Below are 57671 nucleotides of genomic sequence, written 5' to 3' on the forward strand. Positions count from 1 at the left end.
CACGCAAAGCCGTTTGGGGCCTGCTGCTGATGGTGGTGATTCTCGGCGGTATCTACTCGGGCATGTTCACCCCGACTGAAGCTGCTGCGGTGGCTGCGGTGTACGCCGGTTTTGTCGCGCTGTTCGTCTACAAAGACCTGACTTTCCGTGACTGCCCGAAAGTGCTGCTCGACTCCGGCAAGCTGACCATCATGCTGATGTTCATCATTGCCAACGCCATGTTGTTCGCCCATGTACTGACCACCGAGCAAATCCCGCAGACCATCACCGCCTGGGTGATCGAAGCAGGCCTGCAGCCTTGGCAGTTCCTGTTGGTGGTCAACATCGTGCTGCTGGTGGCTGGTGCATTCATGGAGCCCTCGGCCATCATCCTGATCCTGGCGCCGATCCTGTTCCCGATTGCGGTGCAGCTGGGCATCGACCCGATCCATTTGGGCATCATCATGGTGGTCAACATGGAGATCGGCTTGATCACCCCACCGGTTGGCCTGAACCTGTTCGTCACCTCGGCGGTGACCGGCATGCCGCTGACCCAGGTAATCCGCGCCGCCTGGCCTTGGCTGATGCTGCTGCTCGGCTTCCTGATGGTGATCACCTACATCCCAGCCGTTTCAATGGCATTGCCAAACTGGCTAGGGATGAACTGATCAGGACAACTGCACAATTACAGCGTCACGGCGTGGTGATTGTGCAGTTTGCTGCATTCAGCCAAGGGCGCATATAGCCCCAGCGATGGGATTGTGGGTGCTAGTCATTTAGCTTTACGCAGCGCATTTAGTAGCTCTTCTTTACGCATCGTCGAGCGCCCCGACAGATTGCGCTTGCGCGCTAACTCCATAAGCTCGGTCTTGGTCATTCGGTCCAGTCGCTGTCCGGGACGGGGCGTGCCTTTGCGCGTAGCCACGGCCCGGCGTGCGGATGATCGGCGTGCCGCCTCTTTGCTGGCTTTGGCTGTCTCCCGGCCGGAGCCGCCGACTTTATTGCCTCCGCCAGACTGCTTGTTCACCGTGGCCCAGGCCCGGGCTTGCGCCTCATCTTCTGGTAGGCCTCTGGCCTCGTAGCTGTCTTCAATGTGCTCGGCTTTGCGTTTTTGTTTCTCGGTGTACTTGTCTTTGCTTGCGCTTGTCATGACGTGTTCTCCCGATTCGCCGTGGTACCGGATTGCCCACGGGGTATAACGCAAGAGAGCCTGGCAAAGGGCTTTGGTTCCAGCGGGCGGATCGATGGAGGTCTGGATACTCAGCAGATGAACCTTTGCGGGTTTTTCACCTCAGAAACAAAGGTGCCCCATTCTGGAGAGGCGGGTGGATATTACCGAACGCATCATCGCGACCTTGATTCTCGAATTCTCTGATCTTGGCCAAGTGGAGCAACTGACCCGCGCCAGCCTGCGCCTGATACTTGCCATGTTCCTGGGTGGGCTGCTCGGCTACGAGCGTGAGGTGATGGGCAAGGCCGCAGGCATACGCACACATATGCTGGTGTGCCTCGGTGCGACGATCTTTGTAATGGCGCTGGAGCAAGAAGGTGCCGAACATGACGCCATGAGTCGGGTGATTCAGGGTGTAGCCACGGGCATCGGTTTTGTTTGCGCGGGTACGATTCTTAAAGGTGACAGCATCGCCAACGTCAAAGGGCTAACCACGGCTGCCGGATTGTGGGCCTCGGCGGCCATCGGTGTTGCGGTCGGGTTGGGCCGTGAAGCAACTGCATTAATATCGACCGTGATCGTGTTGCTGGTATTGCATGTCATGCCATTGCTGCAGGGCTCAAGCACCGACAACAAGCGTTAGACGGCTGCGGCGCATGCAATGAAGGGCGCGGGAGGGGCCATTGCCATCCATGGCCGCAATGTCCATGGATGCTCAGTCAATGATTTGGATAATTCGCTGTGCAATGTGCTCGACGTGAGTCTCAAGCGCGAAATGACCTGTATCCAATAGCTCGACAACCGCTTTGGGGTTATCGCGCTTGAAGGCTTCGGCACCAGGTGGGATGAAAAATGGATCGTGCTTGCCCCAGATAACCAAGGTCGGGATCTTGGCGTTACGGAAAAATTCCTGGAATTCGGGGTAACGCTTCAGGTTATTGGCGTAATCAAGAAACAGATCCAGCTGGATGTCTTTATTTCCTGGACGCTCCATCAGCAGGGTGTCCAGGGTGTAGGACTCAGGTGCGACCCGTTCTGGGCGATCAACGCCGTGCAGGTACTGCCAGCGTGTACCTTCAAGATTCAGAACATTATCAGCTATCACTTGGCGATTGGCGGCAGTGGGCTCAGCCCAGTAGGCCCTGATCGGAGCCCACGCATCACCCAATCCCTCGAGGTAGGCATTGCCATTCTGGCTTACCAGGCCAGTCACTCGATCGGGGTGCTGCACGGCCAATCGCAAGCCCACTGGGGCGCCGTAGTCGAAGACATACATTGAGTAGGCCTCGAGCCCCAGCACTTCAACAAAATCCCCCAGCGTTTTAGCCAAGGCATCAAAGCTGTACAGGTAGGCGCGCGACTCTGGAACCTCTGTGAATCCAAAGCCCGGCAAGTCTGGCGCGATGATGTGGTAGTGAGCCGATAACAAAGGAATGAGCTGGCGGAACTGGTGCGACGAACTGGGATAACCGTGAAGCAGCAGGAGCGTCGGCTTGCTCCGGTCGCCGGCCTCTCGATAGAACACGCGTACGCCATCGGCCTCGGCGAAGTTATAGGTGATCAGCGCTTCGGGGTTATTTGCGCGAGTCATGATTTTTTCCTCAAGTGGTGTAGGGAATAAACAATGGGTCTACGCAATAAACACTGGCATGCTGTTGGTAACCTGTCAAATGCATTTGGAGAGGTTATTATTAATTTGAGGTGGGAAATTATTGGACACGCCAAGCGCAGAGCAGGCTATGGCCTGTTCTGCGCTAAGCAAAATAGAAAGGGAGGCTGAGTTGTGTGCTGGTATGGGCCAAGGCCAGATTAAGCAGGGGCAAGCCACTGATGGAAATCGACCAAAATTAGCAAGGCGCGATAGGTTATTCGTCGGCAGTTTTTTGTCGTTCGCGATGCGCCGCCGCTTTTGCGCGATTGCCACAGACTGACATGCTGCACCAGCGGCGCTTCTTTCCGCGCGTATGGTCAACAAACATGAGGGTGCAGCGCGCGCCTTCGCAGCTTTTGATAGTTGAAAAATCTTCCTCGCAAATAAATCTGGCCAGCACTTCTGCGATTGGGAGGAGGAGTGAATCCGGGGTTCTCCAGCGCCGACGTGGTTGCAGTTCAAGTTGGGCAGGGCTGTGTTGAGATTCAGCTATCTGGCTGAATTTGTCGTCCCTGTCGAGTAAACGGTTGAGGGTTGCAAGGTCATTAAGGGCCTCACTCGACAGCGCGCGTCCAGCATATTTGGAGACGAAGGCCCTGAACCAGTCGCGTAGCGCTCTGGTTTGTGCCGCAACGACCTCCAGCTCACCCGGTAAAGCACCTGCCTCGATATGCGCCAAGGTTTGCTGGCTAACCCAGCCAGACTGTGCCAACCAATCAATTAAGCCACGCGCATCGGCGAGCCAGTCAACCTCCTCGTCGACAGGGGTCGCAATGGAGTTGAGGAAATCCAGGGCTGGAGCATCGGCGACGAAGATGGCAGGCATGGCAGAAATAGAAGGCATTGGCTGCTCGCTTTAGGGCTGAGTGTGCTAAAAGAGTAACCAGCCAAACCAACTTTGACAAGTTACTGATTGGTGAATAACCTGAATACTGCTTACTGACTGGTTACTAATGGCTGCTCGTCAGTCGCCTCGGTCATTCAGTACAGCATCGATCCTGGTGGAGAGTTTCCGCTGGGAGCCAAAGTCGCCGCTTTGATGGGCAGTCTTGGCAGGACGATCAATGGCAGCTATGCCGAGTACACCCAAGCTCCAGTCACAAACGTTGCGCTTATCAATGCGGATCTTCCATGGCCGCAGCTGGCAGCCATTCCTGAAACCTACGCCACTGCCTGGACCTGCCTGTTCCGCAATCTCGAAATCGAGCGGGGCCAGACGCTGCTGATCAGGGGGGGCGACCTCTTCGTTCGGTCAGGCCGCGATCAAACTGGCTGTCAACGCCGGGGTTCGCGTGATCGCAACCACGCGCAGCGAGAAGCGTGCACAAATGCTCAAAGGGCTTGGCGCTGCGGGCGTTGAGCTTGAAGGGCCTGATTTATCAACGCGTATAGCCGGGGTAAAAACCTTTGACGCCGTACTCGATCTGGTCGGCAACAGCACGCTGCTTGATTCCTTGGCGATCGTGCGGCGCGGTGGGCGTGTTTGTCTGGCAGGATGGTTGGGTGGGCTTGATCCAATAGCGGATTTCAATCCACTGCTGCAGATGCCAAGTGGCGTTTATCTGACATTTTTTGCAAGTTTCGTCTTTGGCACTCCTGGGTTCCCACTCGCGGACGTGCCACTGCAAGCAATTGCCGAAGAGGCAGCAGCCGGACGTCTTGATGTAAAACCATCACGGGTATTCCCGTTTGAAGAGATCCACGAAGCGCACCGGGTAATGGAAGCGAACGAAGCGGAAGGCAAGATGGTGGTCGTTGTGCGCTAATCTCAAGGCACAACTTTGGATTGGGGTTGTCACAAACTGCCTAAAACACAAATTTATAACCGGGAGTCGTCGTGCGGTTTGTAAAGGTGCTTTTGTTGCTGTTCGTGCTGGGTTCTGGCGTTCTGCTCGGAATCTGGCGTGGCTGGGTACCGCTGTCCGATGCCTGGAATCCATGGGCGCCGCTGGATGTGGGCGCCCAACCAAATTGGTTAACCCGCTTCAAGCTGATGCGACTGCGCGATGATCCCGAGCTTTGTGAGCGAGTCCTGAGCGGTTCGGGCCTGCAGGTTGTGAAGCAGCAAGACAGTCCCGCAGATGCGCGTTGCCCGCTGCAAAATGTGGTGCGGGTTCAAGGCGGCGACCTTGGATTAAGCAGCAGCTTCCTGGCCAGTTGTCCGCTTGCTGTGGCTTTCGCCTTGTTTGAGCGACATGGTTTGCAGCCGGCAGCGCAGGCTGTATACGGACAGAAGGTTAGTCAGGTCGACCATCTTGGTAGCTTCGCCTGCCGCAATATATACAACCGCGAAAACGGAGCCCTTAGCCGACATGCAAGTGCCGATGCGCTGGATATTGCCGGTTTTCGTTTGGCTGATGGACGCCGCATCAGCGTGCTCAAGGATTGGCCGGGGCAGGGTGAAGATGCACGCTTTCTGCGCCTGGCACGCGATGGTGCTTGTGAGGCGTTCAACGTGGTGCTAAGCCCTGATTACAATGCCGCCCATCACAATCACTTTCACCTGGATGTAGGCTCCTGGTGGGTCTGCCGTTGAGCTGGGCTGGATGTCAGCACCCATTGTGCTGGTCAGCTGAAGAAGCCCTGTTGAGACCAGAATAAGCGCTTTATCGCAGGTCTAGTACTCGCACCTGACGTGATCCAGCCACTGTCATACCGACCTTACCAGCGACTGGACAGCACGCAGCTCCTGCATAAAAAACACTGGCGGACTTCCTAGGGGATGGCGTAAAAAGCCTTGCTTGCGATAAACGACTCATGGGTCATTTTATTTTCAGCATGTTGATAAAGCCTGCTTAACGCTCGAAATCAAGCGTCTGTGCCTGCAGATTCTTGAGCCAGATTTGTATCAATAGGCTTTATCAAATCAGGCTTCAAAGTGAAGTGCGATGAGCTACAAACATAAGAATAAGTGGTTGCCTGATGAAAATTAATCCATTGCCACCCTTGAATAGTCTGGTTGCATTTGAGAGCGCTGCTCGTAATTTGAGCTTCACCCTTGCAGCCCATGAACTCAATGTGACTCAAGGGGCGGTCAGTCGCCAGGTCAGGTTGCTTGAGGACTACTTGGGCAAAGCGCTCTTTGAGCGTACGACTCGAGCCATGAACCTAACGCCAACAGGTAACCAGTATTACGAAGTCGTGCGTGAGACCTTGATTCAGCTGGCCAGTGCCACCGGTGAAATTCGTCACTGGAAAGGTTCGCAGCAAGTCACGGTGGCGACCAGCACCGCGATGGCCTCATTGTGGTTACTGCCGAAAGTTGCCGAATTCCAGCGCGACAACGAAGAAATTGACCTGCGCATCATCGCCTACGATCACGTTAAGGATTACTCACGGCTCGATTGCGACTTAGCGCTTTACTATTGCCGCACCTCACCGAAAAACATGCAGGTCACCCCGTTGTTCACCGAGGAAGTATTTCCGGTGTGCAGCCCGGCTTATCTGGCCAAGCACCCCGAGCTGGAAAGTGTTGAGCAATTTTCATCTTGCACCTTGCTGTGGTTGGAAGACCCGCAACGGGACTGGATAGGCTGGTCGGAATGGTTTACCCGACTGGGTACAAAAATGGTTCAGCCACGGCACCGAATCAATATCAACAGCTACTCGATGTTGCTGCAGTCGGCCATAGGCGGGCAGGGCATCGCTTTAGCCTGGTCGAACCTGGTCGACAATCATTTGCAGACAGGCGCCTTGGTGCGCCCGGTTGAATCGACCTTGATGACCGAAGGCCAGTTCTGCTTGCTCGAACCCAACAACCGGGCTGCAACGCGCCAGAGTGTTAAGCAATTTCGCTCCTGGTTGATTTCCCAGTTGCCGCTTGCTGCCAGTGATGCTGAGTCCGGCGCTTGATGGCTTAACGCTCGACCTTAACCAAGCCTGTTGTTAAGCATCAGGCTTGGTTGATAGTTTTTCTCTTCAATTGATGAGATTTAATCATATATAAAATCATTAACTCTCATATAGCAGCTGTTATAGCGGCTGCTCGAAATTATTGATGATTAAAAATCATAAATGATCATGTAAAAAATCGTTTGTCGCAAATCGCTGTTTTTCTCGAAACTCGCGGTCAAGGGAGCGTGGCTAATGCGCCTGCCGAACTTGACCTAACCGTGCCCAGCAGGGGAGAAAAACAATGAACAATTCTATCTCTCAACGTATTCCGGTCCAGCAACTGGAAACCGTCCTCAATCCCATTCATCAAGCCACCGGGCTCAGCAATGAGTTCTACACCGAACAACGCTATTTCGAACTGGAGCGTGATCAGGTGATGGGCAAAACCTGGGCATGCATAGGTTTTGCCAGCGATCTGGCGCAGAAGGGCGCGGTCAAGCCAGTTGATTTCATGGGCCTGCCATTGTTGCTGATGCGCAATCGCGAAGGAGTGGTTCAGGTATTCCACAACGTGTGCAGCCACCGCGGCATGAAGCTGGTTGAAGAAGAAGGCGTTGTGCAGGGGGTTATCCGGTGCCCATACCATTCCTGGACTTACGACTTGAATGGCGCGCTGCGCGGCACTCCTCACGTGGGCGGTATCGACAAGCACAAGGATGAGCGCTTTGCTTGCGAAAAGCATGGTCTCAAACCGCTGCGTAGCGCTGTTTGGATGGACATGGTGTTCGTCAACTTGTCGGGTGACGCGCAATCATTGGAAGAAATGCTTGCCCCCCTGACTGAGCGCTGGAGCCAGTTCCTGGGTGACGACGGCATGAGCCTGCTGCGCCGTCGTCCTGGCTTCGACGCAACCACTTTGGACATCAACTGCAACTGGAAGCTGGCCGTCGAAAACTATTGCGAGGCGTATCACCTGCCTTGGGTTCACCCCAGCCTGAACACTTATTCACGCCTCGAAGACCACTACAACATCATGTTTGGCGACAACTTCGCCGGGCAGGGCAGCTACGCCTACAACCTGTCAGACGTGGCGGGCACGCACATGCCGAAGTTCCCGAGCTGGCCGCAGGACCGCCTGCGCAATGCCGAGTACGTGGCCTTCTTCCCGAACGTACTGCTGGGTATCCAGGCCGATCATGCTTTCGCCATGCAACTTGAGCCAGTAGCGCCAGGGCGCACGCTTGAGCACTTGCGCGTGTTCTACGTGGGTGATGAAGCGCTTAACGATGAATACGCTGCCTGCCGCAATTCAATTCTGGAATCGTGGAAAGTGGTGTTCGCCGAAGACATCAGCTCGGTGGAAGGCATGCAGAAAGGGCGTCATTCGCCTGGTTACAAAGGCGGTGCCTTTTCACCTGAAATGGATATTCCGACTCACTTTTTCCATACCTGGGCTGCTCGCCAGTTCTTGGAAACCGACACGCCTGCCTGAGGAGAAGGACATGACCAAGATTGCTGCTCACTGGCTTAACTATATCGACGGAGAATGGGTCGACAGCGACAACCGACTCCAAGTCAATCAACCGGCCAGTGGCGCCCCCCTTGCGACCATAGCTCAGGCCTCAATTGACGACGCCCAGCGCGCCCTGACCGCCGCCAGGCGTTGTGCAGACAGCAACGAACTGAATCGTGTGCGCCCGGCTCAGCGAGTGACCTGGCTGCTACAGATTGCAGCTGAGATTCGTGCAGTTGCAGAAGAAGGTGCATGGGTGCTCTGTCAGGAAAACGGCAAAAGCCTGAATGATGCCCGTGACGAGTTCACCGAAGCTGCGCGTTACTTCGAGTACTACGCGGGCATGGCCGACAAGATTGAGGGCACCTCGATCCCACTGGGCAATGGCTATATGGATTTCACCCAGTACGACCCGATGGGTGTGTCCGCGCAGATCGTACCCTGGAATTTTCCGGTATCCATTTGCGCTCGCTCGCTGGCACCTGCCCTGGCTGCCGGGAATGCGGTGGTGATCAAGTCGCCAGAATTATCGCCGCTTGGCATGTGTGTGTTGATGCGTGCCATTGCCAAGGTCGGGCTGCCAAAAGGCGCCGTGAACCTGATTTGCGGCCGTGGTCGCGAAGTAGGCTCGTATCTGGTTAGCAGCAAGCAGGTTGACCAGATTGTATTCACTGGTTCAGTTCCAACCGGGCAATCGATTCTGCGCGCCGCGGCTGAAAACGCTACTCCGAGCGTGATGGAGTTGGGCGGTAAATCGGCGGCGCTGGTGTTTGCCGATGCAGATCGCCAACAAGTATTGAGCAGCGTCAAAAGCGGTATTTTCTTTAATGCTGGCCAGGTGTGTTCAGCCCTGTCACGACTGCTCGTGCAGCGCGAAATCTACGATGAAATCGTTGATTTAGTGGTGAAGATGGCTGAAGGCCTGAGCGTCGGTAATGGCGAACAAAACCCCGACCTGACGCCGGTGATCAGCGCCGGGCAGCTTGCAGGTATCGAGCAACTATGCCGCAAGGCTGCTGACGAAGGTGCTGTGATTGCCACCGGCGGCGAGTCTTTTAATGATCGTGCCGGGCACTTTATGCGGCCCACGGTGATACGGGATGTCAGCCCGCAAATGAGCATTGCCCAAGTCGAAGTATTCGGCCCGGTGCTGGCGGTTATTCCCTTTGATACAGAAGAGGATGCGCTGCGCATCGCCAACGGTACCGAGTTCGGACTGGTTGCCGGTGTCTTCACCCAGGATATCAGCCGTGCCATGCGCTGCACACGCCGCTTGAAGGCAGGCCAGGTGTTCGTAAATGAATGGTATGCCGGTGGTATTGAAACGCCATTTGGCGGCGTTGGTCTCTCAGGTTTTGGCCGTGAGAAAGGTCAGGAAGCACTCTACAGCTACGTACGGACTAAAAACGTAGCCATCCGTGTCACTGGCGAGTAGCGGAGGCGATCATGAAAAAGTGGTTATGTGTGGTTTGTGGCCTGATCTATGACGAAGCTGAAGGCTGGCCTAAAGACGGAATCGCTGCCGGTACTCCCTGGGAAGATGTGCCTGAAGATTGGGTTTGCCCGGAGTGTGGCGTGGGCAAAAGTGATTTCGAAATGCTTGAAATTGAAGAGCCCATCATCGCTGCAGCCGCGCCCGCTGTTGCGCCCAAGCCTGTTGTTGAAGCGCCTGCAAGTGCGCAGCCACGCCAGCCGATCGTAATTATCGGCAGCGGCTATGCCGGTTACGGTTTAGCCCAGGCGTTGCGCCGTGCAGATGCCAAAGTTGAGATTCGCTTGCTTACCCAAGAGTCCGGCCATTTGTATTCCAAGCCTGCGTTGTCCATTGCTCTAGCCCAGGGCAAGAGCGCCGAAGGACTTGCTAGCGAGTCGCCTCTGGCTCTGGAAAAGCGTCTGAATATCCGTATTTATCCGCACTGCAAGGTCGAACACATCGACAGCGCCAAGCGTATATTGCACACCCGTTTTGGCGAGATGGAGTACGGCCAGTTGGTGTTGGCCAGTGGCGCCGCACCAATTCGTCTGCCGATTGCTGGCGATAGCGATGCCTTGCTCAGTGTCAATAACCTGCAGGACTACCAAGCCTTTCGCCAGCGTCTGGCCGGGGTCAAGCATGTGGCGATTGTCGGTGATGGCCTGATTGGTTGCGAGTTTGCCAATGACCTGGTCAGCAGCGGTCATCAAGTCAGTGTCATTGGCCTAGGGCAGTGGCCGATGGAGCGCCTGTTACCGGCACAGGCCGGGCAACGCCTACAAGCGGCGTTAAGTGAGCAGGGCGTCGATTGGTACCTGCAAAATTCACTGGCACAGGTTGAACGGCTGGAGCAAGGCTACCGCTTGCAGCTAAGCGATGGTCAAGAGCTGCATGCAGACCTGGTGCTGTCCGCAGTCGGGCTGCGACCCAACCTGAAGCTGGCGCAAAGCGCCGGGATTGCGACGGATCGAGGAATCAAGGTCGACGCGCACCTGCAAACCTCGGTACCGGGCATATACGCTTTGGGCGATTGCATTGAAATCGACGGGCAGTTATTGCCTTATCTGGCACCGATCAACCAGGGAATTCAGGCACTGAGCAAGACCTTGCTTGGGCAATTGAGTGCGGCTAGCTACCCGTTGATGCCGGTGATGGTGAAAACCCCAGCGGCACCACTTTGCCTGCTTCCACCGGCAATCGGTATCCAGGGTGAGTGGCGCTGCACAACGACTGAAGATGGAGTGAGCGCAGGGTTCTACTGTGCTGCTGGCAAACTGCACGGTTTTGTCCTGCTCGGGCGCCAAGCCCAGCTGCAACGCAATAGTTGGCTGCAATCGTGCGAAACCGCGCAACAAGCCGTAGCCTGAGAGGCGCATCATGACGAATAAGAATGCAAATTTGCCGTTGGACGACTCAAGTTGCGGCTGGTACAGCGCGTTGCACGATGTACCTGTGGCCAAGCGCTTGCAGGGCCAACAGCGTGCGGATTACGCCATCATCGGTGCAGGTTTTGCCGGACTGGCAGCCGCCAGGCGACTGGCCGAACAACTGCCGCAAGCCCGTATCATTTTGGTCGATGCTCAGCGTGTCGGGTACGGCGCTTCGGGTCGTAACTCAGGCTTTGTGATTGACCTGCCGCACAAGTTTGCCCTTGAGCATCCGGACCCGGGCCATAAACAACGCTTGCTAGCACTTAACCGTGCAGCAATCAGCCAGCTGCAAGGCTTGGTTGATCAGCACGGCATTGATTGCCAATGGTCACACGCTGGCAAATACCAGGGCGCAGTCGGCCCGCGTGGACAAGCTTACCTTGAGCACTTTGCAACGCTGATGAAAGACCTTGGCGAGCCTTTTGAGTGGATTGATCGTGGTCCCTTGTCCAAGGTTATTGGCAGCCAACATTACAGTCAGGCCATTTTCACCCCAGGTTGCTACTTGATGCAGCCAGCAGCGCTGGTAAATGGGCTAGCACGCAGCCTGCCAGACAATGTTGAGCTGCTTGAAGAGTCCCCGATCCAACGGCTTGAGTCTGATGCCAATGGTGGTTGGATTCTGCATGGTTCACAGGGCCGCATCACCACGCCAAAGCTGTTGTTGGGTACCAGCATATTTACTCAGGAGTTCGGTTTCCTGCGTAATCGCTTGCTACCCGTGATGACGTTTGCCAGTTGGACGCGGCCACTCACTGACGCCGAGTTCGCTGAGTATGGTGGCCAGCTGGATTGGGGGCTGACCCCGGCTGATCATGCCGGAACCACCGTACGCATGACTCAAGACCGCCGCTTGATTATCCGCAACACCTACAAACACGTGCCCAAGTACGGTCGCAGCACCAGTGATGCCATGCGCCAACAGATTGCGCTTGATCATCGCAAGGCCTTTGTAGCGCGTTTCCCGCAACTAGAAGCGGTGCCGTTTACCCATACCTGGGGCGGGGTGTACGCCATTTCTCGCAACTTCACCAACTTCTTTGGCGAGTTGCAGGACGGTGTTTTTGCCTCTGCTTGCGACAACGGTGTTGGCGCAGCATGGGGCACGATTTCCGGCACGTTACTGGCCGATTTAGCCATAGGCGCGGATTCTAGCCAGTTACGTGATATTCAAGCCGTTACCGGCATGCCATCACTCAATCCGCCTGAGCCTTTCCTGGGCTTGGGCGTGCGCTCACGGATTCGTTTAGCTGCATTCAACAGTCGGAGTGAAATATGAGTGACGCAACTTCCAGCGTGAAAATCTCAGGCAAGGGCCCGGTGTTGTTGGTTGACCACAAGGATCTCGACTTTACCTTGCGAAGCGCCGCCCAGAGCGATGGGCAGGCATTTGTTGCCCGGGCTATCAGCAATGAGGTGTCACCCAATATCGGCATTGGTTTTGCCAGATGGGAAGGTGCACAAGTGGCATGGACACTGCTCTACGACGAAGTGATTTTTGTCATAGAAGGCTGCTTCGAGTTGCAAGCCAATCACCAGCTTTATCGCGTCACGCCAGGACAGATGCTGTGGATTCCGGAAGGTACCGAGTTGGTCTATGGCGGCCATGCATTGTTCGGCTATGTGGTGCATCCCGGCGACTGGAAGCAACGGCATGGGCTGGCTTGATCAAGACCTCTATCCATCAGTTTTCTAACTGATCAAAGGGGCCATTAGCGCTGGCTGTAGATGAAAAATATCAGTGATAAAAAGTCATGAATCCACCAAATAAAATGGTTTGTCCTGCGCTTTAACCTGACTGAATATCGCCCCCCAGCGCAATTCTGGAACCTTGCCTTGTGGTGATTTCGCAATGACGAAACACACCCCGGAATTGCTTTAAATACAAAAATAATAGCGAGGCCGTGTAATGAAAGAGATAACTGCCGAAGGCACTCATTCCCCCGCATTTAATATGCGCATCATGGGATTGAACTTCCACCGCGTAATCTTCCCTGCATCATTCTTTATCGTGCTGGCACTGGTATTGGCCGCGCTCTATGACCCTGTTGCGTTTGGCCAGGCCCTTGAAGCAATCAAAGGCTGGATTCTTAAGAATTGTGATTGGTTCATTATGATCATGGGTAATCTGGCTGTGCTGTTTTGCGCCGGTGTTGCTCTATCGCCTTACGGTAAAATCCGCCTGGGCGGCGAGGATGCAAAGCCTGAATTCAGCATGCTGTCATGGTTCTCAATGATGTTCGCCGCCGGCATGGGTGTCGGCTTGCTGTACTGGGGCGTTGCCGAACCCGTTGCGCAATACACCGAATGGTGGAAAACACCACTCAACGTCGTTAAGAACACCCCGGAGGCGGCACATGCCGCAATGGGCGCAACCATGTTCCATTGGGGGCTGCATCCTTGGGCGATTTATCTGACCAGCGCCTTGGTTATTGGCTATTTCGCGTTCAACAAAGGCATGCCATTTTCCCTGAGTTCGGGCTTGAAGCCGCTCATTGGCGATGCCTATAAAGGCTTGCCCGGCCAAATCGTCGATATCTTCACTGTGGTTTTGACCGTGTTTGGTCTGGCCACCTCGCTTGGTTTAGGTGCCATGCAAGCGACTGCCGGGATTACCCATGTGCTGGGCGTCGCCAACTCCTTCAGTTTCCAGTTGTTGTTTATTTTCACGGTAACCGGCCTCGCAGCACTTTCATTGTGGAGAGGCATGCATGCGGGGGTGAAGCTACTGAGCAACATCAATATGCTGCTGGCACTGGCTCTGTTTGTATTGGTGGCTATTGCAGTTGGCGTAGGGACTTTTCTTTCATCGGTGGTCACCACCGCAGTGGATTACGCTCAATACTTTGGCCCCTTGGCTAATTGGATCAATCGTCCGGATCAGGACTGGTTCCAAGGCTGGACTGTTTTCTATTGGGCGTGGTGGTGCACATGGGGGCCAATTGTCGGGGTCTTTGTTGCGCGGGTTTCACGCGGTCGTACGCTGCGTCAATTGGTCTGCGTGGCAATGGTGTTCCCAACGATAGCGACTGTTTTCTGGTTTGCTGCTTTTGGACTTAGTGCCATCAATCAGGTAACAGCAGGACAGGGCGCGCTGGTGGCCGGGCTGGTCGATATTAATATGGCGTTGTTCCAGTTCCTGGAAGTGCTGCCCATGTCGACTATTACCTCCATGCTCGTGGTTGTGTTGTTGGTCATATTTATGGTCACTTCGATGGATTCCGGTGCATTGGTGGTTGATAACCTGGCCGCTGGTGGTGAGCCTGATACTCATGCAGGTCAGCGGATCTTGTGGCTGTTGATGGTGGCGTTGGTCACTGTCACTTTATTCGTGATTGGTGGCGACACTGCACTTAAGGGGATACAGGCAGGGGCTGTAGCGATGGGCCTACCGTTCATGGCCATCATGCTGCTATTGATGATTGGCTTTATTAAATCCCTCATGACCGAGGGACGCAGTTGAGTCCGTCCGCTGGCAATTAGCGATAACTTAAAAAACCGTTAGCGAGCAGTCGCTAGCGGTTTTTTGTTGCAACGCTATTGCACCCGATAGCGATGTTGATACTGGCTGCGCAATGGCCAATTGAGAGCGTTATTAAATGCTTTGGTAATAGGCTAAATGCACAAATGCTTCAACTGAGAATGAGATGCAGCCCTGTGTTTTTGGGCATCCCAGAATTTTCCTACGTAGCATGAGGATGCTTACTACATTCTATTGAATAGTGGCAAAGTAGTATTTGCGCCGCTCCAAACCGAGGATGGTTCCGGAGTTTATTGAACAAATTCTATTGGAGTTACGCATGAAAACGCTTTCCGCTGCATTTCTGGGTCTTGCCAGTGTCGGCTTGCTGAGCGCCTCCGGCGCCTATGCTGCTGATGGCACTATCACCATTACTGGCCAGGTGGTTGATTCTTCCTGTGATATTGCTGTCAACGGTGCTACTGGCGACGCAACTGTCGTTCTGCCATCTGTATCAAAAACCACGTTGGCCAACCCGGGTGATACCGCTGGCGCGACCTCAGTAAGCATGTCACTGACTGGCTGCCCAGCTACTGGTAGCGTACGTGCCTATTTCGAAGCCCTGAACGTTGACCAAGCCACTGGCTATTTGACTAACACCGCCGCTGCAACTCCAGCTGAGAATGTACAAGTACAGGTAACTGATGCTTCTGGCACCGGTATCGATCTGCGTACCAACGACAACAACAACTTCGTAGATTTTACGGATGATGCTGGTGTTGGTACTGCGAACCTGGAGTACGGCGTGCAGTACGTCGCCACTGATGCTGCAACAGCGGGCCAGGTAGAGACCCAACTGGTCTACAGCCTCGATTATCAATAACTCGTTGCTCGGCCGCGGAGTGATCCGCGGTCGGGGTATTCAGTAGGAGGTTGGTATGCGCAGTGCTCTGAGAAAAATTTCATCCTGCTTGCTTGCGGGGTTGTTGATTGCCCCATTGATGGTGCAGGCTGGGATCCAAATCGCAGGGACGCGTTTTATCTATCCGGCTGCTGAGCGTGAGATTAACGTTCGCCTGAATAACACAGCCAACAAGCCAGCATTGGTGCAAGCATGGCTTGATGCAGGCGACCCATCGGTGCAACCAGGTGCCGAGAAGTTACCTTTTGTCGTGCTGCCGCCGTTAGTTCGTGTGGAAGCCAACAAGGGGCAAACGCTGCGTATTGTTCGTGTTGGTGGCGAACTGCCGGCAGATCGTGAGTCGGTGTTCTGGCTCAATGTGCTGGAAGTTCCACCCAGAGCTGAAGGGACAGCTGATCGCAACGTTATGCAGCTGGCATTTCGTACGCGACTCAAGCTGTTTTATCGCCCTGAAGGACTGCAAGGCAAGTTGCAAGATGCAGTTGAAAAGTTGAATTGGACACTGGTTCGCGCCGGTGAAGGTTATGCATTGCAGGCACGCAATGACTCCGCCTTTCATATCAGTTTTGCCCATCTAGAACTGAACGCTGGCGGCAAGAGCTACAGCATCGACAGCGGCGGCATGGTTGCGCCGCGTGCGACGCAAGATTTTCCTCTGAAGGGCCTCAATGGTCCTGTTTCGAGCGGGCAAATCCAAGTGAACTGGCTCGATGATTTCGGTGCTAGCCGAGAGCATGACTATGCGTTGAAACACTAGCCACAGATTGCTGTTTTTACCTAGCTATCGTTGGCGTCATTGTAAAAACTCGCCTGGTTTCCAGTAGGTGAGTTTGTTCGCCTCGCATACAAGTCCTTCTGGAAGTTTCTAGGTCATCGAAATGAAAGTTTTCCGCTGCAGTCATGCAACGGGTGGGCCGACTGTTGCTTATGGAAAGCTACGGCTCACTCCTTTAGCACGGTTAATATGCACTATTATCGGCATCTCCTCAGTCGCCAATGCCCTGGCTGATGTCGATCCTGTTGAAGTTGCGACCAGCCCGGTTTTCGACAGCGGATTTTTGCGCGGAATGGGTCAGGATATCGACCTTTCGCGCTTCGCCAAGGCGGGCATTGTTGTGCCTGGCACCTACACCTTGGATGTCACTCTCAACGGCAAGGAACGCATACGTCAGGACGTACGAGTGACTGACGTGGAGGGTACGCAACACTTCTGTTTCTCTACCGCAGACGCCCGCCGTTGGGGCGCCAGGCTTGAGCAGTTGCCCGACCAGGAACAGGTCGCAAAGGTTCTGGCCAGCGACTGCGTGGAAGTCCAGGCACTTATTCCTGGAGCAAGCTTCAGCATGGATGTGGCTGAGCTCAGTGGTAACCTGAGCATCCCCCAAGCCTATGCCGGGCGCGTCAAGCGCGGCTACGTTGACCCGACCGAGTGGGATGAGGGTATCACCGCCGCCATCCTCGGCTACCATGGCAACGTATTTCGCAACGAACGCGATGGTGCGGATACCACCACCGACTACAGCGTCAACATCAATGCCGGGTTCAATGTGAACGGCTGGCGGCTGCGTCATAATGGCAACTATCGCGACAGCGACGACAGCCCCAGCGAGTACAGTTCGCAAAACAGTTATGCGCAAACTGACGTCGACATGCTGCACTCGCAACTGACCCTCGGCGAATACTTCACCCCAGGCAGCGATTTCGACAGTATCCCATTCACCGGGATTCAATTGGCCAGCGACGACAGCATGCTGCCAGAGAGCGAGCGTGGCTTTGCTCCAATTGTCCGCGGCACCGCAGAGACCAACGCCAAGGTCACAATCAGCCAAAACGGCAATGTGGTCTATGAAACCAGCGTGGCACCTGGCGCATTCGTGATTGATGATCTCTACGCCACTGGCTATGCCGGTGACCTTGAAGTCACTGTCACCGAGGCGGATGGTCGTGAAAAGAGTTTTATCGTCCCCTTCGCCGCAGTGGTGCAAATGCTGCGTCCGGGTACCTCACGTTTTAACATCGCCTCAGGTAATTACCGTGATGACAATCTAGAAGATGAGCCTTGGTTTACCCAAGGTACTTATCGGCGCGGTATCAGCAACAAACTGACCGCATACGGCGGCGGCATTCTGGCTGAAGACTACAGTTCCGTCCTGCTTGGTGCGGCGTTCGCCACACCAATTGGTGCCGTGGCGTTCGATACCACGTTGTCACGTGCCAAAGGCCTGCCAATCACAGGCACGGGTGACAATGCCTTGGATGATGACATGACCGGGCAAAGTTACAGGATCAGCTACAGCAAGCTGCTGGACGTTACCCGTACCAATTTCTCCCTGGCAGCCTATCGCTTCTCAAGCGAGGAATTCCTCAGTTTCGGTGATTTTGCACGCTTGCGTGAAAACGCTGATTCAGCGTCATTGCGTGAGCGCAATCGTTTCCAGGTCAATATCAGCCAGCCGCTGGGTGAATACGGCGACTTCAACTTCAGCGGTCTGACCCGTAACTATTGGGGCGAACAGGCTAATAGCACTACCTTCCAGCTTGGCTACGGCAAGGGTTTCAGTTGGGGCTATATGAACCTGACCGCTAGCCGCGAGATGCAGGACGGCGAGAGCACCGACACCTATATGTTGAGCGCCAGCATTCCGCTGGGCTCAGGGGCGCGGCGGCCGATGTTGACGACCACGGCGACACTGGATGACGACAGCAACAGTTCGGTACGAAGCAACCTGTCTGGCTCGGCAGGCGAATACGGTGAAATGAACTACGGTTTGTACGCCAGCCGTTCGGAAACCGATGACCAGACGGACAATACCTACGGCGGCAACCTAAACTACCGCACCTCCGCAACTCAGCTCGGCGCCAGCTACAGCCATGGCGATGACTACAAACAGTATTCAGCATCGGCCACCGGTACTGTGGTCGCGCATTCGGGCGGTGTGGTGTTCAGCCCAGAACGCGGCGAAACCATGGCACTGCTGGTTGCCGAAGGCGCGCCAGGTGCAGAAATAACCAGCGGTCAAGGCAATCGCCTTGATGGCAATGGCGAGGCGCTCAAGGCCGGTTTGACACCTTATCGCCACAACCCTGTTGGCATCAGTCCGCGAGGATTGCCAGTGGATGTAGAGCTGCAAACCACTTCGCAGAATGCAGTACCGCGCCGTGGCGCCGTAGTGAGGCTCGATTACGCAACCATAAATGGCAAGCCATTGCTGTTACGGGTAGAGAACGCTGATGTGCCTTTCGGGGCCAGCGTGGTTGATGCCGATGATAAACCAGTGGCCATGGTTGGGCAGGGCGGTTTGATCTTCCTGCGCGGCGAACACCATGGTTTGAAAGTGGTATGGGGCCAGTCGTCGCAGGAATCCTGCCAGTTGAGCTATCAAATACCGGCCCAGGAGCAGGGCGACAACCCATACCAGCAGATTGAAGCAAGTTGTGCGCATGGTTAGCGTCAGCAAGGCGCTGCGTTCCCAACGTTGATTCGTAGCGGCCTTCACACTTGGATCAATAGGTTTCTATCCCGGCGAAATAGCGCCATGGGCAGTAATTCGAGAGAGAAAGTAATGAGCGGTAATAGCAGTACTTATCGAACCTTCATCCGCGCCCAAGCTGGACTGTGCCTGGCAATCATGCTCGCGCTGGTGTGGTCGTCTGGCGCTCTTGCCGACTTGCCAGCATGGCAGTGTGAGGGCACCCCGGTGATTGAGCAAAATAACACGATCAATATGGACATGATCGAGGCGTCTCAGGCGGGGCAGACAACAAACAGTACCTTTGATACCGGGCAACAGGGGACAGGTTTCTGCAATTGCCCCACCTCGGGGAGCTACACGTCCTACTTTACCGCGACGAGTACATTGCCAGAGTCTGGTGGCTGGCTCAGGCTCAATGACGAACTCGAGGCTCAAGTCTATATTTTTGTCTATGGGCCCGGTGACCTTCAGGTACCTTTTGATAAGAAGGCAAATATAGCCAGCTCTCCCTGCTCACCAACGAGCGGCACTATTAGTCTTGGTACGGGAAGAAGAGGAAAGATAGTCTTCAGGCTCACCCAAAACCTGGTAGGAGAGACGACGTTTTCTGGCCGGCTTGCCAACCTATACTGGCAAATCGGAAATAGCAGTGCAGCAGTCGACCTTAGCTACCCGGCTGTGCATGTAAATGCTGATATTACTCTCCGGGCAATTGCCTCTTGCCAATTCAGGGCAGGCGACACCTTCAGCATTGACTTGGGTGATATCGACAAGGCAGCGCTCACCGAGGGCGGTATGCCTAAGAGTGGCTATACGCCCAAGTCCATTGACTTGAGCTTGGATTGTATAAACGTCGGCAGCTCCGGGAAGGTCAACTACATGTTCCAGAGCGCCTCGGGCTCGGAGGGGAACCTCCTGTTGACCGACCTGCGTGGTCTCGGTATTGGGCTGCGCGATGGTGATGACAACCCTGTTGGCCTCGGTGCGGAGAATTCCATCGACGTGCCAGTGATTTCCAACACCACCTCGTTCCTACTAAAGCCCTATCCGACCAAGGTGGGGAAAGCAGCGGTTGAAAGCGGGCGTTACACCACACAAGCCATCGTTACCGTCAGCGTGCCTTAGCGCTCTATTCCACAAAGCACTTGCCTCGGGTCTATTACGGATTGAAGGTTGACGATGAGGCGAGTTGTTTTCATGCCCCGGGCTTTGGTGACGGAAAATCAGACCTCGGTTGTTGCCATAAGCAATTGTATACCTTGGATATCACGGCAAAGCCGAGGTTATCTCTACAACTCTGACCACAGTGGCCGGTCAAGCTGGCAGCTAGCGTTCTTTGTCCAACTCGAAGCCCTGTCAACTTGCTGTGTAGCGCTGAACGAATGAATGGTCGGGTATTGGTATACAGCTGAGCAGTCTCAATCGATAACTTCATGCAATAAAATGCACAAATGAAAATACCTTCAGCGCCTATGCCCAATAATGCCGAATTGATAGTTCGAAGCCTTGGAACTGCTACTGTGGATGATAATCCCTCGGGATCCGGTTTTTATTCGGGGGGCGGATAAATCACTTCGCAGAGGTGAGGTTGTGCAGGGCAGAAGGAACGCGTTGGACTATCGGGCAGAAGGGGTGATGCGATGGGTATGCAATGCAGGGCTAATCAATGGCTTGGCAATGCCCAAAATACACACAAATGCAGTGGCCTAAGGCGTGCCGTCGTCCTGCTCGGTGGTTTGCTCCTGCTTTTCGGATTTGCCACGGCCCAGGCGAAGTGCAAGTTCATCAACGGTTTTTCCGTCGAAAACAAGTACCTGACGCCTGTCAGCGGGATTGTTGCTTCGGGTAATACTGACGCAGGCACACCCATTGGTGAGTACACAGAGCGGCCGGCATCATTCAGTCAGAACTTTGCCAATTGCACCAGCCCCGGCACTGCCAGTCGCACAGTGGCGGGCACGCTGGTGTCTACCGATCCTTACACTTATGCGACTGATAACCCTTCAGTAGGCGTGCGCTTTTTTGATGATTCATCTGCCTATGGCCGGCGTTACTGGGGTGGAGGTACAGCAGAGTCGAAAACGGGCAATTGGAATTGGGCAGGAGGGCAGGTTGGCGCGGAGTTTATCGCTCTTGGACCGCTACAAACCACAAGGGTCAATACCAGTGCTGTGGCGACATTCTCACTGGATGGCCTGATTATCATGAATGTGCGCGTATCCAGCGTGACCATCAGCGTGCGGACGTGTAAAACCTCGGATGTGGCGGTGGACCTCGGCAGTCAACTGGCCAGCAGCTTTGCCGGACCAGGCTCTACATCACCCGCCAGGACATTCAATATCGAACTCAGTGGTTGTCCGCCTGGAGCCGAAGGCATTTTCTATCGGCTTGACCCACTCACGGCGATTCTTCCGGATGGTGGCCAGTCGGTCGTCGCGCTCGACAGTTCGTCCACGGCAACAGGTCTAGGCATACAACTGCTCGATGAAAACAACAATCCTTTCGCCCTGGCGAGCAAAACTCAGTTGAATCAGTACGACAGTGGTCGCGTCGCTGATTATTCAATCCCGCTCGCGGCTCGGTATTACCAAACGGGCTCTACAGTCACCACAGGCACAGCCAATACAAGCCTGATATTCACAATTACCTATCATTGATGCACGATGTGCACTTGCCAGTTGCCCTCATCTAATGAGTTAAAGCGCGCGTTCTCAAATCCTGAGCAGGTTTTTCCAACGCCAAGACACTCCAATGGAAGCGCTCCAGCGAGGCGTTGTGGCCAATGCTGATCAAGATGGTTTCGGGCAGTGTTTGCTTGAGCAGCTGATAACAACGTTCCTCGTTCGCAGCATCCAGCGCCGAGCTGCTTTCGTCCAGAAATAACACTGATGGCCGGGCCATCAACGCTCGCACAAAGGCACAACGTTGCTGTTCGCCAATGCTCAGGGTTTGCGCCCAGTCGTGAACCTGATCCAGTTGCTCGATCAGGTGTTGCAGGCCGATTTGTTGCATTGCCACATCCAGTTCGGCATCCGCTTCGCGCTGAGGCGGGTTTGGATACCAGAGCGCCTCACGCAAGCTGCCCAATGGCAAGTAGGGCTTTTGCGAGAGTGTGAGCGCATGCTCCCGGTCGTAACAGGTCGAACCCGAAGCATGGGGCCACAACCCTGTAATCGCCCGAACCAGTGTCGATTTGCCATAGCCTGACGGAGCACTGATCAACAGGCTGTCGCCGGGTTCGAGTGAAAGGTTGAAGCCGTTGAGCAAGCGTCGACCATTTGGCAACCAGATGTCTAAATCCTTGACCTGCAGACCTTTGAGCTGATGCTTGTGGACGACACCTGAGTTCACATCGACCTTGTCAAGACGCTCCTGGAAACCGATTAATCGGTCGATCACCGACTTCCACTCGGTCAGCTCCGGGAACACTTCCACCAGATAGGCGATGGCTGCGTGCACTTCACCAAAGGCAGAACTTATCTGGGTCAGGCGACCGAGTGGAAATGCGCCGGCAAAGAATTGTGGTGCCATGATAAACATTGGAATAACCGTGGCGCTGCGCAAGTAGAAGGTTGAGTAACCCATGATCAGCTTTTGCTTTTTCACCAATTCCCAGAAGTTCTGCAGCGCAGCTTCCAGGCGTTGGTTGAAACGGGCGTTCTCCAGTACTTCACCTTGGTACTGGGCGACCGAGTCAGCGTTCTCCCGCAGGCGCATCAAGGAGAAGCGAAAGTCCGCTTCGCGGCGCTGTTGAATAAAATTGAGCCGGGGCAATGCACGTCCCAGCCAGAATGCGAAGCCTGTGCCCAATAAGGCGTAAACCAGAGCGACCCATACCAGCAAGCCAGGAATAACCACGGACTCGCCAGCAAACGGAACGCTGACCAGGCTAGAGGCCTGCCAGAGGATATGCAGGAAGGAAAACAGCGACACCACGGATGTCATCAGCCCCAGGCTCAACTTGAGCGACTTGATGATGAACAGGTCAATGTCTTCGGCAATACGCTGATCGGGGTTGTCGACGTCGGTCTCGGTCAGTTTCAGCTTTTGATAACGCTGCTTGCCCAGCCATTGCTCAAGCATGTGGTTGGTGGCCCAGCGCCGCCAGCGCAAGGTCAGTTTCTGCTGGAAGTGAAACGCCGCCACGGTAAAGCTTGCCAAGCCAATTTGCAGCAGGATGAACTGCACGCCACCCAAGAGAAACCCAGGATAATCCTTGGCCTGCAATGCGTTATAGAAGTGCAGGTTCCAGAAGTTGTTGAGGATGTTGACCCCCACCAGGCACAGGTTCATCAACACTGTGGCCAAAAGCAGCAACAGGGCCGGGTACTTTTGTTCGGATACCCAGAAAGGCCGTGCTAGGCGCCAGAAGTTGTGGAGTGTATGCATGGGGTCTTGGGGAATCCGGTCGCTGACGACGTTGAGTTTGCACAGGCGGAAGGATAGGATTCGCCAATGCTAATCGTTTGCATTCAATAGTGAAAGTCACGGGAGCCCGATATCGAATTTCCAGAATGGCTTAATCAGGCCTGGCCGCCGATACAACGGGTAATCCTGCATGACTCTGGTGTTCAGTCGTCCATTGCATTGAGCCGGGTTGCCGAGCCCGCTACGCTGCAGCCTTTGCTGGCTCAATTCGCCTTGCTTTATCCCGGGATCAACCGCGCCGCCGTGGTTTCGCAGTGGTCGATGAACTATATGAGCATTGTCCTGCCCGCCACCCTGGCCTGTGTCCTCACCCGCGACTGTGCTATCGATTTCTGGGGCGAGGGGGCCGTGTTGCTGCACGATGATGGGCAACCGCTGGCGCTGGGATTGCCCAGCCAACTCTCATCTTTAGCCAACGAGGAACGTGCAGACTATTGGTCGCGGCTGATCCACGAACACTTGGCACCGCTTTTCACCACCCTTGCTGGCGCCGGGGGGCTGGCGCCGAAAATTCTCTGGGGCAATATGGTTGCCATCTGGGACGGGGCCTTCGCACGAATGGATGCCGATTTGTCCCGGGACGGATTTGCCGAGGCTCACCGCTGGCTGGAGCACGCAGTGGTGAACAATGGACGCCTGAAATTACGGGGCCTGCAACGCATGGTTGAGTCTCCCGCGCCGCAGATTTGTCCCAGTCTGCCGTTGCGCCGACATTGCTGCCTGCATTACCAATTGCACGCGCCCGTCGAGGGCCAGACGCCGGTGCTCTGTGAGTCGTGCCCCAAGCTGCATCGGTTGCCCCTGGAAGAGCAGGTGAGTTACCTGCAATCCATCTATCAGGACGATTAAACCCTTGCCTTTATGAACAGGTCTCGGTAACTGGTGGCGCTTTTGCGCTGGCCTGGGCTGTTATTTCGCTGAGTGTTCCGTGTTCAATGCGAATCAGTCGGTCTGCCAGATTGAAGTAGGCATCGTCATGGGAAATGACGATCACCAGTTTGTCGCGCTGACGCAGGTCGGGCAGGATCCGGGTGTAGAAAAAGTGCTTGAACACCGGGTCCTGATCGGCGGCCCATTCATCGAACAGGTAGCAGGGGCGGTCCTCCAGATACGCGCTGAGCAGGGCCAGACGCTTGCGTTGACCGCTGGACAGCGCCAAGGTCGTCAGCTGGCCGTTGTCGATTCGCACTTTATGATCCAGTTGCAGGTGCACTAGGTAGTCCTGTGCCTGCTGCACCAGTTGTGGATCGTCGCCATTGAGCAGGTTTTCGAACAGGCAAAAGTCGGTAAAAATCGCCGAAAAGTGCTGCCGGTATTGATGGTTGTGATTGGTCGAGGACACTTGTTCGTCGAGCACGATATCGCCGCTTTCCGGGCGGTAAAGACCGGTCAGCAACAAGGCGAGGGTGGTCTTGCCGCTGCCGTTGCCGCCGGTGATAAACACCGTCTCGCCAGCATTGAGACTGAGGTCGATGGGGCCGAGGGTGAAATGACCATCCTCACGCTCGCGGTAGTAGGTATGGGTCACTTGCCGGCACACCAAGCTGCGAACCTGGGTAGCCGGAATTGATTCCACTGCCTCGTCGGCGCCTTGCATTTCACCTTCCAGGGCGCGGATCTTGTTCAGCGCGACGCTGGCCCGACCCAGAGTTGGCAATGCGTTCATCAGCTCTGAAAGCGGGGTGATCATGTAGAGAATGGTCAGGATATAGCCGGTAACCAGGCTGACGCCAAGGTTGATGAAGTGCGGCGCGGCGAACAGCACTAGGCCGATCAGCAGGTAGAACACGGCATTGCCCCAATTGAGCACCAGGGCATAGATGCTCATGCCACGAACAAAGTCCCGGCGGTATTGCTGGCTTACCGGTATGAGCAGGCGCGTGAAGAAGTGCTGCCGACGCGGGTGGTTGAGTTGCAGCTCCTTGCTGCCATCGGTGAGCAGGCGGTATTGGTCGAACAACTGATCCTTGAGTTCGCGGGCCCGCGCAATCGAGGTCAGTGCGCGGCGTTGTGGCCAGTTGAAACTGAGGCTGCCCAGCACAATAAGCAGCAGCGTCAAACCGAGCAGCGGCAGGCTGAGCCAGCCCAGATAGCCCAGGCATGCGGCGATGATCCCAACGTTGACCAGCAAGATCGGCACCAACTCGACAGCCTGACTGATGGTCTGGGTATCGTCGGTCAGCATGGCCAGAAGCCGGTGCTTGCCCAGGCGTTGCAATTGCGCGAAAGGTGTCTCGATCAGCTTGGTGCTCAGGTGCAGGCGCATGTCATGAACGGCGCCTTGTCCAAGGCGTAGCAGGCTGACGTCTGCGATGACCCGCGAGATGGCGACCAGCAACACCAGCCCCGCAAAGTAGAGACCATCGGCAGGGCGTAACTGATCAAACACTTCCAGGCTGTGGTTGATATTGGCAATCAGGCCCGCCGCCGCCAGCCCGCAGATCAATCCCGTCAGGGTCGCAATCAATAGCGCGCGCCATGAACGCTTGGCCATCAGTAATAACAAATTCATTTCAAGCGGCTCCGTCTGTGGCGATGGCCTCAAGGCGCGCAACCAGCTGCTGCTGCAAGCTGTGTTGTTCAAGGATAGTCAGGTGCTGGGCTTGAATGACTTCACCGGTCACGGGCCCGCTGCTCAGGCGTTGCCAGTTCGGATCGGCGAAGTCAGTCTCGGCCAGGGTGTCGCTGGCCCACCATACATGCACCGGGCAGCTTAACCGCGGAGGCTGGAAAGTCGCCAGCAGATGCTGCGTATGCTGTTGATAGCGCAGTCGCGTCTGCAGGTGTTCCCAACTGTCGCCATCCAGTTGCAGGCCTTGCTGGCGAGCCCACTTAACCAGCTCCGGCAGACGTGCCAATGGGGATAAGGCTTTGAGTTGTTCCATCAAGGCCGCCAGGGCCGGCTGTGGCAATTGGCGCAACAGCGCCTGGCTGTCCGGGGTCAGGGATTGGGTCGCCGATTCCAGCAGCGCCTCGACGCTATCTTCCTCGGCTTCTCGTTGGTATTGAGAGTCGATGATGCCAAGGAACGCTACCTGTTCGCCCTCACTTTCCAGCTGCGCAGCAGCGCGAATCGCCAGTAGCCCACCCAGCGAGAAACCCAGCAAATGATAGGGGCCATGAGGTTGCTGTTGGCGCAGGTGCTCGACATATACCGAGCACAGGCTTTCGATATCACCGCTGAGTGTGGTGCTGTCTTCGGCGAGATAAGCCGCCTGCAAACCCCACAGATTCCAGGCTGGTAGCACCTTCAACAGCGTGCGGTAATGCTGCACATGGCCAGTGGAGGGGTGGAAACAGAACAGATTGGCATTGTTTGCTGCGATGGCATCGAGCGCCGATAACCTGACCAGTGGCGAGAGCTTGAGCTGCGCCTGTACCAGCTCCGCAAAGGCTGCAACGCTGGGCGCGGTAAACACGGCGTTGACCGTCACGGGTGCCGACAGCGCTGACTGCAAGCGACTGGCCAGTGTCACCGCTGCCAGTGAATGGCCACCCAAGGCGAAGAAATCATCCTCGATTCCGACCCGTTCCAGTCCCAGCACCTGCGCCCATACATCTGCCAGCAGTGCTTCAAGCGGCGTGCGCGGCAAGCTGCTGCCGACTGTGTCGAGCACTTTGTCAGCCCATTGCTGCAAGGTTTTGCGGTCGAGCTTGCCGTTGGCAATCAGCGGCAGCGCTTCGACGATACGCAGGCTAGGCAGCATGTAATCCGGCAGGCGATCCTGAGCTTGCCCATGAAGTTGGGCAACCGTCACCGAATGGCCGGGCTGCAGGGTCAGGAAGGCGAATAGTTGTTGACCAAGTTCGCCTCTTGGCAGGCACTCCACCGCAGCCTGGGTCACGCCGGGGAGGCTGGCCAACTGCGCCTGGATCTCGTCAAGCTCCACCCGGAAACCACGGATTTTCACCTGACGGTCAGCGCGGCCGGTGATTTCCAGGCTGGCGTCATGCCGGTAACGCGCCATATCGCCAGTACGGTAGAGGCGCACGCCAGGAAATTGCGCAAGCTCGATAAAGCGTTCGGCATTTTGTTCTGTATCCAGATAGCCACGCGCCAGTTGTGGGCCAGCAATATAAAGCTCGGCGCTTTGTCCGGGAGCCGCCAGTACTTGCTGCCCATCGAGTAGATACAGGCGCATACCGTCAAGACGATCGCTCAGGGGCAAGCGGCGATAGTCGCAGGCCGGATCAGCCTTGTGCATCACCACGCCGACCGTGGTTTCAGTCGGCCCATAGTGATTGAAGATCGTCAGCTCAGGTGCAAGGTCGCGAATGCTTTGCAACAGGCGTTGCGAGCAGCTTTCACCACCGAGGATCAACTGCTTGCGTGGCAATAACGCTGCGCTTTGAGCGTGGCTTAACCAGGCGCCAAGCAGCGACGGCACGACTTTCAGGTGATCAATCGGATACTGTGCCTGCCATGCCGCCCACGCCTTGGCGTCCATGGCGGTTTCCTTGTCCAGCAGGTGTAACTCGCCTGCGCTGAGCAGCGCCGGGAACAGCAAGGTGTAGCCCAGGTCTGCCGCCAGCGAGGTAACTATCGCACTGCGTTCGCCCGGCAACAGTTGCAGCCGCGCGGACACACTCTGGACATAGCTGGCAAGTTGGCCGTGCTCGACTATTACGCCCTTGGGTGTGCCGGTACTGCCTGAGGTGAACAGCACATAGGCGGCCTCCTGCGCCTGAATCTCGATATCCAAGTTGGTCATTGGATATTGTTGCCAGGCGGCTGCATCCCGCAGGTCAAGGTTGCGCGCCGAAGGAAGCGTTGGTGCACTGCCTGCCGCGCCACTGATTACAAACACCGGCTGCGCCTGTTGCAGTATGGCCAAGGAGCGCTGCGCAGGTTGCTGGACATCCAGCGGAACGAAGGCTGCGCCGCTCTTGAGCACGGCGAGCATGGCCAGCACCATCTGCGCCGAGCGGTCAAGGTACAAGGCCACGCGGTCTTCAGGCCCTACACCTTGGGCTCGTAGGTAATGCGCCAGTTGGTTACTGCGGTTGTGCAGTTCGGCGTAGCTCAGTTGTTGGTTCTGGTCACGCAGCGCCACGCGCTCTGCAGCTTGTTCGGCACTCAGGCTGAAGCTTGTGGGCACACTGATAAAGGGCTGCGTAACAGCTTCCGGCGCAGGTTGAAGTGCCTCCAATGTCGCTGCGAAACTTGGTGCCTGCAACGACAGCTCGGCCAGCCTCTTGTCTGGGTTAGCCAGCGCATCAAGCAACAACGACTGGAACTGCTCCAGCAGGATCAGGGCTGCTTGCTCGCTGTAGCGGCTCGGCATATGGCACAGGTTCAAGCGATAGCTGTTGGCGTTACCTTCGTAACCGATGCTTTCAGCGGTCAGAAGCAGCTCCATGCCTGGGGGAATGGCTTGAACGGCCAGCACTTTTAGCCGTGATGCAGCACTGCCGAGCACGCCAAGCCAGTCGGGCAACTGCGCTCCCCACTGGAATCCGTACTGCGCAGCGCTGCCCGGCAAGCCAGTGTTTACGCCGCAGTATTCTTGCCATTCGCAGGCTTGCTCGCAAAGTGTCTGCATCTTCGCAATCGCTTGGGCGAGTGTGTTGTCGGATGCAGCTTGCCAGCGCAAGGGCAGGGCCTTGGCGAACAATCCCCAGCAATCTTCGAGCTCTTCATAGTCGTCACGGCAATCATGAACCCAGTTCAATGTCAGGGCCGGGCTGTCGCCTGTGCTCAGGCGCTGCAATAGCACAGCCCAGGCTGTCATCAAAACAGGTTCGGCTGAAACACCATAAAGCTGGCAATAATTATCCAGTGCAGTAGCCAATTGCGTGTTGGCGATCAGGCTGGTAATTGCCGGGCTGTCGGTTTGGTCGGTGTGCACCTGGCGATAGAACAACTCGTTGGACGCCGGTTCATCCAGAGCCTGGCTGGCCCAGAATCTGCGGCCATGCTCGGCGTCTTCATCAGACTGCAATTCATGGAGCCAGGCACTGTACTGGGTATAGCTCATGGCTTCATCGTCGGCTTCCGGTGCATCTGCTGCGGCAAGGGCCCGCGCTAGACGCAGCAAAGTCCCGCGATCAGCGCTCAATGCTGGCAATTGCAGCGTAACCCTGTGCCGATCAGCAGCAAGCGATTGCACCTCAACTTCAATAAGGTCAGTTACAGAGGCCGGTTCAACAACCTGCAAGGGCATCAGCAACCCCGGTTCTGGCCGCACCCGCAAGCGCAGGGCCTCGTGGCAAGCGCTCAGGGCGGCGAGCCGTTCGTGCAGGCGTTCCAACTCCAACGCACCGCTAATTTCCAGTTCCAGACGCACCGGAGCCAGCCCGGCCAACCACTGGCTGCGCTGCTGCGGCGAGAGGGCGAAGGCTTGTTCAGGTTGCTCAAATACAGTCATGCCTGCACCTCAGTGTCTGGTAATGGTTGGGCTGCTGCTTGGCTGCTCGCCAGTTGCTCGCGACTCATCATCTGGCCCATGGCAACACAAATCTTGCGTTCGCCTTCAAATGGGTCCCGGGCGTGGGCCACCAACATGTTGTCGAGCATGACCATATCGCCCTTGCGCCAGTCAAAACGCACTGCACAGTCTTCGTAGGCGGCACCTATCACTTCCATGACTTGGTCTTCGATGACACTGCCGTCGCCGTAATACACGTTGCGTGGCAAGTTGCCCAAGCCGAACAGATTGATCAGATTGCTGCGCACCTCAGGCTCAAGGCACGAGACGTGGTGCAGTTGCACCTGATTGAAAAATGACAATTGACCGGTCTCCGGATGTTCGATGATCGCCGGGCAATGCTGGGCAATGCGCAGGTTGTCGGGCCCCAGCCACTCCCATTGCATGCCTGAACTCTGGCATTGGCGTTCGACTTCTTCATGCTGCTCGGTCTTGAAAAAGTCTTGCCAGCGTACGTCCAGCTTGTCAGTGAAGTTGCGCACGTAAAGCAGGCCCTGGGCCTTGAGGCGGGCGACAATATCCTCAGGTAATCGGGCCAGCACTTGGCGGCAATCGACGATGGGCGTGCAGCCGCCACGCGGGGCTGGCGTTTCACAATAGAACCACTGCTTGCGTGGCCATTGCGGCAAGTGCGAGCTCTCGTTGTGGAAGAGAATCATGTGCTGTTCCGGGTACGGGGTGGAATGGTAGATATTCTTGCCGGAGGTGTTTTTCGGCAGGTCGCCGTAAGTCCCGTAGAGATCAGGTTCGATAGCTTGAGCAAACTGCTCGAAGGCAGCGGCATCCGGCAGGTTGAATCCGCGGAACAGCAAGCCGCCGTGGTTGAGCAGTTGTTGGTTGATCCACTCGCGGGCTTGCAGCGCCCAGTGCACGGGGTCCAGCTCGGCAAGCAATGGCTCGATTACCAGTGGCAAGCTTTGCCCATGACCCAAGGTGCGGGTGCGCACCTGTTCATGTGCAACCTGACTCACGGCGGTGGCCCGGGTTTGCTTGAGCTTGCTTAACTTTGACTGTTTGCGCGCACTGCGGGCCGCCACGTCGTTGCCCGGTGAGTCAGGCTGGGCGATGGCTGTGCTGTCAGTGGTTCCGGGCAGCTGCCACGACCAGTGATCCAGCGCTTGCTCGGGCGCCACAAGGATGCATTCGAGCAGGCTGGCGAAACCTTGTTCAAGCCTGGCGATGGTGGGCGCGGTCAAGACGCTTGTGCGATAGACCCAGCGTACATTCAGGCTTTGATCCTGGTTTTGCTCGACAAACACAGCCAGATCAAACTTGCTGCTTTGCTGGCCCGGCATTAGCTGTTCTTCCACATCAAGCCCCGGCAGGCTGGCAGTGGCGCCCGGCGTGTTCTGCATGACAAATAGCACCTGAACCAGCGGATTGACCCCTGGCGTGCGCGGCGGTTGCAGCTCCTCAACCAGCTTGTCGAACGGGACTTGCTGATGCTGGAAAGCTGACAAACAGTCCTCACGCAAGCGTTGCAGACGCGTAGTGAAGTGTTCGCCCTCGCTCATGCGGGCCCGAATTGGCAACACATTGACGAAGAAACCGATCAGGTTTTCCAGGGCCGGGTGCTCGCGGTTGGCCAGATCGGTGCCGACAATAAAATCGCTACTGCCGGTGGCGCGCTGCAACAGGCTGTTGAAGGCATTGAGCAAGACCATAAACAAGGTCGCCCGCTGCTGTTGGGCATAGGCCTTGAGGCCCTGAGCCTGGCTCGGGGTAAAGTGTTGCTCAAGCGCGGCGCCCTGATAATCAGGGCGTGTCGGACGAGGTTTGTCCAGCGGCAGCGGGATCAAGGTCGGCGCGCCGTCGAGCTGGCGCCGCCAGTAGTCGATAGCGCGTGCCAGCAACCGCTGCTGTGCGTCGCTGCGTTGCCAACAGGTGTAGTCGGCGTACTGAACGGGTAGCGGCGCAAGAGCTGGGGTTGCACCCTGAGTGAAGGCTCGATATCCGGTGATCAGTTCCTGCATCAGGATGCCCATGGACCAGGCATCGGTCGCGATGTGATGCAGCACCAACTGCAACACATGATCATCAGTGCCCAGGTGTAACAGGCTGGCGCGCAGCATTGGAGCCTGTTGCAAATCGAAGGGGCGCGCAGATTCTTCATCGATCAGGCGCTGAAGGCTTTGTAGCTGCTCCTCGCCTTGAAGGTTGACCAGCTCGGTAGGCGTCAGATCGATCACTGGCGCCGGGTTGATCACCTGACACGGCTGATCGCCATTGAGCTGGAAAGCAGTACGCAGCGATTCGTGACGTTCCATTACCAGTTGCAACGCTGCTTGCAATGCGCCGATGTCTAGCGCGCCGCGCAACCTGACGACGGAGCTCATGTTGTAGGCCGCACTCGGACCTTCAAAACGATCGAGGAACCACAGCCGTTGCTGGCTGTAGGACAGCGGCAGTGGTTGGTTGCGCGGCGCGAGGACAATTTCGCTCTCGCCATCGGCCTCAGTCTGGGCGTTGCGTTGTTGATCGACCGCTTCGGCCAATTGCTCCAAGGTGCCGCGTTCAAACAGGGTACGCAGCGGCAGCTTGACGTCCAGCCGGCGGCGGATACGTGACAGGACTTGGGTTGCCAGCAACGAATGGCCGCCAATGGCAAAGAAATCGTCGTGCACGCCAACTTTGTCCAAACCCAGGATTTCCTGCCAGAGTTCAGCCAATACCTGCTCAGTGGCCGTGCGCGGAGCCACGCACAGGGCCTGGTCTTGCTCAGTCTCAGGCACGCCGAGAGCGGCAAGGGCGCGACGGTCAACCTTGCCGTTGGCGTTCAGCGGCAACTGGGCCAGTTCCAGCCAACGGGCTGGAACCATGTAGCTTGCCAATTGCTTGCCCAAATAAGCGCTGAGTAGTTGCTGTGCTGACTCACCGCCCAGCTCGGCGGTGCTGTCGAGCACAAACCAAGCCACCAGTTGCAAGGTGTCACGCGCATCCGGCAGCGCCAATACTGCCGCGCTGTCGATTGCCGGGTGCTGCATCAGCCGGTTTTCGATTTCACCCAACTCGATGCGGTGGCCACGAATCTTCACTTGCTGGTCGTGGCGGCCGAGGTATTCGATCACACCATCGGCGCCCATGCGACCAATGTCACCGCTGCGATACAACCTTGCCTGCGGCTCGAACGGGTGGGGAACAAAGGCCTCGCGGGTACGCTCTGGGTCGCGCAGATAACCACGGCCCACGCCGACCCCGCCGATGCACAATTCGCCGGGAACCCCGACAGGCACGAGTCGTAGCGCCGAATCGAGGACGAATACCTGATTGTTGGCGGTCGGGCGTCCAATAGGCATGTGCAGGCAGTCATCGGAGGGCGCCTGGGTGATCGGGTGAAAGGCAACGTCGTCCGAACACTCGGCCGGGCCATAGGCATTCATCAGCGGGGTCGACGGGAAGCGTGCAAGCCAGTCCCGCGCCAGTGCCGGAGGCAGCGCTTCGCCGGTAGGCAACAGCCAGCGCAGGCTGGCCAGTTCATGTTGCGGACGGTTTTCCTGAAGCATGCCGCGAATCAGCGCAGGGACGGTTTCCAATAGCGTCAGGCGCTGTTCTTCAACTGCATCGAGCAAGGCCAGCGGATCATGGGCCTGGGCGTCGGGCAGTATGTGCACGGTGGCGCCAAACAGCGGCGCTGCGAGGAACTGCCACACGCTGATATCGAATGCTGGCGAAGCGGTTTGGGCGATACGGTCATCTTCGCTCAAGCCCAGGCTCGGCACTTTGCCGAACATGTTGTTGAGCATCCCGCGCTGTTCGACCATCACCCCCTTGGGCGTGCCGGTGGAACCTGAAGTGAAGATTACATAGGCCAGTTGATCGGGATTATGGGTGTAGCTGACAGGCCCTTGCTCGCCGCCTTGCCACAGCGCTTGCACATTCAGGCAGTTGGGCTGCTTGCGCATCTGTGGCAGAACCTGCTCCAGCGCCGGGGCCGCCTGCTCGCAGACCAGCAACAGCGGCGCTTCACCCAGCTCCAGCAGCTCCGCCAGACGGGTCGCCGGTTGCTGGATATCCAACGCCTGGAAGGCGGCACCGACCTTGAGCGTGGCGATCATCATGGTCAACAAGGCCAGGCCACGTTCGGCAACTAGCGCCACCAATGTTTCAGGGCCTGCACCGGCTGCTTGCAGCGCGTGAGCGATGTTATTGGCGCGACGATCCAGCTCGGCATAGGTAAGGGATTGCCCCTGGCACACGGCGGCAATGTGATGAGCGCGGTTGCGTACCTGATCGGCGAAAAGCGCGGCATAACCCCGTTCCAGCGGAAAGTCGACGGCGCTGTTATTCCATTCGACCTGCAACGCCTGGCGCTCCATTTCGGGGAGCATATGCAAGCAGCCCAGTTGGGCATCTGGCTGATCAAGCATGCCCGTCAGCAATTGCACCAGATGGCCGAGCATCCGCTGCACGGTATCGCGGGTGAAACGCTGGCTGTCGTAAGACAAGCGAATGCCCAGCCGGTCACCCGGATAAAGCACCACGGTCATCGGGAAGTTGGTGTGTACCCGGTCTTCATAGATGTCGATGCTAAAGGCATCCAGCTGCACGCTGCTGATGTCCAGTGGGGCGTTCTCGAACACCACCAGGCTGTCGAACAACTGCTGGCCGCGCGGTACGTCACTGCAACGCTGGATATCCACTAGCGACGCGCTTTCGTGTTCGCGTAATCGGGCATTGTGCGACAGCAACGCCTGCAACCAATCGGCTACCCTTGCCTGTGGGTCGACATCGATGCGCAGCGGCAGGCTGTTGATGAACAAACCGACCATTTCTTCCACGCCCGCCAGATCGGTGGGACGGCCGGCTACGGTAACGCCAAACAGCACATCGCGGTTACCGCTGTAGCGCGACAACAGCAATGCCCAGGCGCCTTGAATCCAGGTGTTGGGCGTCAATTGGTAGGTCTGGCACAGCTGCTGCAAACGTTGGGTCTGACTGATGCTCAGGGTCTGGTCGAGATCGCCGACCTGTTCCGGAGCTTGTTCCGGGCGGCTCAACGGGCTGTCCACATGCAGTGGAGTCGGTTCGCTGAAACCGGCCATTTCCGCCTGCCAGAAGGCGTGTGCGGCCGCCATGTCATGGCGTTCCAGCCAGCTCATGTAGCCACGGAACGAACGCAGCAGCGGACGGGCGACGGGCTCCTGACGCACGATGGCCTGATAAATCGCCAACAGATCTTCCATCAGCAGGCCGAAGCACCAGGCGTCAGTCAGGATGTGATGGAAGCTGCGCACCACGGCAAAGTGGCGTTCGTCGAGCTGGAACACCCGCAGATGGGTCAAGGGTGCGCAAGCCATGTCGAAACCTTGCAGGCGTTGCGCTTCGAGGGCCTGATCCATCGCCAGCCGCTGCTGCTCGTCATCGAGGTGGCGCAGGTCTTGCCAGTCGAACGCCGGGGCGGTCTCGCGGTAGACGCACTGCAGCGGTTCGTGATCGTCCTGCCACCAGAAGGCGGTGCGCATCATGGGGTGGCGCTTGAGAAACAGTTGCCAGGCGGCTTCCATGGCCGGACGTTGCAGCACACCATCCCAACTGTAGCGTTGTTGCATCAGATAGATGCCGCTGTGGGGTTGCAACAGGGTGTGCAGCAACATCCCTTGTTGCATGGAAGACAAGGGATAGACATCTTCAATATTCGACCAGTCCAGTGCTTCAGAAGCCAAGGTTGCCGCCTGCTTGTGGCAAAGCGGGAAGGCATGGCTGGCGGGTCGCAACTCGGGTTCAGCAAGGAGCCCGGCCAGTTCGGCCAGCTGTTGCACAAGGCAGGGCATCCAGTTGGTGGCGAGCGTGCCTTCTGCGCGCAGATGCAGGCAACCGTCCTGCCAGTGTGCATCGAGAGTCAACGGACGGCTTGAGGCGCTCGGCTGGCTTGCGGCCTCGACCTGCGCCAGGACGCCACGTTGTTCGCGATGGCTGTCGCGGTTACCTAGCCAGCGAATGCTGACTGAAGCGCTTGGCAGCGCGCCCAACGGCTCTTGCAGGTATGGGTTGTCCGAGAGGTAACGCAGGACGCCATAGTCAGCGCCATGTTGCGGGTAGCCGCGTAGTTGCCCGGCCAGTGCCTGCAAGCGTTGCAGCAAGCTGCCTCCTTGGGGCTGGAGGAAGTAGGGGGCTGCCAGTTCCAGCGGGCCGAGGATGCGGGCTGGATCAAGGTCGGCCAGGGCAATCGGGGCGTCAACAGGCAGTTGTTCTGTCGCCGGGAGTGCGCTTTGGATATTCAGCGCCACCAGGCCTGCGTCACACTGCGCTTGGCACTGTTCAACCACAGCGCTGGCCAGCAGGCAGTTCCAGTCCAGATGCAGCACTTCGCCCAAACGCTTGAGGTCGGCTGAGATGCTGGCTGAAAGCTGTTCTTCAACCTGGCTGACCGGCTGCTGGCTGTCAGGCAATTGCACAGTGTCCATGCCTGCGTATTGCAGCCAGTGCTCCCAGACCTCGTCCAGGGTATCGCCTTGGGCATAGCTGTGTTGATGGCGGGTCCACTGGGTAAAGTCGCCACCCGCATAGGACAGCCGCACGGGGCGCTGATAGAGCAGTTGCCCCAGCGCCAGATTGAGGTCGCTGAGCAGCATCGGCCACGACGCCTCGTCCAGAATCAGGGGGGGAGCGGCCAGCAGCACAGAGTGCTTGCCGTCATTCTCTAGCAGGCATGCATGCAGTGTTTGCCCGCGCGTCAGATCAAGGGCGTCGACACCTGCCTGAGCCAGGGATTGCAAGCGCGCTTGGCTGCAGTCTGCAAGGTTCTGGTGCTCGACGACCGGGGCCGGAGGGGAGATCAGTACTTGCTGCTGCCATTCGCCGTCCGGCAAGGCCTTGAGTGCCAGACGCAATGCTTGATGGTGCTGTTGCAAGGCAGCAATAGCCTGACCCAGTAGTTGGCTGTCAATGGCTTGACTGAGCGCGACACAACGCCAGGTGGCGTCCAGTGGACCTTGCTGCAAACGCGCCAGTTGACCGGCGCCCAATGGCAAGTCGTAGCCGTCGGCAGTATTTTCAGTCACTGCGTGAGAGGCATCGGCACCCAGAACCCGGGCGATATCAGCGATGGTACGGTTCTCGAATAACTGGCTTGGGGTGAGCTTGAGTCCCTGCTGGTTGGCACGGGCGATGATTTGCAAATTGAGGATCGAATCGCCGCCGAGGGCGAAAAAGTTGTCATGCACGCCAATTCGTTCACGTTTGAGCACTTCCTGCCAGATGTCCGCCAGCAGCGTCTCGACGTGATTGCGCGGCGCCACATGGGTGGCGCTGTCATCCGTAGGCTGCTGTGGCATCGGCAGGCGCTGTACATCGACTTTGCCGTTGCGGTTGAGGGGCAATTCGTCAAGGGAGATGAAGTGCGCAGGTACCATGTAATCGGGCATGCGTGCGCTGAGATCATTGCGCAACTTGGTCGCCGAGATTGACTGGCTGGCAACCAGGTAGGCCACCAGTCGCAGGCTACCGTCCAGCTCGACGGCGCGTACCAGCGCCTGGTCGATCAGCGGCGACAGGCGCTTGATCTGGGCTTCGACTTCGCCCAGTTCCAGGCGGTTGCCACGGATCTTGACCTGGCTGTCGACCCGGCCGATAAACGCCAGTTGGCCGTCCACCTGCCAGCGCACGCGGTCCCCGGTTCGGTACCAGCGTTGCTGGTCCTGATCCAGTTGGAAACGTTCGTCGGTGAGATCAGGCCGGTGCAGGTAACCGCGGGCCAGAGCCCCCTTGATCAAGAGTTCGCCGGCCACCCCGGTTGGCACCGGATGCCCGTTGCCATCGACCACCCGCAGTTGCCGATTCGGCAGCGGACGACCGAGGGCAATGCTGCGCTGGCCTGCGCTCAGTTCGGTGGCAATAGCCCCGACTGTCGCTTCGCTCGGCCCATAGTGGTTGAACACCTTGAGCTCCGGCGCCAGCTGGTTGACTTGTTCCAGCAGCGCCGGGCTGAGGGCATCGCCACCAAAGACCAGCAACGCGCGCGGCAGCAGGCGTGCATCGGGAAGCGCCTGCAGCAACCCGGCCAGATGACTTGGGGTGATCTTCAACACATCAACAGGGTGCTGATCGAACAAGTCGGCCAGTGCCAGCGGATTGAAGCCGATGTCCTCATCCACCAGCAACAGGCTGGCGCCACTGCACAGGGCGCCGAACAATTGAGTGTGGCCTAGGTCAGCGGCGACACTGGACAGCAAGCCATAACGAGCTGTCGACGGCGGATTGAGGACGGTTTGCACGGCCGTCAGGTAATCAAGGATGGACTGGTGTTCAACCACCACGCCCTTGGGAGTGCCAGTTGAGCCTGAGGTGTAGATCACATAAGCAGCATCGCTCGGACTGTGCGTGACTGCGGGCGGGGTAGCTGGCTGCGTGGCGATGTTCTGCGCCTGTTCCGCCAGCGATAGCACCGCGGTGTGCTCGGCCAGGCCATTGAGCAAGGGCGATGGGGCCGCACCGATCAGCAGCGCGGCGCGGCTGTCAGTCAGAACATCAGCCAAACGTCCGGCGGGTTGTTTGATATCCAGCGGCAGATAGGCCGCACCGGCCTTCAAGGTTGCAAGCAGGGCAATCACAAACTCGGTGCTGCGTTCCAGGGCAAGGGCAACCACGCTGTCATGGCCGATGCCCTGTGCGCGCAGATAGTGGCTGAGGCGGTTGGCCTGCTGGTCCAGTTCAGCGTAGGTCAGCGCCACTTTGCTGTCACGGATTGCAATCTGTTCGGGGTGAGCCGTTGCCTGCTGTTCGAAACGCTGATGCAGACAGACTTCAGGCACTGGCAGTTGCACGCCGCGTCCTTGCGCGAGCAATAGCTGAGACTCTTCAGGGCTGAGCCACTGCAGTTCGCTGACCGGGCACTGTGCTTGCGCCGTCATCGCCAGCAGGATGTCGCGTAACTGGGCTGAGAGCACAGCAACTTCGGCATCGCTGAAGCGTGAACGGTTGTAGCTGATCAGATAGTGCAGTTGTTTGTCTGGCACCACGATCAGCGACAGCGGGAAATGGTTGCGGCCTTGGGTCAGGGTGATGCCATCAGCCCGTTGTTCACTGCTTGGGGCAGAGAAGCTCAAGCCGCCGGTGTCCTGATTGAGCGCGTCGGTGACCGGGAAGTTTTCGAACACCAGAATCGAGTCGAACAGCGCCTGTTCAGCGGCAATGCTGGTCATCGCCTTGAGTTTGCCCAGCGGCAGGTAAGCGTGGTGACGCAAGTCGCTGTTGCTTTGCTGCAAGTGCTGCAGCCAGTTCACCAAGGTCGTGCCGTCAGCCCATTGCACGCGCAGCGGCAGGGTATTGATAAACAGCCCGACAGTGCTGTCCAGCGCGACCAGATTCTCGGGACGACCCGCAACAGTGACGCCATAAACCACGTCGTGGCGCCCTGCGTGTTGGCCGAGCAGCAGTGCCCAGGCGCCTTGGATCAGAGTGTTGATGGTCAGGTCATTGGCGCGGGCGAATTGCGACAATTGCTCGGTTTCGCGGGTGCTCAGCAGGCTTTCACGCTCAGCGAAGGGTGCTCCGGCAGGTGCTGCCTGGCGTTCGGCGAAATTGGGCAGCGGAGTTGGTTCGCTGACGTCTTGCAACTGATCGCGCCAGAAACCTTCGGTGGCAGTCATGTCTTGTTCGGCCAGCCAGGCAATGTAGTCGCGGTAAGGGCGAGTTGCTGGCAGGTTGGCAGGCCACGCATGGGCCTGTTCGTAGTAAAGGGCCAGCCATTCCTGGACGGCGATGCCCACGCTCCACCCGTCCATAAGAATGTGATGGAAGGTCCAGATCAGGTGCCAGCGTTCGGAGGCCAAGCGCACCAGGCAAACGCGCATCAGCGGCGAGTCATTCAGCTCCAGGGGCTGCGCCCGCTGTTCCAGCGCCAACTCTTCGAGCGCGGCTTGCGGTTCTGTCCGGTCTTGCCAGTCCAGTTCGGTCAGGGGCAGAGCCACCTCTTGCTGCACCACCTGATAGGCGTCGTCCAGGTCTTCCCAGAGAAAGGCGCTGCGCAACACGGCGTGACGCTGGATCAGTGCCTGCCATGCACCACGAAACGCACTCAATTGCAGCGGGCCATTCATTTCCAGGCTCAGCTGTTGGTAATACACCCGCGAATCGGGCTCGACCACGCTGTGGAACAGCAAGCCGTGCTGGGTGGGTGAAAGCGAGTAGATGTCTTCAATATTGTTCATTGGTGCTGATCCGTTTCAAAGGCTGGGAAAACGTAGTGAGCTGGGTTTAAAGCACCGCGACAGCCAGGCATTGGCATCGCAGGTGCTCGTCGCTCGCTAGCTTTGGGAATTCTCTTTGGGCTTGAGCTTGCTCAGCAGTTTGTCCAGGGACTTCTGATTCAGCGCCTTGGCCAGTGGGAAGTCAGATGGCATCAGCGCTCCCGCCTGCGGGTCGAGGCAATGCTCGACCAGTGCCTGCAAGTGCTCCAGCAAACGCGCTGGCAAATGGCTGTCGGCGTCTGGGGTCACGCTGTGCCATTGCAGATGCAAGGCGCCATCCTCCAGCCATGCCACCACTTCACGGCCATGGGTCACCCGGTTGGTAAGTGCGACTTCAGGCGGTGGATTCAGGCTGCTTGCACGCAACCAGCCCTCAGGCGTTTGTTCATGCCCAAGATAGTTGAACAGCACATCGCCGCGCCCCGCAGGCAAATCACCGCGTTGGCGCAGCAACCCATGACCAAGGCCCAGGCCCGGCACGGCGCGTAAGGCTTGCTTGGCATTGCGCACCCAATCAGCGTGCGTACCGCTGGAATTCACCCGTAGCGGATAGAGGGTGGTGAACCAGCCGACGGTGCGGCTCACGTCCAACCCATCGAACGGTGCATCGCGACCATGACGCTCCAGATCGACCACTATGTCAGCGCGATTTTCAGCTTCTGCCAGGGTGGCGGCGAGGGCGGCGATCAGCAGCTCTTCAGGTTGGGTGCGATAGGCCGCGTGCGACTCAGTCAGCCACTGATGGGTGCGGCTGCTATCCCAGCGCGCCGACAGGGTTTGGCGCTCTGCGATTGTGGCTAGCGGCGCAGAGTTAACCGTCGACTGGCCAGCCCAGTATTGCTGTTCAGCACGGATCTTCTCGGCATGGGCTTGCATATGTTCGGCCCATTGCCGGTAAGAGGTTGTCTTGGCTGGCAGGCTCGGGTTCTCACCACGCTCCAGGCCTTGATAAAGCTGCTGGAAATCTTCCAGCAACGGCGTCCATGACACCGCATCGATCACCAGATGATGAGCAACCAGATACAGGCGTTGCGGTTGACCCTCCAGCAGAGCGGCTGCAAACAGCGGGCCTTGCTGCAGGTCCAGGCTTTGCGCGACGTCCAACAACTGCTCCGGGCGGTCGCAACAGATCAGTTGTGCTGGCGATACTTGAGCGATATGCGCTTGCCATTGGCCATCGACCTCAGAAAAACGCAGACGCAAGGCGTCGTGATGGGCGATCAACCGATCAAGCGTGACCTGAACCAAGGCCGGTTGTAGCAGATGATCACTGTCGGCCAGTACCGACTGATTCCAGTGCGCGGCCTGCGGTTGTTGTTGGTCGAAGAACCACTGATGCAAGGGCATCAGCGGCATCGAACCGCTAACTTCACCTTGTTCAGCCTGACACAGCAACGGAGTGACCAACTGCGCGAGCGCCGCCGGAGTCGGCGAACGGAACAGGTCTCTTGGGGTAAGCGAATAACCTTGTTCGCGCAGGCGGGAGATCAGCTTCAGGCCGAGAATTGAATCGCCGCCCAAGGCGAAGAAACTGTCCGATGTACCGACCTCGCGGCCACCGGTCAGGGTTTCGCCAAGTAGCTCGCCAAACAACTGGCAAAGCAGGCTTTCCAAAGTATTGCGCGGTGCGGCGTAATCCGTCTGGGTTTGCGGCAATGGCAGCTTGGCCAAGGCCTTGCGGTCGATCTTGCCGTTAGTGGTCAGTGGCAAGGCCGGGACTTCGACCCACACCGCTGGCACCATGTACGCGGGCAACTGGGCGGTAAGCAATGCGCCCAACTCTGGCTGCGGTGAACTGCTGCTGTAGAACGCCACCAATCGGTTATCGATCACCAATGTGCAGGCGCCGGTGATTGCCGGCAAGTCGAGCAGCGCCGCATCGATTTCGCCAAGTTCGATACGCTGGCCACGCAGTTTGACCTGATGATCAAGACGGCCCAGGTATTCGATATTGCCGTCAGCCAGGAAGCGGCAACGGTCGCCGGTGCGATACAAGCGATCACCTTCAACAAATGGGCTGGCAAGGAAACGTTCTTGGGTCAGCTCCGGGCGTTTCAGGTAGCCGCGGGCCACGCCGACACCGCCGATATACAGCTCGCCGATGCTGCCTATTGGCAACGGCTGCATGCTTTGATCAAGGATATACAGGCGCAGGTTGGCGATTGGCTTACCGATTGGCACGATTTGATCATCTTTCGAGCAGCGCCATACCGAAACATCGATTGCCGCTTCAGTCGGGCCGTAAAGGTTGACCAGCGCCGCCGGGTGTTGGCCCATAAAACGACGCACCAGATCAACCGGCAACGCTTCGCCGCTGGCGAATACCTGACGTAGACTGTGACAGTCGGTGAGACTCGGTTCCTCGACAAAGGCGCGCAGCATCGAGGGCACAAAGTGCAGGGTGGTGACCTGTTCCTGCTGGATCAACTGGCTCAGGTAAGCCGGGTCGCGATGACCATCGGGACGCGCCACCACCAGCGTTGCGCCCGTGATCAGCGGCCAGAAGAATTCCCACACCGAAACGTCGAAGCTAAAAGGCGTTTTCTGCAATACGCGGTCGTTCGGGCCAATCGGGAAGGCGTCTTGCATCCAGTGCAGGCGGTTCATCAAGGCGCCGTGCTCGTTCATCACACCTTTGGGTTGGCCGGTGGAGCCAGAGGTGTAGAGCACATAGGCCAAGTCATCAGCCGCGACACTTAGCGGCTCACCCACTTCAGCATCTGGCAAGGTATCCAGCGTCCAGATGCTGTGACCGGCTGGCAATTTTGACAGCCACTGCGCTTGAGTCAGAGAGATCTGTGCGTCGGCGTCTTCAATCAAAAATGCCAGACGCGCGGCAGGCAATTCAGGGTCCAGCGGCAACCAGGCGGCACCGGCATGGACAATGCCGAGCAGGGCGACGACCATTTCAACCGAGCGCTCCATGCACAGCGGCACAATCGATTCACGACCGACACCGGCACCGCGCAAGGCACGGGCAAGCTGTTGCGCCCGCTGATCCAACTCGGCGTAACTCAGGCGCTGGCCTTCAAACACAAGCGCCGGAGCGTTAGGACTCAGAGCTGCTTGCTGGCTCAAGGCCGTGTGTAGGTTGTTCGGGCCGGGATACTGGCGTTCCGTGGCGTTCCAGCGCGCCAGTTGTTGCTGATCCTGTTGTTGCGGGAACAGCTCGACCAGTTTGCACTGTGGCGTGGCCACCAATGCATCCAGCAAGGCGCACCATTGGCTGCTCCAGCGCTGCATCGTGAGCGGCTCGAACAACGCCGATTGGTATTCCAGACTCAGCGTCATGTCGCTGCCATCGTCCTGAACTTCCCAGCTTTGTTCGAACTTGGCGTCGATCACCGGCAACATCTGCTCTTCAAGCTTCAGCCCCGGCCATTGGTTGCTCTCCATGCGGCCATAGTTGAGGGAGAACAGCACCTGGAACAGCGGCGTGCGGTTCAAGTCACGCTGCTGTACGACTTCACTGACCAATGTGGCGAATGGAAGATCAGCGTGGAGCTGGGCCGCACGCAGGTCGGCCTCAAGGCTGGCGAGCAACTGTTCAGCAGGCGCCTGCTGATCGACTTCACTGCGAATCACCAGGGTGTTTACCAGGCAGGCCAACAATGTCTGGGTTTGCGCATTTTCACGTTGGTCCGCCGGGGTGCCGAAGCGAATCTCCCGCTGACCGCTGTATCGGGCCAACAGCGCACTCAGCGCCGTGGCCAGCACCACGTAAACGGTGGTGCCGCGCTGGCGGGCGAACTGGCGAATGGCTTGAGCACGCTGGGTGCCAAGCTGCAAGGTCACTTGTCCGGCGCTACGATCAGCTTCGGCGCCGCGAGGACGGTCGATGGGCAGGTCGAGTTGGTAATTATCCTGGCCCAGATGATTTTTCCAGTAATCCAGGCTGTGGTTGCGTCGCGCCTGGGTGTCCGGGTGTTGTTGCCACAAAGCGAAATCGACGTAGTCAATTTGCAGTGGCGCCCAGGCGGGCAGTTGGCCGTGCAAACCGGCGGCGTAGGCCTGGGCCAGCTCGTCGATAAGCAACTGCATGGCCCAACCGTCGGTGGCGCTGTGGTGCAGACACACCAACAACAGGTGTTCGTCGCTGTCCTGGCGTTGCAGCAAGTGCGCCCGCCAAGGCGCAGCGGCGGCCAGATCGAACGGCGCCATCAAGTGGTTTTGGGCTTCAGTACAAGCTGATCTCCAGTCTTGCGCTGACACTGAACTGAGCATCAGTTCCGGCCCATGGTCGTCGATCAGTAACTGTGGCTCGCCATCCACTTCGATAATACGGCTGCGCAGCACCAGATGCCGCTGGCTGATCTGGGCGAACGCTTTACGCAAGACCTCGACCAGCAGTTCACCTCGTAAGATCAGGGCAAACGGCATGTGATACTCGCGGGACTCCGGCACCAAACGGCTGAGCATCCAGAACCGACGCTGAGCCAGCCCCAGCGGCAATTGCGCCGGACGCGGTTGCGGACTGATCGATTCAGTTGGTATTGCCGCATGCAGATGCCCAGCCAGCGCCTTCACCGTGGGTTGGGCGAAGACCAGTGACAAAGGCAGGGTTGCGCCGAGACGCTCACGCACCCGTGCAACCAATCGGGTCGCCAGCAAGGAGTGGCCGCCAAGCTGGAAGAAGTGCTCGTCTATGCCCACAGGCGAGCACTCAAGCAGTTCGCTGAACAGTTCACAAAGCACCGTTTCAGTAGTATTGCGCGGCGCGATGTGGCTCTGCTTGCCCTGGTTTTCTGGCAGCGGCGTAGCGGCCAGTGCCTTGCGGTCGAGCTTGCCGTTGCTATTGAGCGGCAGACTGTCGAGTTGCACCAAGAGGTTGGGCTGAATGTGGGCAGGCAGGCTGTCATTCAGCGCGGCGCGAATGACGGCCTCATCGGCGTCACCACACCAGAAACTCAGCAAACGCTGATCGAGCAACAAGGTTGCGGCTTCGCGAACACCAGCCTGCGCCAGTAGCGCCGCATCGATTTCCCCAAGTTCGATACGCTGGCCACGCAGTTTGACCTGATGATCAAGACGGCCCAGGTATTCGATATTGCCGTCAGCCAAGAAGCGGCAACGGTCGCCGGTGCGATACAGGCGATCACCCTCGACAAATGGGCTGGCAAGGAAACGTTCTTCGGTCAGTTCCGGGCGTTTCAGGTAGCCACGGGCCACGCCGACACCGCCGATATACAGCTCGCCGATGCTGCCGATTGGCAAAGGCTGCATGCTCTCATCAAGGATATACAGGCGCAGGTTAGCGATTGGTTTGCCGATGGGCACTATCAAATCGTCCTTCGAACAGCGCCATACTGAGACGTCGATGGCTGCTTCGGTCGGGCCGTAAAGGTTGACCAGTGTCGCCGGGTGTTGGCCCATAAAGCGGCGCACCAGATCAACCGGCAACGCTTCGCCGCTGGCGAATACCTGACGCAGGCTGTGGCAGTCGGCAAGGCTCGGTTCTTCGACAAAGGCGCGCAGCATTGAGGGCACAAAGTGCAGGGTGGTGACCTGTTCCTGCTGGATCAACTGGCTCAGGTAAGCCGGGTCGCGATGGCCATCGGGGCGCGCCACCACCAGCGTTGCACCGGTGATCAGCGGCCAGAAGAATTCCCACACCGAAACGTCGAAGCTAAAAGGCGTTTTCTGCAATACGCGGTCGTTCGGGCCAATCGGGAAGGCGTCTTGCATCCAGTGCAGGCGGTTCATCAATGCGCCGTGCTCGTTCATCACGCCTTTGGGTTGGCCGGTGGAACCGGAGGTGTAAAGCACATAGGCCAAGTCATCAGCCGCGACACTTAGCGGTTCAACTGCTGACGCCTTTGGTAATGAATCAAGCGTCCAGGCGGTGTGACCGGCTGGCAATTTTGACAGCCACTGCGCTTGAGTCAGGATGACTTGTGCATCGGCGTCTTCAATCAGGAAGGCCAGACGCGCGGCAGGCAACTCAGGGTCCAGCGGCAACCAGGCGGCACCGGCATGGACAATGCCGAGCAGGGCGACGACCATTTCAACCGAGCGTTCCATGCACAGCGGGACAATCGATTCGCGGCCGATACCGGCGCCGCGCAAGGCACGGGCAAGCTGTTGCGCCCGCTGATCCAACTCGGCGTAACTCAGGCGCTGGCCTTCAAACACAAGCGCCGGAGCGTTAGGACTCAGAGCTGCTTGCTGGCTCAAGGCCGTGTGCAGGTTGCTCGGGCCGGGATACTGGCGTTCGGTGGCGTTCCACTGAACCAGTTGGCGATCGCGCTCTGCCACAGGCAAGGGTGTCCAATCGCCGAGGCGGGTCTGGGGCGCGTCGAGCATGGTTTCAAGCAATTGCTGCCATTGCTGCAACCAGCGCCGGGCCGTGGTTTCGCTGAACAGCGCGGCGCGGTATTCCAGCAACACCGACAGCACCTCGCCGTCGTGTACTTCCCAGTTCAGGTCGTACTTGGTGGATTGGGCGGTCACGGCCCGCTCGCTAACCTGCAACTGCGGCCAATGCTGGCTCGACGAATCGGCGTTCTGCATGGCGAACAACACTTGGAACAGCGGCGTCTGGCCGAGGCTGCGTGCTGGCTTGAGGTGCTCCACGACCTGATCGAAAGGCACGTCCTGATGCTGCTGGGCATCCAGCACGCGATTGCGCACCTGGCTCAGCAAGCCCTCGAAATCAAGGGCCGGATCGAGATCAGCCCGCATGACCAGAGTGTTGACGAAGCAGCCAATCAGCGGTTGCAGCTCAGCGAATTGGCGTTGGGCCACCGGACTGCCAAGCCGCACGTCACGCTGGTTGGCGTAGCGTCCCAAAAGCAGTTGCGCCGCAGTCAGCATCAGCATGTACAGGGTGGAACCGCGCTGTTGGGCGAACTGGCGCAGGCGCTCGACCAAGGCGCTCGGCAGTTGCAGTTGTACCGCGCCAGCAGTTGGATCGAGCTGGTTCGGACGAGCCTGATCGGTCGGCAGATCGAGCAAGTAATCGCCGTCTTCCAGTTGTTTGCGCCAGTATTCAAGCTGGCTGCTGAACGCTGCCTGTTGCTTGGGTTCGTGCTGCCAAAGGGCGTAATCAGGGTATTGCAGGGCCAGCGCGGGTAGGGTTGCCGTGGAGCCTTGGCACTGGGCGGTATAGAGCTGTCGCAGCTCATCCAGCAAATTCTGGCTGGAGGCATCGTCGGTGGCGCAGTGATGCAGGTTGAGCAGCAGCAGCGACTGAGCGCTGTCGCTGCGTTGTATTAGCGCGGCACGAAGGGGGATCTGGCTGGCGAGATCGAAACGGCGTCCGGTTTCCGCGTGGATCGCCTTGTCTGTCAGTTGCTGCCAGTGCTCGTCACTGGTCGCCTGCAATACAGTCACTGGCAGCTCGATATCGACCTGAGGTTCGATGAGTTGTATCAGCTCGCCGTCAGCATCGCGCAGAATACGGCTGCGCAGGATTTCATGGCGTTGAACCAGCCTGTTCAGAGCAGTTTTCAAGGCTTGGCTGTTGAGATCACCTTCCAGTTGCACGGCGCTGACGACGTTGTATTCGCCACCTCCGGCACTCAGTTGTTCCAGAAACCACAGGCGTTGCTGTTCGAACGACAGCGGCAGCCTGGCCGGGCGAGCGGCCGGGACAAATGCAGCCGCAGGTGCCTGCAGCGGATCGCCCAGCGTTGCTGCCAGAGCTTCCAGCGTCGGCTGTTCAAACACCGCGCGCAGCGCTGGCACCGTGGTGAACTGTTGGCGCAGACGGGCAAATAACACCGCCGCCAGCAGCGAGTGACCGCCGAGGTAGAAGAAGTGGCTGTCGCGACCGATTTGGCCCAGCGGCACCTTCAGCAGCTCGGACCAAAGCGCGGCGAGCTGCTGTTCGGCGACTGTACGCGGCGGATTCTGGGCGTCAGGTGCGGTTTGAATGTCTGGAGCAGGCAAGGTCTTGCGATTGAGTTTGCCGTTATCGGTCAGCGGCAGCTCATCGAGCAACACGAACGCCGAAGGCACCATGTAGTCGGGCAGGGCGGCGCCTATTGCCTTGCGCCAGGCGTCAATATCAGCCTGGGCATCGCTGGTGACGTAAGCCACCAGACGCTTGTCGCCGGGAACGTCTTCGCGGGCCAGCACCACGGCTTGGCGTACGCCGGGCTGAGCGCCGATCAGCGCCTCGATCTCGCCCAACTCGACCCGGAAACCACGGATTTTAACCTGGTGATCCATGCGCCCGAGGTATTCCAGCTGGCCGTTGGGCAACCAGCGCACCAGATCGCCGGATTTGTACATCCGCGCACCTGGCAGCGGCGAAAACGGGTCCTGGATAAACACCTTCGCGGTCTGCTCGTCACGGTTGAGATAACCCTGGGTCACGCCAGCGCCACCGATGTGGAGTTCCCCCGGTACACCAACCGGCATCGGGTTGAGGAAGGGGTCGAGGACGTAGGTACGCACGTTGGCGATGGGACGGCCGATGATTGGCCGCTCCGGGAAATCGTCTACCGCGCAACCGGTGGCATCGACCGTACATTCGGTCGGCCCGTAAGTGTTGAAGAAACGGCTGCCAGCAATCGATGGCAGGCGTTGCCAGAGTTGCGCATCAACCGCATCGCCACCGAACAGCACAAAACGCGGCAGATAGGTTTGGCCACTGCGCACGCCGTCGCTTTCGAGCAGGCCCTTGAGCTGCGCCGGGGTGCATTCAAAAGCATCCAGCTGGGTGTCGCTGAAGAACTGGGCCAGCGCTTCGGGGTCGTAACGCACCGCTTCCGGCGTCAGGTACAGGCTGTGGCCGTCAAGCAGCAGGATGAGTTCTGCCACCGAACTGTCGAAGGCGAATGAGTAGTTGAAGCTGGTACGCATTGGCTGGTCGGTATAGCGCCGGTACAGGCCATGAATACGCGCCCAGGCCAGGTTGACCACTGATCCGTTGGTGACCAAAGTGCCCTTGGGTTTACCGGTGGAACCTGAGGTGTACATGATGTAGGCCAGATCATCCGGCCCGGCCAGCGGTTCGGGATTGTGATCCGGCTGATCGGCGAACAGCGCGGCATCGCTGTCCAGACGCAGGCGTGGCAAATGTACGCCAAGCGCTTCCAGCAAGCCTTGCTGGCCAAGGAACAGCGCTGGTTGCGCGTCCTCGAGCATATATGCCAGGCGATCGAGCGGATAAGTCGGGTCCAGCGGCACATAGGCGCCGCCAGACTTGAGAATACCCAGCAGACCCACCAGCAGTTCCAGCGAACGCTCGACACAGAGCGCCACCGGACTATTGGCCACTACCCCGCGACTGCGCAGGTAATGAGCAACCTGATTGGCCCGGCTGTTGAGTTCGCCATAGCTCAGGCTGCGACCTTCGAAGCACAAGGCATCACGGTCCGGGGTGCGCTCGGCCTGCTGTTCAAACAGCTGGGCGAAGCACAGGTGTTGTGGCACCTCCATTTCGGTACGGTTCCACTCGACCACGGTGCGTTGCCATTCCGCGTCCATAAGCAACGGCAAGGCTGCTACCGGACGCTGCGGCTCGGCGAGCATGAAGTCCAGCAAGTGTTCGAGGCGGGCCAGGGTTTGCCGCGCGCTGTCGGCGACAAAGAGGTCGAGGGCGTACATCAACTCCAGCTGGATCGGTGCATTGGCCGGACAGAGCACATGCAGGTCAAGATCGCATTCGGATTGCTTGAGCGGCGTATCAAGGGCTTCAAACTCAAGATCGGAGAAGCGCAGGCGCGACTCCATGGCCAGTTGCTGGGCAACCATCACCTGATACAGCGGTGCATGGCTGAGGCTGCGCGGCAGTTGCAGGCTGTCGACCAATTGCTCGAAGGGCAAATCCTGATGTTGCAGGCCTTCACGCAGACGCTTGGCCACCTGGCCCACCAGCGCTGTGAAATCGGCGTGGGGTTCGAAGTCGGTGCGGATCGCCAGATTGTTGAGCAAAATGCCGAGCAAGCCTTCAGTGCCCGGTTGTTCGCGATGAGTGACGGGGGTGCCGATCAAAACAGTGGCATCGCCGCTCAAGCGATGCATCAGCACGGCGAAACCAGCAAATATCACCGTAAAGGGCGTGGTGCCCAGGCGACTGGCAAAGGCCTGCATCCGGCTGCTGAGTTCGGCGCTCAGTTCACGTTGTACGATACCGGCGCGATAGCTTTGCACCGAAGGCCGCGCATGGTCGGTGGGCAGCGCGAGCAAAGGGCTGCTGTCGCTGTTGCTGCGATCCAGCGTTTTGCTCCAGTAATCGAGTTGGCGCTTGAGCTCATCACCTTGCAAATGCTCGCGCTGCCACAGGGCGAAGTCGGCGTATTGCACCGGAAGGTCAGGCAGTTTGGCCGCTGCACCATTGCAGCGGGCTTCATAACCCAGAGCCAGCTCACGCAGGGCGATGGTCGCCGACCATGCGTCAGAAACCAGGTGATGCAGGGCAATCGCCAGCACATGTTCGTCCGGCCCCAGGCGCAGCAAGTGCGCGCGCAACAAAGGTGGGGCGCTGAGATTGAAGGGTTGCGTGAAGGTGTCGTGCAAGGCACTGAACTGCGCGCCTTCGCGGGCGGTGGTTGGCAAGCCGGACAAATCATCGAACGACAAGGCAATGCTCAATGAGTCGCTGATGTGCTGGCACGGAACGCCATCAATGTCTCGGATACCGGTGCGGAGGATTTCATGGCGGGCCAGCAAATCATTGAGGCTGGCGTGTAGCGCCGGAACATTTAGATCGCCTTTCAAGCGCAGGGCGAAGGGGATATTGAACAGCGTGGTGCCGGGTGTCAGTTGCTCGATAAACCACAAGCGCTGTTGCGAGAACGACAGCGGCAACTGTGCAGGACGCGCCTGGGTTTTCAAGGCAGGGGCCACAGCGGATTGCGGCGAGGCAGCTTCTGCCTGGCGCTTGGCAATCGCCTGAGCAAGCAGCGCCACGGTTGGTTGTTCGAACAACAGCCGCAGCGGCAAGTCGAGTTTAAAGTGCGTCCGCAGCCGCGCCACGATTTGTGTGGCCAGCAGCGAATGACCGCCGAGAGTAAAGAAGTTGTCTTCCACGCCAACGCTGTCGCGGCCCAGTACTTCGGTCCAGATCCCGGCTACAGCCGCTTCCTGTTCGTTGCGCGGTGCGACGCTTTGCTGGGTGTCGGCTTGCCAGTTCAGCTCCTGAGCAGCCAGAGCCTTGCGGTCGACCTTGCCGTTGGCGTTCAGGGGCAGACGGTCAAGGCAAAGGAAGGCCGCTGGCACCATGTACGGCGGTAATTGCCCGCGCAGGTGGCTGCTCAGTTCGTCGTGACCCAGACGCTCGTCGTGAGCAGAATAGTAAGCCACCAGCCAGGCTTCGCCGACGTGGTTTTCCCGCAACAGCACCGCTGCCTCGCGCACACTCGAGTGTTGAGCCAGACGGTGTTCGATTTCCGTGAGTTCAATGCGATGGCCACGCAACTTGACTTGCTGGTCGCGGCGACCGAGGTATTCGATCACGCCATCGGCACGCCAGCGGCCCAGGTCGCCAGTGCGGTAAATGCGCCCCTCAAGTTGCGGATGAACAATAAAGGCGTCGGCAGTGCGCTGCGGATCGTGCAAATAGCCACGACCAACACCGACGCCGCCAACACAGATTTCCCCAGCCACGCCGACCGGCAGCGGGCGCAGGGCTTCATCCAGCACGTAAAGGCGATTGTTGGCTGTCGGCTGACCGATTGGCATATGGCTGACGTCGGCATCCGGTGCAGCAAAGATCGGCTGGAACGCCACATCGTCGGCACATTCGGCGGGGCCGTAGGCGTTCATCAGGGGAATGTCGGGGAAGCGCGCGAACCAGTCACGGGCCACAGTCGGGGGCAGGGCTTCACCGGTAGGCATCACCCAACGCAGGTCAGGCAGTTGCAGGTCGCAAGGGCACAGCGCGAGCAGCGTGCGCATCAGGCTCGGGACAGTTTCAAGCACGCTCAGGCGTCCACTGACAAGCTCATGCAGCAGGCGTTGCGGATCGTGGGCTACTTCGTCCGGCAGGATATGCACGGTAGCACCCAAAACAGGTGCGGCAAGGAATTGCCAGACTGAAATATCGAAGGCCACCGAGGCAGTTTGCGCAATCCGGTCTTCGGCATTCAGGCCCAGAGCTGGCACTTTGCCGAAGATATTATTGAGCATGCCGCGTTGTTCGATCATCACCCCCTTGGGCGTGCCGGTCGAACCCGAGGTGAACAGCACGTAGGCCAGACTTTCCGGGCTGCCCAGCAACGGCAAGGGTGCATCATTGCCGGCTTGCCAGCAGGCTTCGGCGAACAGGGCAGCAGGTGCCTGGTCAAGGCCGCTCAACAGTTGATCAAGCAGGCTGCTGCAACCTTCACTGGCGACCAACAGCGGCGCGCCAGACAGCTTGAGAATTTCCCGCAACCGCTCCGGTGGATGGTTGACTTCCAGCGGCAGCATGGCGGCGCCCGCCTTGAACACGGCGATCATCATGGTCAGCAGTGGCAGGCCCCGAGGGGCGACCAGCGCGACCAATTGATCTGTACCGGCCCCGGCTTCACGCAGGGCATGGGCCAGACGCGTGGCGCGGCGATCAAGCTCGGCGTAAGTCAGCGACTCAGCACCGCAGACCGCGACCACCTGATCGCCGCGTTGAGCCACTTGTGCGGCAAATAGCTGGGCGTAGCTTTGCTCCAGCGGGAATGCCTGCGGGTTGAGGGCCCATTCGCCCAGCAGTTGTTGGCGCTCGTCGTCGCTCAGCAGTTCGAAACTGGCCAGCGTGGCATCCGGCGCGGCGAGCATGCCACGCACCAGACTGGCGAGGTGACCGAGCAGGCGCTGCACTGTTGCGGTGTCGAAGCGATCGCGGTCGTAAGACAGGCGAATACCCAGTTGTTCGCCGGGCAGAATCACCAGCGTCAGGCCGTAATGGGTGTGAACGCTATGGTCCATGCCATCGAGGCTGAACTGGAAACCGCCTTCGAGAATCTGTTCGTCGATGGGCGCGTTTTCAAATACCAGAATGCTGTCGAACAGGGTTTCGCCGCGAGGAAAATCGCTCCAGCCCTGAATGTCGGTCAGCGGCGTGTGTTCATAGTCACGCATATCGAGGTTCAGCCCTTGCAGGGCATTGAGCCACTGGCCAAGCGATGCCTCGGGGTCGACCGATACCCGCAACGGCAGGGTATTGATAAACAGGCCGATCATCTCCGCCACGCCGGCCAGTTCCGCCGGACGCCCAGCCACGGTAACGCCGAATATCACGTCCTGTTGGCCGCTGTAACGCGACAGCAGCAGCGACCATGCGCCCTGAAAGAAGGTATTGGGCGTAATCCGCTGGGCACGGCAGAACGCAGCCAGCGCCTGGGTTTCCTCTTCGCTCAAGTGAATCAGCTGGTCGTCCACCAGCACGGCGTCGGTGTAACGGTCACGGCTGACGCCGTTGTCTACTGTCAACGGCGTAGGCGCATTGAGCCCCTGTAACTGACCGCGCCAGAACTGTTCAGCCTTGTTTGCATCCTGGCGTTGCAGCCACTGGATGTAATCGCGGAACGGGCGTGGGCGCTTGAGGTGCGGGGTGCGGTCGTTGCACAGCGCTTCATAGACGTTGAGGAAGTCCACGGTCACCAGCGAAATGCACCAAGCGTCCATGAGAATGTGATGGAAGCTGCGGATAAACTCGTAAGACTCATCGGCCAGCCGCACCAGGCGGAAGCGAATCAGCGGCGGCTTGGACAGGTTGAAGCCGACTTTCTGCTCATCGTCCAGCAAGCTGCGGATTCGCGCTTCCTGTTGGTCTGGAGCCAGTCCGCGCAGGTCGATTGTGTCCAGCGGCACCTTGACTTCGCGGTGGATCACTTGCACCGGCTGTTTCTGGGTTTTCCACTGGAAACTGGCGCGCAGTGAAGGGTGCAGCGCCACCACCTGGCGCCATGACTCAATGAACGCCACTTCGTCGATGGCACCGCCGATGCGGTAGCGATCCTGCATCAGGTAGACGCCGGAATTTTCATGCAGCAGGGAGTGGAATAGCATCCCTTGCTGCAACGGTGACAGCGGGTAAACGTCTTCGATCGGATTGCTGCTGTTTTTTTCGTGAGTCATTTAAAGCGTCCTGCAAAATAAGGGGCGACGGCGCGGCGAGTTGGGAGAGCGGTCAAAATTCGGACTCATCGAGCTCGGCCAGCAACGCCTGCATTTCGTCTTCGGTCAGGCCCGAGGCGCTGAATTCGCTGCTCTGGACCTGCGGCTGCCCGGTATCGGCGGTCAGCAGCTGTGCAACCTCGGCCATGCCGGCAATGGTCTGGCGTTCGAATACATCTTTGGCCGACAGCGCGATGCCTTGTTCGCGTGCCTGGGCGACCACTTGCAGGCTGAGAATCGAGTCGCCGCCAATGGCGAAGAAGCTTTCGGTGACGCTTACAGAAGGCAGTTTCAGGACTTTGCCGACAATCGATTGCAGGCTGCTTTCCATGGCGTTGCGCGGCGCTACATGGGTGCTTGCGTCGAGCTGGTCCGGGTCAGGCAACTGGTTCAGGTCGAGCTTGCCGTTGGGGGTACGGGGGAAGCTCGCCAAGGTCAGCACCTGGGCTGGCACCATGTATGACGGCAGGCGTTCGCCGAGGAAACGCTTGATCGCTTCCGAGTTGGGCGCGTAACCGTGGGCCGCCAGAACGTAAGCCAACAAGCGCTTGCCAGCGGCGTGTTCCTGAACGATCACTGCGGCTTCGCGCACATCACTGTGGCTGCACAGTTGCCGCTCGATCTCGCCGAGTTCGATGCGGTAGCCCCGCAACTTGACCTGATGATCCTTGCGGCCAAGGAACGCCAGACGGCCGTCCGCCAGCCAGCAGGCGAGGTCGCCTGTGCGGTAGGCGCGGGTGCCATCAGCGAGGCTGACAAAGGCTTTGGCGGTTTCTTCGGGTTTGTTGCGATAGCCTCGGGCCAGGGTTGGGCCAGCGAGCACGATTTCCCCCGGTTCGCCGATACCGCAGATCAGCCCGTGCTCGTTCAACACCCGCAAGTCCATACCGGCAATTGGCCGACCAATGCTCAGGCTGCGGTTTGGGTCGAGCACTTCATAAGTGGCCCAGACGGTGGCCTCGGTGGGACCGTATTCATTGACTAGCGTGGTGTTTGGCAAGGACCTGCTGTGCTGCGCCACCAGCGACGGCGGGCAGGCTTCACCGGCGACTATCCAGCATTCGAGGCAGTCAGCACCTGCTGTGCGTTGCAACTGGTCGATCAGCGCTTGATACAAGGAGGGCAGCGACAAACCATGGCTGACCCGGTGCCGGGCAATCAGTTGGGCCAGCCTTGGCATTTCCAGCTCTTCGCCAGGGGCCGGTAATACCAGGCGTCCACCTTGGGCCAGGGTCCAGAAAATCCCCGCAACCGAACTGTCGAAGGCAAAGGACGACAGCAGCAAATAAGCCCGCACTGGCGTGGCGTAGCTGGTCATGCGTACCTGGGTCGAATAACTCAGGGCTGCGTGGCTGATTTCCACGGCTTTCGGCGCGCCGGTGGAGCCTGAGGTGTAGATCAGGTAGGCCAGATCGTCGGCACCTGGGCCTGCCAGCGGCGGCAGTACTTGGCTATCGGTCGCGTTCAGCTCGTCGAGAACAAAGCGTTGCAGGCTGGCGGGTACGCTGTTGGCAAGTTCGGGGCTGACCACAATGTGTGCGATGGCGCTGTCGGCCAGCATGTAGGCGCGACGATCCGCTGGATAACTCGGATCAATCGGCACATAGGCGCCACCGGCTTTCAATACCGCAAGCATGGCGACCACGGCGGCGTTACCACGGGCAAACAGAATACCCACGGGCACACCAGCACCAATCCCGCCAGCCACCAATTGATGAGCCAGGCGGCTGGCGTTGGCATCAAGCGCCGCATAGCTCAGGTCGCCATCCTTGTCGCTCAGGGCGATGGCATCCGGCTGTTGCCGTACTTGACGGTCGATCAGCTCGACCAAGGTCACGGGTTCGATGGCGGGCAGAGTCGCCTCGGCATTGATGGTTTGCAATTGAAGCTGCCCAGCCAAAGGCAGTTGTGTCCAGCCCTGTTGCGGTTCGTTCAATGCGCCTTGCAACAGTTGTAGCCATTGTTCGCCGAGGCAGGCTGCGGCATTGCCACTCAAAATATGGCTGTCGTAAATCAACTGAGCCTCAATAGCATCCGCTGCCTGATACAGGTTCAGGCAGGCTTTTACTGGGTTCATCACCGCGCGGGCATGGCGCTGCCCGGCATCAAGCTGACGCCAGGCGAATGCGTAGCCGCCATTGAGATCATGGGTGTAGTAATCCTGCCAACCGACACTGCGTTCAAGGCTGGTTGCAATGGTTTTGCTTTGCTCCAGCAGTGTTGCCTGGGTATCCAGGTCGAAACGCAGCGGCAGGCATTGCTCGAACAGGCCCAGTGCGCTGTCCAGTTCGGGGCCACGGTTTTCGTCAATTACCGTCAGTGCAATCTGCTGTTGACCGGCGAGGCGTGCAAGCAAGGCAGCCCAGGCCGTGAGCATCAGGTTCGATGTCAGAGCCGGGTGCCGGGCAAGCTGTGCGGGGAGGGTGAAGTCTAGTTGCTGCGGGACAAAACCATCGCCCGAGGCGGACAACAGCGACAACTGCAAGCTGGGTTGTTCACTCTCCGCCAGCGGCTTCCAGAAGGTCACGCCCGGATGGTCAGGCTCATCTTCGCTCAGGTTCCAGCGCCATTCGGCGTAGTCGGCATATTGCAAGGCGTCGGCGAGCTGAGTGTTGCTGTCTTGCAGCAATGCCCGGGCCAGCAGCTTCAGACTGCTCAGGTCGAAGTGAGTGCTGGCAGCTGCCAAATCGAGTAGCGATTGTTCATCAGACAACTGTACCAACGTCACTGTCAGCGGCTGCGCCCAGTCATTGGATTGTTGACCAAGGTGGATCAGTGCTGCGTCCTGCCCGGCAGGGTCAAGGGCGCGCAAGTCGAGCACGGCAATGGGCAGATCAATGGATTCATCGATCACCTGCACCGGATGACGCAGGCCCGGCACGGGCACCAGGCGGGTGCGCAGGATTTCACAGGCGGCGATCAGGTCGTTCAGCCGTTGCGTGAGGATCTCAGCCGATACAGGAGAGCAGCAGTTCCACTGCAAATGGCAGCTAAATGGATGTTGGGCGCTACCGTTGATGTGCTGATACACCGAAGCCTGTTGCGGCGAAATGCGAAAACCTTGGAGTCCGTTCATTTTCAACTCGACTGCAAATTGTGAGTAAACCTGGGTGTGACCAGAGACACGAACCTACTGACTGGAATCAGTCGTGGCGGCACCCATTGAAAGATCAAACAGCGACGTCACCTTGCAGCAGGGCTTCAGCCATGCCAGTGAGGATGGCGCGCTTGCCGGTAAAGGGTTCGCGACCGTGTACCGCGAGCATGTTGTCGATAAAGAGCACGTCGCCCTGTTGCCAGCTGAACCGCACCAGTGAGTCGAGGTAAGCGGCTCGTAATGACTCCAGCACCTCTGGCTCGATCACTTCGCCGTCGCCGTAGAAAGTGTTGGTCGGCAGGTCGAGATCGGTGAAGTTGCTTTGCAAGGAGTCACGAATAGCCGGTGGCAGGGTGCTGATATGGAAAAAGGTGGCATGGTTGAACCAGACTTCTTCGCCAGTGCGCGGATGGCGCACAACTGCAGGGCCGCGCTGACGGGTTCGCAGGCGGTTGTTGGCTTTCCATTCCACTTCGATGCCGACAGTGGCGCAGTAGCTTTCCACTTCGTCACGGTCTTCGGACTGGAACACGCTTTGCCACGGCAGGCCGAATCCATCGCCGTAGTTGCGCACGTAGAGC

27 protein-coding genes and 1 pseudogene (1 of these 28 running past the window's edge) are annotated in these 57671 nt (G+C 58.2%); 18 read left to right on the plus strand and 10 right to left on the minus strand.

Going from position 1 to position 57671, the window contains the following annotated elements:
• Nucleotides 1–647 (plus strand): TRAP transporter large permease (locus AACY26_RS05275; RefSeq protein WP_339511763.1); only part of this gene is annotated, 647 nt, incomplete at its 5' end.
• Between the two features lie 104 nt (nucleotides 648–751).
• Here the strand turns inward: AACY26_RS05275 and AACY26_RS05280 are convergent.
• On the minus strand, nucleotides 752–1129 hold the full coding sequence (locus tag AACY26_RS05280) for a Rho termination factor N-terminal domain-containing protein (protein ID WP_339511765.1): 378 nt from the start codon (nucleotides 1127–1129) through the stop codon (nucleotides 752–754).
• A 175-nt stretch (nucleotides 1130–1304) separates the two neighbouring features.
• On the opposite strand from AACY26_RS05280, the gene AACY26_RS05285 reads away from it, so the two are divergent.
• Nucleotides 1305–1793: an MgtC/SapB family protein gene (locus AACY26_RS05285; protein WP_339511767.1), complete on the plus strand. Its 489-nt coding sequence runs from the start codon at nucleotides 1305–1307 to the stop codon at nucleotides 1791–1793.
• 72 nt (nucleotides 1794–1865) lie between these two features.
• On the opposite strand, the gene AACY26_RS05290 is transcribed toward AACY26_RS05285, so the two are convergent.
• Complete coding sequence (locus AACY26_RS05290) at nucleotides 1866–2741, minus strand: alpha/beta fold hydrolase (RefSeq protein ID WP_339511769.1); 876 nt, start codon at nucleotides 2739–2741, stop codon at nucleotides 1866–1868.
• Between the two features lie 274 nt (nucleotides 2742–3015).
• Nucleotides 3016–3627, minus strand: coding sequence for a CGNR zinc finger domain-containing protein (locus AACY26_RS05295; protein WP_339511771.1), 612 nt, complete (start codon nucleotides 3625–3627; stop codon nucleotides 3016–3018).
• 466 nt (nucleotides 3628–4093) lie between these two features.
• Here AACY26_RS05295 and AACY26_RS05300 point away from each other — a divergent pair, with 466 nt between their 5' ends.
• The 15 genes and pseudogenes from AACY26_RS05300 to AACY26_RS05370 all read left to right on the plus strand — a co-directional run bounded on the left by AACY26_RS05300 (nucleotide 4094) and on the right by AACY26_RS05370 (nucleotide 21564).
• Nucleotides 4094–4567 (plus strand): zinc-binding dehydrogenase, encoded by a 474-nt coding sequence (locus AACY26_RS05300; protein WP_339511773.1) that lies wholly within the window; start codon nucleotides 4094–4096, stop codon nucleotides 4565–4567.
• 71 nt (nucleotides 4568–4638) lie between these two features.
• Nucleotides 4639–5337, plus strand: coding sequence for an extensin-like domain-containing protein (locus tag AACY26_RS05305; protein WP_339511775.1), 699 nt, complete (start codon nucleotides 4639–4641; stop codon nucleotides 5335–5337).
• 386 nt (nucleotides 5338–5723) lie between these two features.
• On the plus strand, nucleotides 5724–6653 hold the full coding sequence (locus tag AACY26_RS05310; RefSeq protein ID WP_339511777.1) for a LysR substrate-binding domain-containing protein: 930 nt from the start codon (nucleotides 5724–5726) through the stop codon (nucleotides 6651–6653).
• Nucleotides 6654–6936: 283 nt separating this feature from the next.
• On the plus strand, nucleotides 6937–8127 hold the full coding sequence (locus tag AACY26_RS05315) for an aromatic ring-hydroxylating oxygenase subunit alpha (protein ID WP_339511779.1): 1191 nt from the start codon (nucleotides 6937–6939) through the stop codon (nucleotides 8125–8127).
• Nucleotides 8128–8137: 10 nt separating this feature from the next.
• Nucleotides 8138–9583, plus strand: coding sequence for an aldehyde dehydrogenase family protein (locus AACY26_RS05320; protein ID WP_339511781.1), 1446 nt, complete (start codon nucleotides 8138–8140; stop codon nucleotides 9581–9583).
• A gap of 11 nt (nucleotides 9584–9594) precedes the next feature.
• Nucleotides 9595–9756, plus strand: a pseudogene (locus tag AACY26_RS05325) (rubredoxin); the annotation flags it as partial.
• Nucleotides 9745–10989 carry an FAD-dependent oxidoreductase gene (locus tag AACY26_RS05330; protein ID WP_339513083.1) on the plus strand — a complete coding sequence of 415 codons (1245 nt, stop codon included), beginning with the start codon at nucleotides 9745–9747 and terminating at the stop codon, nucleotides 10987–10989. The pseudogene AACY26_RS05325 and the gene AACY26_RS05330, both read left to right, overlap by 12 nt.
• 10 nt (nucleotides 10990–10999) lie before the next feature.
• Entirely contained in the window at nucleotides 11000–12331 is a 1332-nt protein-coding gene (locus AACY26_RS05335) for an NAD(P)/FAD-dependent oxidoreductase (RefSeq protein WP_339511783.1), read from the plus strand.
• Nucleotides 12328–12720: an ethanolamine utilization protein EutQ gene (locus AACY26_RS05340; protein ID WP_339511785.1), complete on the plus strand. Its 393-nt coding sequence runs from the start codon at nucleotides 12328–12330 to the stop codon at nucleotides 12718–12720. Before AACY26_RS05335 ends, AACY26_RS05340 begins: the two co-directional genes overlap by 4 nt.
• 241 nt (nucleotides 12721–12961) lie before the next feature.
• Nucleotides 12962–14515 carry a BCCT family transporter gene (locus AACY26_RS05345; protein WP_339511787.1) on the plus strand — a complete coding sequence of 518 codons (1554 nt, stop codon included), beginning with the start codon at nucleotides 12962–12964 and terminating at the stop codon, nucleotides 14513–14515.
• 337 nt (nucleotides 14516–14852) lie between these two features.
• On the plus strand, nucleotides 14853–15395 hold the full coding sequence (locus AACY26_RS05350) for a fimbrial protein (protein WP_339511789.1): 543 nt from the start codon (nucleotides 14853–14855) through the stop codon (nucleotides 15393–15395).
• A 55-nt stretch (nucleotides 15396–15450) separates the two neighbouring features.
• Nucleotides 15451–16191, plus strand: a complete 741-nt coding sequence (locus AACY26_RS05355; RefSeq protein WP_339511791.1) for a fimbrial biogenesis chaperone — start codon at nucleotides 15451–15453, stop codon at nucleotides 16189–16191.
• Between the two features lie 121 nt (nucleotides 16192–16312).
• Nucleotides 16313–18883: a fimbria/pilus outer membrane usher protein gene (locus tag AACY26_RS05360; RefSeq protein ID WP_339511793.1), complete on the plus strand. Its 2571-nt coding sequence runs from the start codon at nucleotides 16313–16315 to the stop codon at nucleotides 18881–18883.
• A 114-nt stretch (nucleotides 18884–18997) separates the two neighbouring features.
• On the plus strand, nucleotides 18998–20032 hold the full coding sequence (locus tag AACY26_RS05365) for a fimbrial protein (protein ID WP_339511795.1): 1035 nt from the start codon (nucleotides 18998–19000) through the stop codon (nucleotides 20030–20032).
• Nucleotides 20033–20643: 611 nt separating this feature from the next.
• Nucleotides 20644–21564 carry a fimbrial protein gene (locus AACY26_RS05370; RefSeq protein WP_339511797.1) on the plus strand — a complete coding sequence of 307 codons (921 nt, stop codon included), beginning with the start codon at nucleotides 20644–20646 and terminating at the stop codon, nucleotides 21562–21564.
• Nucleotides 21565–21595: 31 nt separating this feature from the next.
• Here the strand turns inward: AACY26_RS05370 and AACY26_RS05375 are convergent, their stop codons facing one another.
• The gene (locus tag AACY26_RS05375) at nucleotides 21596–23296 is read right to left on the minus strand and encodes an ABC transporter ATP-binding protein/permease (protein ID WP_339511798.1); all 1701 of its coding nucleotides are present in this window, start codon (nucleotides 23294–23296) and stop codon (nucleotides 21596–21598) included.
• 225 nt (nucleotides 23297–23521) lie between these two features.
• Between AACY26_RS05375 and fhuF the strand changes: the two genes are divergently transcribed.
• Nucleotides 23522–24184: a siderophore-iron reductase FhuF gene (fhuF, locus tag AACY26_RS05380; protein WP_339513085.1), complete on the plus strand. Its 663-nt coding sequence runs from the start codon at nucleotides 23522–23524 to the stop codon at nucleotides 24182–24184.
• Nucleotides 24185–24194: 10 nt separating this feature from the next.
• Here the strand turns inward: fhuF and AACY26_RS05385 are convergent, their stop codons facing one another.
• The 6 genes from AACY26_RS05385 to AACY26_RS05410 form a co-directional block, all read right to left on the minus strand.
• Nucleotides 24195–25847 carry a cyclic peptide export ABC transporter gene (locus AACY26_RS05385; protein ID WP_339511799.1) on the minus strand — a complete coding sequence of 551 codons (1653 nt, stop codon included), beginning with the start codon at nucleotides 25845–25847 and terminating at the stop codon, nucleotides 24195–24197.
• Nucleotide 25848: 1 nt separating this feature from the next.
• Nucleotides 25849–29703, minus strand: a complete 3855-nt coding sequence (locus AACY26_RS05390) for a non-ribosomal peptide synthetase (protein WP_339511801.1) — start codon at nucleotides 29701–29703, stop codon at nucleotides 25849–25851.
• Entirely contained in the window at nucleotides 29700–39911 is a 10212-nt protein-coding gene (locus AACY26_RS05395) for a non-ribosomal peptide synthetase (RefSeq protein WP_339511803.1), read from the minus strand. Before AACY26_RS05395 ends, AACY26_RS05390 begins: the two co-directional genes overlap by 4 nt.
• A gap of 96 nt (nucleotides 39912–40007) precedes the next feature.
• On the minus strand, nucleotides 40008–53954 hold the full coding sequence (locus AACY26_RS05400; protein ID WP_339511805.1) for a non-ribosomal peptide synthase/polyketide synthase: 13947 nt from the start codon (nucleotides 53952–53954) through the stop codon (nucleotides 40008–40010).
• A 52-nt stretch (nucleotides 53955–54006) separates the two neighbouring features.
• A complete protein-coding gene (locus tag AACY26_RS05405; RefSeq protein WP_339511807.1) occupies nucleotides 54007–57069 on the minus strand; it encodes a non-ribosomal peptide synthetase in 3063 nt (1020 codons plus the stop codon).
• A 94-nt stretch (nucleotides 57070–57163) separates the two neighbouring features.
• Nucleotides 57164–57671: the final stretch of a TauD/TfdA family dioxygenase gene (locus AACY26_RS05410; protein ID WP_339511809.1), read on the minus strand. Its footprint extends 536 nt past the window's final position; the window shows 508 of its 1044 coding nt (coding positions 537–1044); the start codon falls outside the window, past its right edge; its stop codon occupies nucleotides 57164–57166.

The organism is Pseudomonas sp. RL_15y_Pfl2_60 (assembly GCF_963970595.1).
Taxonomy (GTDB): Bacteria; Pseudomonadota; Gammaproteobacteria; order Pseudomonadales; family Pseudomonadaceae; genus Aquipseudomonas.

Excerpts from the sequence above, each read along its gene's own strand:
- AACY26_RS05295 (WP_339511771.1), bottom strand. The coding sequence starts at position 3,627 with ATGCCTGCCATCTTCGTCGCCGATGCTCCAGCCCTGGATTTCCTCAAC.
- AACY26_RS05290 (WP_339511769.1), bottom strand. The coding sequence starts at position 2,741 with ATGACTCGCGCAAATAACCCCGAAGCGCTGATCACCTATAACTTCGCC.
- AACY26_RS05345 (WP_339511787.1), top strand. The coding sequence starts at position 12,962 with ATGAAAGAGATAACTGCCGAAGGCACTCATTCCCCCGCATTTAATATG.
- AACY26_RS05375 (WP_339511798.1), bottom strand. The coding sequence starts at position 23,296 with ATGCATACACTCCACAACTTCTGGCGCCTAGCACGGCCTTTCTGGGTA.
- AACY26_RS05390 (WP_339511801.1), bottom strand. The coding sequence starts at position 29,703 with ATGACTGTATTTGAGCAACCTGAACAAGCCTTCGCCCTCTCGCCGCAG.
- AACY26_RS05395 (WP_339511803.1), bottom strand. The coding sequence starts at position 39,911 with ATGAACAATATTGAAGACATCTACTCGCTTTCACCCACCCAGCACGGC.
- AACY26_RS05405 (WP_339511807.1), bottom strand. The coding sequence starts at position 57,069 with ATGAACGGACTCCAAGGTTTTCGCATTTCGCCGCAACAGGCTTCGGTG.
- AACY26_RS05355 (WP_339511791.1), top strand. The coding sequence starts at position 15,451 with ATGCGCAGTGCTCTGAGAAAAATTTCATCCTGCTTGCTTGCGGGGTTG.
- AACY26_RS05335 (WP_339511783.1), top strand. The coding sequence starts at position 11,000 with ATGACGAATAAGAATGCAAATTTGCCGTTGGACGACTCAAGTTGCGGC.
- AACY26_RS05280 (WP_339511765.1), bottom strand. The coding sequence starts at position 1,129 with ATGACAAGCGCAAGCAAAGACAAGTACACCGAGAAACAAAAACGCAAA.
- AACY26_RS05360 (WP_339511793.1), top strand. The coding sequence starts at position 16,313 with ATGAAAGTTTTCCGCTGCAGTCATGCAACGGGTGGGCCGACTGTTGCT.
- AACY26_RS05350 (WP_339511789.1), top strand. The coding sequence starts at position 14,853 with ATGAAAACGCTTTCCGCTGCATTTCTGGGTCTTGCCAGTGTCGGCTTG.
- AACY26_RS05330 (WP_339513083.1), top strand. The coding sequence starts at position 9,745 with ATGCTTGAAATTGAAGAGCCCATCATCGCTGCAGCCGCGCCCGCTGTT.
- AACY26_RS05385 (WP_339511799.1), bottom strand. The coding sequence starts at position 25,847 with ATGAATTTGTTATTACTGATGGCCAAGCGTTCATGGCGCGCGCTATTG.
- AACY26_RS05400 (WP_339511805.1), bottom strand. The coding sequence starts at position 53,954 with ATGACTCACGAAAAAAACAGCAGCAATCCGATCGAAGACGTTTACCCG.
- AACY26_RS05340 (WP_339511785.1), top strand. The coding sequence starts at position 12,328 with ATGAGTGACGCAACTTCCAGCGTGAAAATCTCAGGCAAGGGCCCGGTG.
- AACY26_RS05320 (WP_339511781.1), top strand. The coding sequence starts at position 8,138 with ATGACCAAGATTGCTGCTCACTGGCTTAACTATATCGACGGAGAATGG.
- AACY26_RS05310 (WP_339511777.1), top strand. The coding sequence starts at position 5,724 with ATGAAAATTAATCCATTGCCACCCTTGAATAGTCTGGTTGCATTTGAG.
- AACY26_RS05365 (WP_339511795.1), top strand. The coding sequence starts at position 18,998 with ATGAGCGGTAATAGCAGTACTTATCGAACCTTCATCCGCGCCCAAGCT.
- AACY26_RS05315 (WP_339511779.1), top strand. The coding sequence starts at position 6,937 with ATGAACAATTCTATCTCTCAACGTATTCCGGTCCAGCAACTGGAAACC.